This window comes from Paenacidovorax caeni (genome assembly GCF_001298675.1).
Lineage (GTDB): Bacteria > Pseudomonadota > Gammaproteobacteria > Burkholderiales > Burkholderiaceae_C > Paenacidovorax > Paenacidovorax caeni.
This window is the reverse complement of record NZ_CYIG01000009.1, coordinates 55019-101621: the sequence shown is the minus strand read 5'-3', so window position 1 is coordinate 101621 and position 46603 is coordinate 55019. Positions and strand designations below refer to the sequence as shown.

Sequence of the window (46603 nt, the reverse complement as noted above, 5' to 3'; positions counted from 1 at the left end):
GACCTCTTTGCGGGTTTTCTTGGGCAGGGGGTCAAGGCCAAGCGTGATCTGATCCATGTCCGTGATCGTCGGTCCTCATCAGGCTCTGCGCCAGTCGGAATGACCAGGGGTTTTGCAGACCTTCCCTAAGGGTCGGCTGGCCCGGCCCGCTCAGGCCGAGGCGCAGCTGGTGGATGACATCGGGGCGTTCTTCGACGACCCCGAGGGATTCGTGCGCTATGTCTTCCCCTGGGGCCAGGCTGGCACGCCGCTGGCGAACGAGAGCGGCCCCGACACCTGGCAGTGCGAAGTGATGGGAGAAATCCGCCAGGCGCTGTGCAACGGCGCCGACGTGCAGACCGCCATCCAGATCGCAGTGGCCAGCGGCCACGGTATTGGAAAGACCGGGCTGGTGGCCTGGATCATCCTGTGGTTCATGAGCACGCGGGACTTCCCGCAGGTGGTGGTCACGGCCAACACCAAGACCCAGCTCACCACCAAGACGTGGCGCGAGTTGTCCAAGTGGCACAAGCTCAGCATCAACGCCCACTGGTTCGACTGGTCGGCGACCAAGTTTCACCATGTCCTCTACCCCGAGGTATGGTTTGCAGCAGCCATCCCCTGGACGGAACACAACTCCGAAGCCTTCGCGGGCACGCACGAGAAGCACGTCCTGGTGATCTTCGACGAGGCCTCGGCTATCGCTGACAAGATCTGGGAGGTGACCGAGGGGGCCATGACCACGGCCGGTGCGATGTGGCTGGCCTTTGGCAACCCGACCCAGACCACGGGCCGCTTCGCCCAGTGCTTCGGCAAGCTCAAGCACCGCTGGATCACGCGCCAAGTGGACAGCCGCACGGCCAAGATGGCCAACAAGGCCCAGATTCAGAAGTGGATCGACGACTACGGCGAAGACCACGACTTCGTGCGCGTTCGCGTGCGGGGCGTCTTCCCGCGTGCTGGCAGCCTGCAGTTCATCAGCCTCGACACCGTGGCCAAGGCGCAGCGCCGCAAGGCACAGGGCTACGGGAGCTTCGCCAAGGTGCTGGGCGTGGACGTGGCGCGCCACGGTGATGACCAGTCCGTCTTCACGCGGCGCCAGGGCAATCACGTCTGGCCGCAGAAGAAGCTGCGCGAGCCCGACCTGATGAAGCTCGCAGACCTGATCGCGTTCGAGATCCACGAGTTCAAGCCCGATGCTGTCTTCATCGACGCCACTGGTCTGGGCTGGGGCGTCATCGACCGCCTGCGTCAGATGGGCTTTGGCAAGCTGATCTTCCCTGTCCAGGTGGGGGAGAAGGCGACCGACGAATCCCGCTACTGGAACAAGCGCTCCGAGCTGTGGGACCAGGGAAAGAGCTGGCTGGAAGAGGGCGGCTGCCTGCCGGAAGACCCAGAGATGGAAGCAGACCTCACCGGACCGCAGTACGGCTACGACCGCCGCATGCGCATCGTCATCGAGAGCAAGGACGACATGAAGGCGCGCGGGCTGCCCAGCCCTGATTGCGCGGACTCGCTCTTGCTGACCTTCGCTTCACCCATTGCAAGCACCACGGCAACGCCTGCACCGAGCTGGCGCGACCGTCTTGGCGTGGGCCGCCCAGGCCACTGGGACCAATCCACCGCATGACCATGACCAGCACCACCCTGACTTCCATCGGCGACGAAGCCGCGCGCGAGAACTGGGATCGCTACCAGTACGCCAAGGACCGTGGTCATCTTGACTACCTACCGCACGCCGCACGCTGCGAGGACATGTACATGGGCGGCGGCCGGCAGTGGACACCCGAGGCCCGGGCCCAGCTCGCCCAGGAGCGCCGCCCCTGCTACGAGTTCAACGAGATCAAGCCCAGCATCAACGCGGCCATCGGCTACCAGATCCACAACCGGATGGACATCGCCTTCAAGCCGCGTGGTGGTGACGCCGACCTGAACCGGGCCACCATCCTCTCCAAGGTTGCCATGCAGGTGGTGGACATGTGCAACCTGCATTGGCACGAGACGCAGGTTTTCAGCGATGGCGTCATCCAGCAGCGTGGCTACTTCGATGTCCGGGTGAGCTTCGACAACAACATCCAGGGCGACATCGTGGTGAGCGACCTCGATCCCATGGACGTGATCCCGGACCCGGATGCCAAATCCTACGACCCCGACAAGTGGGGCGATGTGCTGATCACCCGCTGGCTGACCCTGGATGAGATCGCACAGCTCTACGGCCCCAAGGCGAGCAAGACCGCCAAGGAGAGCAATGACGCTGGCCGGGACTTCGGCGACATGGACGACGAGCACGAGCGCAGCAAGTTCGCCAGCCGCGACAGCATGGGTCACTTCGACGCCTGCCTCAAGAAGGAGGATGGCCTGGAGCGCTACCGCATCATCGACCGCCAGCGCTTCGTCTACGAGCCCACCCGCTGCATCGTCTGGCCGGCAACCGGGGACGTGCGCGCAGAGCCTGACATGGCCCAGGACTCCATTGCGGATGCGCTGGCCCAAGGTGCCGTGCGTGCCAAGCGCATGCGCCGCCGGGTGAAGTGGACCGTGACCACGCTGACGGCTACGCTCTTCGATGGCTACAGTCCCTACGAGCATTTCACCGTGGTGCCGTATTTCGCCTACTTCCGCCGCGGCAAGACGGGCGGTATGGTGGATGACGCCATGGGGCCGCAGGAGGCTCTGAACAAGGCAGTAAGCCAGTACGTGCATGTGGTCAACACGGCCGCCAACAGCGGGTGGATCGTTGAGGAGGGTTCCCTCACGAACATGACCATGGATGAGCTGGAGCGCATCGGCGCGCGCACTGGCCTGGTGGTGGAGTACAAGAAGGGCAGCGCCGCGCCGCGCAAGATTGAGCCCAACCAGGTGCCAACCGGCGTAGACCGCATCATTGACCGAGCAGACAAGGCGCTCAAGGATGTGACTGTGCCCGAGGCCATGCGCGGGCAGCAGGGCCCGGAGACCTCAGGCGTGGCCATCCAGGCCAAGCAGTTCGCCAGCCAGCAGCAGCTGGCCGTGCCCCTGGACAACCTGGCCTACACCCGCCGCCTGCTGGCCAAGCGCATCCTGAAGCTGATCCAGACCTACTACGACAGCCACCGCATCTTCCGCATCACGGAGACCGACCCGTTGACGGGCAAGCAGGTGGAGAGCGCGCTGGAGATTAACAAGTTCGACCCGGCCTCGGGCGGCTACCTGAACGACGTGACCATCGGCACCTATGACGTGGTGGTGACCGAGCAGCCCATGCAGGTGACGTTCCAGAACAGCCAGTTCCAGCAGGCGCTGGAGATGCGCAAGGCGGGCATTTCCATCCCCGATCAGCAGGTCATCCGCTACTCGAACCTGGCCGACAAGCACGACATCCTGGCCAGCATGCAGAGCAACCAGCCGCAGCAAGACCCGACGGTCGAGGCGCGTGTGCGGCTGCTTGATGCGCAGGCACGCAAGGCCGATGTGCAGGCCACGGACGTGCAGGTCAAGAGCCAGTACAGCGCGATCCAGACGGCCCAGGTCATTGCGCAGACCCCGCAGACCGCCGTGCTGGCTGATGGCTTGCTGCGCTCAGCCGGAGCTGTTGACCACGACGCGGCGCCCATCGTGCCCCAGCCAGGGCAGGGTACGCCAGCTGTTGAGCTGCCCCACAACACCGACCCTCTGACGCCCGCCAGCCCGGCGCGTGGAGTGAACGAAGGCATTGAAACCCTGGCCGCTGACGGCCTGCAATCTTGAAGGAAGCCAAACCATGAACCCAATGCTCAAGCGACTCCTGGATCGCTACATGGCCCCAGCGGGCGACGACGGTACCGACACCAGCGGCACCGATACCGTGGACGATGACGATGCCTACATGGCGCTGTCCGCCGATGAGCGCCGCCGCCTGCGTGGCGACAGCGCGACGGACGAACCGGGCGCCGACACGCTGGCAGCTACAGGCGAGCAGCAGCCCGGCCAGGGCGAGGCAGCTGCGGCAGGTGGCGAGTCAGACGATGCAGGCGGTGACAAGGGCGGCAGCGGCATCCCGCGCGCTCGCTTCAACGAAGTCAATGACCGACGCAAGGCGCTGGAGTCCGAGGTGGAGGAACTGCGTGCCCAGCTCTCCGCGCGTAATGGTGCTGCAGCGCCGGCACCCGCAGCGCAGCCGGCCGCCCAGGGCTTCAGCATCCCGGAAGCCGAGGAGCAGTACGCCCAGCTGATGCTGGACGGGGACACCAAGGCCGCTGCGGCTCTGCGCTTGAAGATCAACACGGCCATCGAGGTGTCGATGCTGGAGCGTTTCCAGCAGAACAGTGTCAGCGAGCGGGAGCGTGGCCAGGCCAACGAAGCGGTTGACCAGATGATGCAGCAGTTCCCCTGGCTGGAGTCGCCCGATGGCGCGCAGGCGCTGGAGTTGATCGAGGCCTCGATGGTCATGAAGGTGCAACGCGGTATTCCCCATGCGCAGGCGATCCGCGAGTCTGTCCAGGCGATTGCACCGCGCTTTGCACCCCACGCCGCGACCGCCCCCTATGGGGTTCGACAGGATGGGGCAGCTTCTGGTGATATGCGAACACAGCGTGCCAACGAGCGCGGCGCGGCCCACTCCCTGCAGCAGCCTCCACTGCCACAGGCGGGCATGGGCAACCGCGCCACGCCAGTGACTGTGGACACCTCCCAGATGAATGATGAGGAGTACATGGCCTTGCCGGAAGCCGAGCGCAAAAAGGCGCGTGGCGACTGACGGGCAGCACCGGGCCGGCAAGGATTCATCCACCTTGCCGCCCCCTGGATTCAGCAGGATGTCTTCGCCCCGGGCTGGCGTTAAACGGCCTGGCGCTCTTGGCCGCCGAAGCCATGTTCTCGCAGTTGGGCGGCGTCATGTCCCGAGAAGAAACCGAACTTTTTGGAGCCAGACATGGAAACCAACTTTGCGGCGTTGACGCCGATTCAGAAGGTCAATTGGGCACGCGAGACCTGGAGCGCTGCCCGTGACCAGATGTTCCTCAAGAACTTCATGGGCAAGGGCCAGAACAACGTCGTTCAGGTCATCAAGGAGCTCACCAAGACCGAGAAGGGCGATCAGTGCCTCTTCCAACTCGTGGCCGACCTGGTGGGTGATGGTGTTGCTGGGGACGATGAACGCGAGGGCAACGAAGAGGCGATGCAGTCGCACAGCCAGATCATCACCATCGACCAGATCAGCCATGGCGTGAAGAACAAGGGCAAGCTGGCAGACCAGCGCACGGTCATCAACTTCCGTGAGCAGGGCCGCGACAAGCTGGCCTACTGGCTGGCCAATCGCTGCGATCAGCTCGCATTCCTCACGATGTCGGGCATCGGGTACAACTTCAACAACGATGGCTCGCCGCGCATCGGCTCGGTGTTTCCCAGCCTGCAGTTCGCGGCCGACGTGCGCGCACCTTCGGCCAAGCGTTCGCTCATGTGGACCGGCACGTCTCTGGACTTGTCGAGCACGGCTAGCATCACCAATGCCTTCGTGCCCAAGTACGCCATGATCGTGGACGCCATCGCCTATGCGAAGGAGCACCGCATCAAGCCGCTGATGAAGGGCGGCAAGTCGTACTACGTGATGTTCGTGGCGCCTGGCACGCTGGCCGCGCTGAAGAAGGACCCCGACTACCTGAAGGCTGTCGTAGCTGTAGCAGGTAAGGACGGCCAGGACTCACCCTGGTTCACGGGCGCCACGGTGACCGTGGATGGCGCAGTGCTCCACGAGTACAACCTGGTCTACACGACTAAGGGCGCTGCGGCGGGCGCCAAGTGGGGGGCGGGCGGAAACGTCAACGGCACCCGCACGCTGGTCTGCGGTGCGCAGGCGCTGGGAATGGCCGACCTCGGCCCTGGCGACTGGGTGGAAAAGCTCTTCCAGTACGACAGCCAAGTGGGGCTGAACCTCGACAAGATCCTGGGCTTCCTGAAGCCGCAGTTCTATTCGATCTACGACCAGTCGGTGGAGGACTTCGGCCTCTTCACCATCGACCACTTCATCCAGTAAGCAGCCTCGCGGGCGGGGCCTGCTGGTCCCGCTCCTTCCTTCCCTCTGTTGTTGAACGGAGCACACCATGCCCATCAAGAAGAACCCCGCGCGCCAGGAGCTGATCGCTGCGCATCTCACCATCGGCTTTGCCGACATCACGGCCTACGGCACGGCAGAGGCGGCCATCGACCTGCCTGGCAATGCCGTGCTGGCAGGAGGCGACGTGACGGTGCTCACGCCCTGGAACAGCGCCACCACGGCCACGTTGAAGCTGGGCGATGCCACGGATGACGACCGCTATACGTCCGCTGCCATCGACCTCAAGACTGCCGGGCGCACCGCGCTGACCATCACGGGCTACAAGCACACCGTGGCTGAGGCACTGAAGGCGCTGGTGGCGCAGACCGGCACAGCCGCCACAGCCGGCAAAGCGCGCATCTCCATCCTCTACTACGTCGAAGGCCGCTCGGCATTCACGCAGGGCTGAGCTGATCTCAGTGGGTGGGCCTGCACGGCCCTTCTGCCCGGCGGCCTGGTGCTGCCGGGCGCTTTCTCAAGGACACCATCATGACCAAGCGTTTTCGCTCCCCCACCGATACACCGCTGCACGTCGCCCTGATCTCGGGCCACACAGCAGTGATTCCGCCCGAAGGCATCGAACTCGCACCGATGTTCTACCGCGAGGCCATCGCCCGCGGCGCGGTGCTGGCTGAAGGTGCGACTGCCGAGGATCAAACCCAGGTCTTCAGCCGCCAGATAGCGATCCGCGAGGCCATCGCGGCCATGGTTGGCGCCAACGACAAGGATGACTTCACCGGCGACGGCAAGCCCAACTTGGTGAAGCTCAAGGCCAAGACGGGCTTCCATGTCACGCGCGAAGAAGCCGATGCCGTCTTCGCCGAGTTGACCCAACAGGGGTAAGCCACCATGTGGGTCGAGGGGTTCATCACGCGGTTCAGAGATGCTGTGCATGATCTCGCTGAACCGTATTTCTGGACGGAAGGCGAGATCGTTGCCTACCTGAACGAGGCAGTGCAGGAGGCTTGCGAGCGGGCCAAGCTCATCGAGGACCGCTCTATGTCCATTGCGCTGCTCGCCGGCCAAGACACCTACGACCTGCACCCGAGCGTTTTTGAGATCAAGCGGCTGTCATTGCGGGGGCGGCCACTCGATAAAACCAGCGTGGAGGAACTCGATGGCGATGCCCCTGGGTGGGAGCTTCGCACCGGTCTGCCGCGCTGGTTCATTTTCGAGCAGGCCAGCGGTGTGCAGCCGCCGAGGGTGCGCCTGGTTCCAACGCCAGCGATGGCAGAGGAGGCCGGGCTGACCGTCTACCGTGGTGCGCTGAAGGAGCTGAGCGCCGACATGCCAACGGCACGGCCAGAGATTCCTTCGCGATTCCACGAACGCCTGATGGACTGGTTGATGCACCGGGCCTACCTCAAGCAGGACGCCGAGGTGTTCGACCCCAACAAGGCCGCCGCATCCCTGGCGCTTTTTGTCCAGGCCTTCGGTGAGCGGCCTGATGCCAACGTACAGCGCAAGCAGCGCGACCGCCGTCCACCTGTTGTCCAGTGCAACTGGTAAACCCATAGAGAAACACCATCATGAATCCATCTTCCGAATCCATCTGCCAAGGCAATGCTTCCGAGCAAGCCTATACCCCTGCGCAACAACATCGGTTTGCTGAGCTGTGGGACTCCCGCAAGATCGTGTTCACCGTGGAAGGCGCACTGCGCGACGATTCTCCGGATGTGCCGCCGTCCCTGCTGGTGCAGCAAGCATTCACCGAGCTGTTCGCCGCGAACCCACATGCGCGCTCGCATCTATTCCCCTTCGCGGCGTCGAATGGGGTGCGCATTTCCTTTCAGGTATCGCCCAACGACGAAGAGCTGCGCGCGGAAATGGCGAAGGTGGTGTAACGCCTGCGGTTCGCCATTTCGCTACGCGACCACACGACGCACAGAGAGATTTCCATGCCCACCAAACAATCTGAAGCACGCCGCCGCCTGATGGCCTTCATCAATGGAGGCCCTGTGCGGGGCCCCGGCTCTGGCACGTCCGATTCCATCCCTGCTCGCTTGTCCAATGGGGAATTCGTGCTGCCTGCCGACACCGTGCGCAAGGTGGGCATCAAGAGCCTGCGCGACCTGGTGGACATAACCCACCAGCCCAGCGGAAGGCCGGCGCATCCCGCGCGCTTTGCCGATGGCGGGCTGGTCGATGACCAGCAGCGGCGCCCGAACAGCTTTGGCGATGCAGCAGCAGCGGCCTCGAACCCTGACGTGACGCAGGTCGGGCAATCCTCCGTGCCCGATGGTGGGCTGCGGGGCATTGTGGACCGGCTGCCCAGTCCGGCCAATACATTTCCTGGCAACCAACTGCAGGGCGACAGCGGTTTCAGTGGCGCGCCAGCGGGGATGCCAAAGCCTGCCCCCGAGGCGCCCTCCAGCGCGTCCAGCATGAGCCCGTCTGGCCTGTACATGCAGGACCGGGCGCAGGAAATGAAAGACCAGTGGGGGAAGGGAAACTATGCCCAAGCTGCAGGGACTGCTGCGCGCACGGCAGTACAGGGGCTGGGCATGTACGGCGTCGAGGCTGCAGACAAGGTTGTGTCCCCTTGGGTGGATGCGACCAAGAGCTTTGGCCGTGGCCTAATCGGTGCCGATTCTTCCGCAGGCACCGTGCCTGGCACACCGTCAGCGCCAGCCCCGTATGCTGGTGGTGCAGGAGCTGGGCGCGGCTCCGTGAATCCATCCATGGCAGACCCCGCCAAACCGGCACCGACCGTGGCGTCAACCATGCAAGGCTGGGATCGTGGCAACATGACCAATGCCCAGGTGGCCCAGGCCAACCCGCAGGGCGTGGTGACGGCGCGGCGCGGTGCCAATGGGACAATGGAGTTCTCCGGCAACAACGTCTCCGGCCCGGTGTCCTACGCGGATGCCGGTGGCAAACCGATGGATGGCCGGGGCATTGAGGGGCGCGGCTGGGGCGGTTTTGATGTGGCACCTGCTGGGGCTAATGTCGCCACCGGGCCGAATGGCAGCTACGCTTTTGCCAGCGGTGGCGATCAACAGGGGGGGCTCAGCGCGCGCGAGCGCATGCTGGCGGCTGTCGGCTTTCCGCCGGATCAGCAGGCTGGTGCAACCCCGAGCCAGCCTGCCGCTGCGCCAGTCGGCAATGCGCGTGAGCGTCTGCTGGGGGGTGGTGCGCGTTCACCTGTCGGAATGTCGGTGGAGCAGACGCAGCGCGAGGGGATGATCGGCGAGCGCGTGGGCTACAACCCTGCTTATGACCAGCGGATCAATGGCGCGCAAGTGCAGATCCCGGCCGGCTTGTCCGGTGCCCAGGCTGCGCAGTACGCCAGCGAGGTGCAGGCCGCGCGCAGCAACCAGACCATGAACGAAGCCATCGCTGGCATGCAGCCGGCTCACCAATACTCCGCAGCAATGGATCTGCGTGACCCGGGCTACCTGGCAATGCGTAATGCGTCGGTGGGCTCGACGATCTACCGGAACAAAAGAGAGCAGTTGATCGCTGCAAAGGATCGGGCCGCGCGCGTTGACAGGATGGCCAGCACCGTTCTTGGACAGGGCCCGCGTGACCAGGCCGATGCGCTGGAGCGCTACAAGACCGATGCACAGTTGCAGCGCGAGAGCCTGAGCCAGGCCGGTGCGAATGCCCGAGCGATATTCACGCAGGCCATCGAGGCGCGGCGCAACAAGATCGCCAGCGACCGCTTGGCCATGGAGCAGACGGAAGCTGGGTTCAAGAACCGGGCCGCTCAGCGCATGGAGGATGCGCAGATGAGCCTGGTGAATGCGAAGACGCCGCAGGATCAGCGCAGCGCGCGCGAGCGGTTGCTGGCGCTGTATGGGAAGTCCGAGGGCGAACTGTGGGCGCACTCGCCCGGTGGCCAGGTGGTGGACCCGAAGACGCAGCAACTTATCACGCAGCCCGGGGTGATCTACAACCGGCGCACGGGGGAGACGAGGGCGGATGGTGGCGGGCAGGTGGCGGCTGCCCATCGCGTTACCACGCAGGCGCAGTTCGATGCATTGCCGAAGGGGGCCACGTATATCGGCGAGGATGGCCGGACTTATCGTAAGCCCGGCTGATGTTCACCGCGCAGGCTCAACCAGCACGCCACCGAAGCGGTCAGTAGTAGGCGTGCTGTGCTGGCCCTGCGGGACGGGCAGTAAAAAGGTGCTGTAGAGCACAGCCACTGCCACCCCAGCGACAGCGGCCGCAGCCACGGCTTGCCAAATACCGCGCCGCGGCTGGAGCCACAAGAACAGCAGGCCCGCCACGAGGGAGCCGAGGATGCCGATCAGCTTTGCCGACACTACCGTGGCTGCGGCCGTGGCAAACAGCCGCCAGCCGCTGTACCAGTTCACCGGCTTGGGTTGTTCTGGCTTGTCGTCTGGCGTTGCATGTTCCATGGTCATCCCTCCCGCGTGGACTGTATCAGGAGCGCATTCAGGCCTGGAATCTGTAGGCTGCGGCAATGGCTGCTGCAGCGATCAGGCCGATCTGCAGCCAGGCGCAGGCCATGACGATAGGCACGTTCGTGTCGGGATGCTCAAACGCAGCCGGCACGATGGATTGCACAACCATGCTCAGCGGGTTGGCGTGGGGTTGGCTCAGGGTCACAAGCACCTGCATGGCTGGGATGAAGCCTGAGGCCCCGGACACCCAGAGCATGGCCATCGCCGCGGCGCTGATGAGCATGCCAGCGACGAGCATGCGACAGACCAAGGACGCTGGAAGGATGGTGCTGCGCATGGGCGCAATGTAGCAGGAGCGAAATACAACGCCAGAAGCCCTCAATTCAAGACCATGTTGTGAGCCATTTGCTACACCACCAAGACCGCTCATCAGCAGGTAGGCTGCTATGTAAGGCTCCAAGCTGTATCATTCCATTACGAACAGGTGGCTTGGTCCTACAGGCGAGCCTACCGATGAACCTATGATGGGAGACATGGTTGCACTTGTTGGGGACACACGGCACTTGTCGCAGTAGGGCCAAAGAAATCCTTGATTCACAAACATTCAAAGCATCTGTGAATGGTTATGGGGGGAGTGGTGCCTATTTTTGGGCATGCGTAAATGGCTTTAAGTATGGTGTTGGGCTTGCGGAGTCATGGTGGGCGTTTTCAAATCATAAGCGGCACTATCAAGCTGAAAAGGATGCCTCGTTGGCAGTGCTTGGTGCAACTATCCGTAAGCCAGACGATCCAAAGTTTTTTGATGCTACGGATGTAGAGTTTATGGAGGGATTGTATTCTGTTATGCAATCCAAGAGGAAAAATGAGGATGATTTGCCGGAGGTTACTGAGTTTTTAATTGGAAAATTCCAGGAAAAATATGATGTAAATTTCCAGGTGATAAAGATGCTCGTTGCAACACCTCCGACCATCAAAGGCAGAACTCGAACATATGCACAAATGATTTCGAAAGCTTCACATGCATATCTTGTGAAGCAGTCCGGGATTAATTTGATAGAGAAAATTGAATTATTAGACGGTGGGGAATGCAATGAAGGAAATTATGAAGAGGATATTGCTTGAAATTGAGCAAATGTCCGATGAACAGTTTGATGCCAGTCTAAAGGCTGCAAGGACTGGTGAAATCGCGCAGGCTATGCGGCACTTGCAAGATGTGTCGGTGTGGGCGCATGAGCGACTTATCATTGAAAAGCTATTTGCGTTGATTAATATTCAGAGCAAAGCCCAAGTCAAAGAAGACCAATTTGAAGACTATGCTTGGACGGATGCAGCTAACGATGAGCGTTTTGCTCTTGCAGCGTGACTGAATTTCATCCAATTCAGCTGCGTAACATCGCCGTTTCGCGTTTGAGCATAGTCGTGAGTAATCACGATGTCGCTAATGATTACGAAGGTGACATTGACCTATCTATGCAACGGGGGGTTTCTGACTTCGATAGAAATGATCCTTTGATTGCAGTAGGCATACGTGCTATCGTACAGCCAGTCGTTGAAGAGAACGTGAGGCCGTCGTTTCACATAGAGGTTGAATTGTCAGGTCAGTTTACGGTTGATTATAATAATTTTGACTTCGATGATCTTCCTCGGTGGGCGGAGGTAAATGCGCCAATGCTATTGTTGCCCTATGTCAGAGAGCAGGTCTATGGACTAGCACTTCGCGCAGGCATTAAGGGAATGATGATTCCACTCTTTGTCAGCAAGCCGGGTAGGAAAAAGTCGGAATCTGATAAATAAAGAAAGCCCGCCCCGTGCGGGCTTCGTCACATCTGGACCGCTGGTAGCATGCGTCACCATGGCGAGCCCCTCCATCAACCCGCACCCCATAGAAGAAGACAGCGCACTCCAGAGTTCGATGCGCGTGTTCATCGACGCCGTTGAGATGCTGGCCATGCCGGCCGCAGAGCAGTGCCAGGCCATGGGCGACTACAACGTGGCATGGGAGCTGAAAGACGACGTGGTTGCTGGTCGCTATCTGCTGGGACGGGGTTGCTTCACCGCTGAACAGGAAGCCTGGATCAGGGCGCTGATCGCGGCACTGGCTGCCGTCGATGTGCAGTCTCTTCCTGCAGGTCCGGGAAGGGCTGCCAACCTAGCCGCCCTGGACCAGGCGTGTTGGGAGCCCATGCGTTTTCTAGCTCGAGAGGTTGTTAGGCGCATTGCCACCCCATAGGGTTCGACCGCACACGCGCGCGCGTGAACAGTGGGGGGATGAACAAAGATCAATTTGGCGGTTCGCTCGTCTCCACGGATCAGTTTGGCGGGATGCTTGCCGAAGCTGATCCATCCCCCGCTTCCCCAGTCGCCCCTGGCTTCATCCCCACCATCAAGCGCACGGGCGGCCAGATGCTCACCACGGCGGCCACGTCGCTGGAGGATGTGACCGGGCCGAACGCCGTCACGCGCGCCGTGCACGATGCTGGTCAGGGCATCATCGACCGCAACCCGGCAGGCATTCGCAGCCTGCGCGACCTGGTGGACAGTCCCTGGCTCGCGGTGAAGGAATCGGTCGGGCAGTTCGCGCCGCAGATTGCGGCGGCTGCCGTGGGTGGCGTGGCGGGTGCGAAGGCTGGCGCCGCGCTGGGTGGTGTGGCTGGCCCTGCAGGTGCTGCAGCAGGCGGGGCCATCGGTAGTGTGGCGGGTAGCCTGCTGCCGATCTTCACCCAGGAATACGGCGGTATTCGCCAGGAGCAGAAGGAATCGGGCCAGGAGGACAAGGGGCGGGCCTTGATGGCGGCCATCCCCGCCACGGCGCTGGAGCGCGTTGGCATGGGTAAGGCGCTCAAGGTGCTCAAGGGCGTGCCTGGCGGCGCTGCCGGAACCGTGCTCAAGGAGGCGGGCAAGGGCGTTCTCAAGGAGGGCGCCACCGAAGGCGCCCAGAACGTCATAGAGCAGTGGGGTGCCTTCAAGGATCCGACCACGGGCGAGAACCTGGAGGACACGGCGCTGGCGGCGGCCATGGGCGGTATCGGTGGCGGTGTGATGGGTGGCGCCTCGGGCGCTGTCGATGGCGTGCGGCGCCGTGCGCAAGAGCGCGCCCAAGCCCAGGCCGAGCAGCAGGCGGGCCAGAACGCTGAAGCCGCGGCGGCGGACGCACAGGCCAAGGCGGATGCACTGGTGCCGCCTTGGACGACGGAAGCTGGCGCAACAGATCCTGCGGCCGATACATCCGCCGGTCTACCGGACGTGCGCGCCTACGGCCCTCTGATCGAGCAGGCCATCAAGCCAGAGTTGCAGGAGCGCTTTCGCAACCTGCTGGACTCAGCGACGAACGCCGAGTTGTCGCAGGAGCAGCGCGACGCAGCGGCCGATGAGCTGCATTCCGTGTTCTCGCCCGAGCGACTGGAGCAGCGCCGACAGCTCGATGCTGGGACGGACTTCACCACCACGCCCGGGGCTGCTGCACCGCGTGATGGTGGCGTGGATTTCACGCGCGACGTGGACACCTCGGGCCTGAGCCTGGAAGATCCTGCCGAGGCCGAGCGTGCCCGCGCCGCCACTATCGACTACCAGCCCGGCGACACCACGCCGCAGTGGGGCACGACCCCGGGCGCGGCGCCTGAACGCCAGGGCATGGACATGCCCGGGCCGGACTTCGGCACCGAAGGCCTGGCCCTGGAGCCTGATCCGCGCACCCCGAGCCAGCGCACGGGGATCGACCCTGGCGCTGGGCCGCTGTCGCGCAACGTGGCCGCAGCCTTGGACCGGGGCGATGTGCAGGAGGCCCAGTTTATGGGGGGCACCGGACGCGAGCTGCAGGTACGGCGCTCTGGTCCAGGGGTGATGAACGAGAGCAACGTCATCGACGTGCAGGGGCGGGTGATCGAGGACCGCGCCCTCGGCATGCCGCAAGGCACTGCCACGCGGGCTGCTGGGCAGCTTCCCATGGTTGCCGAGACACCTGCACCTATCAACCCCACCGGCGAGCCGCTGCGCCTGGACATGGCGCATGCGCTGCGCAATCAGGCGCGCGATGCGGGCGTGCGGGCCGCCGTGGTGCGGCATGCGAGCGGCAGGGGGTATGACGTGGTGCCACAGTTGCCGGCCCCGGCCACCCAGGCCGCGCCGCCTGTGGTGGCCACTCCCACCGGTGCACCGTTTGCCACGCGCGCGGCGGCGCAGGCTGAGCTGCAGCGCCAGCAGTTGACCAGCACCCACGACGTGGCGCCCGCAGGCGGCGACGAGTCGCTGGGCTTCGTGCTCCAAGCGCGGCGCCCTAATGCGCCTGCCGGGCAACAGATGCAGGCACCAGCAGCTATCGAAGCTGTAGCGCAGCGCGCGCCGAACTGGCGCAAGAATGCCATGCAGGCCAACCGCGTGGCGCGTGCGATGGGCCTGGACACCAAGGGCAAGCGCCTGGCCCAGGTGGTGGCAGAAATTGATGCGGCGGATGCACAGCGTGTGAACATGGCGCAGCCTGCAGCAGTGCACCAGGAGCCAGGCCAGGCACCGCAGACCGCGACGCCCTCCGTGGTGGGGCAGTCCATCGCCAAAGCAGCAGGAAACCAGGAGGCCTCGCCCGCGCAGATGCGCAATTGGCTGTTCGGCGAGATCGACAAGGCCATCGCCAGCGCGCCCGAGGTGGCCACTGGCTTCCTGACCTTCGATGTACCCGGGGATGGCAGTTTCAAGGTCGTCAATTCGACCGCCAAGCTGCAGGAGTTCCGCAAGCGGGTTGCGGCTTCTCCCGGGTTCAGGCAGGAGCGTGGCGGCCAGCCGCAGGGCGTTGAGGATGGCGCGCACAAGGGCAGCGCCAGCACTGTGGAGGCCATCAAGAACATGCTGGCCGATGGTGACATTCAGGCGGCGGTGGAGTATGCCGGGGCCAAGGGGGTGGAGTTCCACCTGGTGCCGCCGCAGTTGAAGGTGAGCCCGAATGGCGGGAAGGCCAGGCACATTCCCGCGTCCGTGAAGTCCACGCCTGCCGGTGTAGCCGAAGGCCTGACGCAACTCGAATCGGAGAGTATTCACCAGTGGCTCCAGTCTGAGCAGCAGCGCGCCAGCACCACAGTGCCCAGCACCAACAATGCTACTGAAACTGTAGCTGCAGGCGCTGATGTGCAAAGCGCTGGAGGCGGATTTGATCGACGCTCTGATGGTGCACAGCGCCCGACTTCCCCAGCACCGGCCGCACCACGCCAGGAAGCCACGCAGAAACTGGCGCAAGAGCATGCTGCACAAGCGCAAGATGCTGCAAAAATCGTAGCGGACTCTGCTGCTGAACCTCAGCGCGGCGCGCGCGCAGCTGCACCACGTTCCAGCACCAGCACCAGGATCGAGGACTTCGGCGAGACCCTGCAGGGCGCGCGCAAGATGCTCTACGCCGAGGCCTACGCCGATGGCATGGCCAAGGCCAAGGAGCTGAACACCACGAGCCACCCGTTGTCCAAGACCTGGCCTGAGCCCGACTACCAGAAGCTGCTGGAGGGCGGCGTCTCGGTGGAGACCGTATCCCAGGCGCGTGCGCTGCGCGAGGCCGTGCCCGTGAAGCCGCAATCGTCCTGGAAGCTCAAGGGCTGGGCGGCGAAGGTGGAAGCCCTGCGCGGCTTCGCCGAGGACGTGCTGTCTGGCCGCCTGGACGCCAAGACGGTTGAGGAGTCGATGGAGCGCTCAGGCTTGCGTGGCGTGCCCAATAAGGCTGCGCTGTACGAGGCCATGGGCCATGAGCGCTCCCTGAAAGGCATCGAGCTGTCGGCCGGCCAGTATTCGATGTACGGCGGCGTGCGCTACGACCCGCCGCGCACGATCTGGACCGTCTCACGCGAAGCCAAGGGCAGTACCTTTGGCAACTGGCCGCGCGAGCTGGCCAAGGGCGACACGCGCGAGCAGGCCATCGCCGCGTTCAAGCAGCGCGCCGCCGAGTTGCTGGCCGAGGAACAGGCCCCAGCACGCGGCGCCAGCTTCGAGATTTACAGCAAGCGCGCCGGCGGCGCCCGCGAGTTCTTCATTGGCAAGAAGATCGGGCGCAACGTGGCCGAGCTGAAGGCGGGCTTCGCCGACCTGAAGGCCGCGCGCCAGTACAAGGCCGAGCACCAGGCCGAGCTGGAAGACCTGCTGGCCAAGTACAAGGCCGTGCCGCCCGTGCGCAACGCGCAGAACGCCCCCCGCATCGGCCAGGACTACCGCAAGGGCGCCGACGTGACGCCCGCGCAGTTCCAGGAAACCTTCGGCTTTCGTGGCGTGCAGTTTGGCAACTACGTGGAAGGCAGCCGCCGCCAGCAGGACCTGAACCAGGCCTACGACGGGCTGATGGATCTGGCCGGTGTGCTGAATCTGCCACCGCGTGCACTGTCGCTGGGCGGGCGCCTGGGCCTGGCCTTCGGCGCGCGCGGCGCGGGCGGCGTGGATGCTGCGGCAGCCCACTATGAGCGCGGCGAGGTGGTCATCAACCTGACCAAGAAGCAAGGCGCGGGCAGCCTGGCGCACGAGTGGTGGCATGCGCTGGACAACTACTTCTCGCGCCAGCGCGGCGACGCGGGAAGCTACATGAGCGAGGACGCGCGCCGCGGTGAAGGAGTGCGCGAGGAAATGCGCGCGGCCTTCCGCGAGGTGGTCTCAGTCATACAGCGTACTGGCATGCAGGAGCGCAGCCGCAAGCTGGACGAGCGGCGCACCAAGGAATACTGGAGCACAAAAACGGAAATGTCTGCGCGGGCCTTCGAGAGCTACGTCATCGCCAAGCTGCAGGATCAGAACGCGGGCAACGACTACCTGGCCAATGTGGTGGGGGACACTGTGTTTGCCCTTGAGGGCGCTTACCCGTACCCGACAGCCGGCGAGATGGCGCCCATCCGCGAGGCATTCGATGGGTTCTTCCGGGCTGTGGAGACGCGCGAGGCGGACGACGGCACCACGGTCCTCTACAGCACCAGCAGCGAGGCACCACCTGCGCGCGGCCTATCGGTGGAACAGGCCCAGAAGGCGGTGCAGCAAGCTCTTGCGGGGTTCATGAGCCCGCCACCAATCGACATCGTGCTCCGGGGCAGTGACCTTGGGCCCGGCACGCCGGACGGTGTAATGGGGGCGGCGATACCAAGTGAGGGACGGATCGTCATCGTTGCTACGGCTCACCGCAATGTTGATGCTGTCGTCGAGACGCTTTTCCATGAGATGTTCCACCTGGGGGTTCGCAACGTATTGCCGGCCTCCGATTATGTGCAGGCGATGCTGGACTTGGCAAAGCGCGACAGCCGGGTGCAGGAGTATGCGAATCGGTGGAAGAAGGATTCCGCCGACGCTCCCCAGCAACTGCAGGTGCTGCGTGACCTGGGGCATACCGGCAGCGATTTGACGGCTTGGTACGAAGCCCTGGCCATCGAGGAAGGCCTGGCCGTGGTGGCCGAGGAGCTGCGCGCCCAGAAGCAGGCGGGCACGCGCCTGGGCCTGCGTGTGCGGGCGCTGGCGGGCTGGCTGGCGAACGTGGCCGAGCGCATGGGCATGCAGCGCCTGGCCGACTCCATCCGCAAGATGACCTACAACGAGGCCGAGCGCTTCGTGATGCGGGCCATCGAGCATGCCGGGCGCGCGCCGCTGGCGCAGGGCGTGGGGCCCGACAACGTGAGCCGCTACCGCACGCAGGGCAGCAATGCCATGGCGCAGCGCGTGGGCGACGCTCTTGCGGGCCTGACGGTGACGGACCTCCGGCAGCAGGCCGCCTTCAAGGCCGCTGACCTTCGCCCGCTGGGCCTGCAGTTCCTGGGCCGGCGCCAGTTGGTGGACGTGTACGGCGGCATGCTGCCCGAGCTGCGTACCTACAGCGACCTCATGGCGCGCATGGATGCCGACAAGAACGAGGCCGGTGCCGGGGCCGACCAACTGGCCACTGACTGGGCCAAGCTGCCCGACGAACGCCAACTGGCCGAGCTGATGCACGATGCCACCCTGGCGCAGATGGATCCGGCCCGCGACTACGTGGACGGCGACAACCGCGTGAAGTACGGCGAGCTGCACCGCCGCTTCGAGGCCCTGTCGCCCGCGGCGCGCGACGTGTACACCCGGGCGCGTGACACCTACCGCCAGCACATGCGCGACGTGCGCGCTGCCATCAAGGAGCGCATCGAGCGCGCAGAGATGAGCAGCGAGCGCCGCGCCGCCATGCTCAAGCGCCTGGACGATGAATTCTTCGGCCATATCAAGGGCGTGTACTTCCCGCTGGCGCGCTTCGGCCAGTACGTGGTGGTGGTCAAGGGAGCGGATGGCAAGGTGGCCAACGTCAGTCGCGCCGAAACCATGGCAGAGGCCGATACCATGCGGCGCCAGCTCCTGGCTGCTTTTCCGCAAGCCGAGGGCTTCACCGTGGGCAAGGTGCTCAAGGCCAAGGACTTCGTGGCCGAGCGCGACAGCGTGGGCCGCGGCTTCATGGAGCAGCTCTATGGTGTGCTGGACAAGCAGGGCATGGCACCCCAGCAGCGCGCCGAGCTGGAGGACGCCCTGGGCCAGTTGTACCTGTCGTCGCTCCCGGACCTGTCCTGGGCCAAGCACGGCATCCACCGCAAGGGCACGCCAGGTTTCAGCCAGGACGCGCGCCGCGCCTTCGCGCAGAACGTCTTTCACGGTGCCAGCTACCTGGCCAAGCTGCGCTACGGCGACCAGCTCCAGGACCAGCTCGCCGAGATGCAAAAGCGTGTGGACGCGGGTGCCAGCGATGGCGGCTTCGACTCGGTGAAGGCCCAGCAGGTGGTGGACGAGATGGCCAAGCGCCACGACGCGGCCATGAACCCCAAGACCAATGCCCTGTCCACGGCGTTGACCAGCCTGGGCTTCATGTTCCACCTGGGGCTGTCGCCAGCCTCGGCCATGGTCAACCTGACGCAGACCGCCCTGGTGGCCTATCCGGTCATGGGGGCACGATGGGGCTTCAGCAAGGCCAGCGCCGCGCTGCTCAAGGCCAGCCAGGAAGCCGTGCGCGGCAAGAACGACATCACCGCCAGCCTGAACCAGGATGAGAAGGCAGCCTTCGAGGAGGCCGTGCGCTCCGGCGTGGTGGATGTGACCATGGCGCACGACCTGGCCGGCATCGCCCAGGGCGAGGACCGCAGCGTCTCCTACAAGCTGCGCCCGGTGATGCGCGCGGCCAGCTTCCTGTTCCATCACGCCGAGAAGTTCAACCGCCAGGTCACCTTCGTGGCCGCCTTCCGGCTGGCACGCGAGGCCGGGGCCGACCCGAAGAGCGCCTACCAGCAGGCGGTGCAGGCCACCTACGACGGGCACTTCGACTACTCGGCCAATAACCGTCCGCGCGTCATGCAGGGCAACGTGGCCCGCGTGCTGCTGCTGTTCAAGCAGTATGGCCAGAACATGGTCTACACCCTGGCGCGCAGCGCCCAGCAGTCGCTCAAGGGTGCCACGCCCGAAGAACGCACCCAGGCGCGCAAGGCCCTGGCCGGCCTGCTGACCATGCACGCCATGGCCGCCGGCGTGCTGGGCCTGCCCATGTTGACCACGCTGCTGTCAGCTGCCTCCATGCTGGGCGGCGATGACGACGAACCTTGGGATGCCCAGGTGGCGCTGCAGAACCTGCTGGCCGACACCTTCGGCCAGAAGCCCGCCGAGGTGCTGTCCCATGGCCTCTCGCGCCTCACCCCCTGGGACATCTCCGGGCGCGTAGGCCTGGACAAGCTGATCTTCCCCGACGTGCAGGAAGGGCTGGAAGGCCAGCGTCTGGGCGAATCGGCTATGGCTGCCGCCTTGGGGCCGGTGGCCGCCATCGGCATCAACGCCCTCAAGGGCCTGCAGGAGATGAGCGAGGGCCGTTACCAACGCGGGCTGGAGACCATGGCGCCCAGCGTGCTGCGCGGGCCACTCAAGGCGCTGCGCTACGAGACCGAAGGTGTGAAGGACAAGACCGGCATCGTGGTCCAGGACGAGGTGGGCGCCGCGGCGTTGCTGGGGCAGGCGGCCGGGTTCTCACCATCGAGCGTGCGCAACGCCTACGAGGGCAAGGCCGCCATCGTGGGACACGACCGGGCGCTGCAGGCGCGGCGCAGCGCTCTGGTGGAGCAGTTCGCCATGGCGGCCATGGCCGGGGACGAGGAGGGCAAGTCCGAGGCACGCGAAGCCATCGCCAGGTTCAACGAGAAGAACCCGGGACGGCGCATCCAGCCAATGCAGCTTGCGCAGAGCGTGCACCAGCGCGAGAAGCGCATCCGCGAGGCTGAGGACGGCGTGTACCTGCCGAAGAAGCGGCGCGACGTGCTGGAGCAGGGGCGCTTCGCGGTGGGCGAGTAGGGTCCCCTCTATAGGGTTGGCCTGATTTCATGGGAGCGCCAACACTGCGCCCATGGAGTCGAGCACCATGTACCTTGATCTGCGTGTCGGCGAGTCTGTGCAGCTTGGCGACGCCCAGATCACCCTCACCGCGAAGTCGGGCCAGCGGGCCCGGCTTGTAGTGCGCGCACCTCACCAGATGAAAGTGGCTTACCCGAAGAGCACCCCGGCGGGTGCGGGACACCAAGGTCACCGCACGCAAATGAATGAGCGCGACGGGCTGCTGCGGCAGTTCGCAATGGCGTTCGATGGCGGTGCGGAGAAGGACAAGCACCTGGCGCGTGAGGCGATTGCCAGTTTCAACATGCGCAACCCCGACAACCGCATCCTGCCGACTCACTTGGCGCAGAGCATCTCCGCCTGGAAGGCCCGCCAGATTGGCGCCCAAACGCACCCGGATGCTGATGTAACCCATTGATTTTGTTCAACTCCTGCAGAAAACCAGAGTTGCTGTCATCCAGATCACAGAGAAATACTGTAAATTTGCACAGTATTTCAACTGGAGTTGCACCATGGATGCTGTTGCTGAATCCCTCTACATCGTTGCGCTGCGCGACGCGCCGTCCAGCCTGCCGGCAGACGCCAAGATAGCCGCAGAGGCCCGCTACGCCCGCGAGCTAGAGCGCGCCCTGGGTGGCCAGGAGCAGGTGGCCGCCACCCTTGATTCGGTGCTGTCGCTCGAGGGCGCGGACATCATCACCAAGGCCGACAGCGCACTTGCCGAGCGCTGGCAGAAGGCATCGGCAACGGCGCGTGATCGCGCGCTGGCGCAAATCGGCGAGGTGGAGGAAGCGTACTTCGACGTGCGCCTGACCTGATGGATCAGCTCGTTCAGGCCGTTATCGCCGTCATGGGCCCGGCCGCCATCTGGCTGTCGCAGAGCCGCAGCGTGCAAGTTCAGCGCTGGGCCTGCATCGTCGGGCTGGCGAGCCAGCCGTTCTGGTTCTGGGCCACCTGGGAGAGCGGGCAGTGGGGCGTCTTCGTGGTCAGCCTAGTGTGCGCCGCTGCCTGGGTGAAGGGGTTGTGGGTGCACTGGCTGGCGCCACGGCCTGCGGATGGCCTGGGAACGATCCAGCTCACGCCTGACAGCAAGCGCCCATGATCCTGACACTGCATATCGATAAGGAAGAGCCAGGTCACTACACCGCCCGGGTGCTTGATGGGCGGGCCGAGGTTGACGAGTTCTCCACTGGCACCGTCGTGGCAGCGATACGGGAGACCGCCGGACGCGGCTATGACGCCAAGGGCTTTCATATCTGGTACGGCCATGTGTGCATCGGCACCACGTCGGCTTATGCCATGCGCCATGATGGGGAGACGCTGGCGCTACGCTTGGTGAGACTGTACGCGGAGTTCTGAGCGCGGACGGATCTCGGCTGCGCTTTTCCGTGGTCTATCTGTGAGCTACCCTTGATGCAACTCATCTCGGATACGCCGCCGGGCGAGGTGCAATGCAACGGCATCGGCTTCTTCCTTGCTCCGGTAGTTCTCGTAGTGCACAACGTCCTCCAGCGCCGCTCCCGTGCTGGCGAGGGTTAGCGACGCATGCGGCCACCAGCGGCCTGGCAACTCATCGCGCTCTTCTGAATCTGGCGTGATGTTCACGCCCATGAAAAGGATGCCGGTCATAAAGACTCCCAAGGTTTTCTCCGGGCATCTTGCCGTCACGACTACAAAATCGACTGCAATTTATTCCGAAAATTATTCCATGGAAGGGGATAGCACTTGGATCCCCCTGCGAATGGTCCATTCTTCGCTTTCCAGAAATCAGGCCGGAAATTGTGCGTGTGTGCTCGGCTCCGGCTGGCCGACCCCGGCGAACACGCAACATGGTGGCACGGAAGCTCCTGCCGTGCCGCTTGAGGGCGGCACCCGCCTGGCCCTGCTGGCGCCGCTGAGCGTCGGTAGTCTCGCTTCTGCGCCGCACAGGAGCGGCGGTTGCCTCGCTCTGGAGCCGCTCGAGAGCTTCGGTGGCTGGCCTCGTGCCACTCGCTCATGCCTGGCATGTCGAGCCCGAGGCGCCAGGGAACTTTTCAGGGAACTTGGTGGGGATCAGTGTCGGAAAGAGGTGGCGCTCGCTCTCTGGCGACACGACTGATTCCGACTGAAATTCCCTGCAAAAGTGGTTCGAGTCCAATCGCGCCTACCAACAATTTATATTGGGCATAAAGCCTTCCAAGCCGCAAACTTGGAAGGCTTTTTTGTTTTCCCTCGCCGCTGTGCTGCAGCAAACGGATGCACGGGTGATAATCGTCGCTTTCCCCATTCATCCCATCCCCTGTGCGGCCCAACTGGCCGCGACTGGTTCATGACGCTCTCTATCTGTACCGCGCAGCTCAACTTTGTCGTGGGGGATCTGCCCGGCAATGCGCAAAAGATCATTGCGGCTGCGCACGAGGCGTATGCCGTCGGCGCGCGCCTGCTGCTGACACCCGAGTTGGCGCTGTGCGGTTATGCCGCCGAGGATCTGTATTTGCGCCCAGCCTTCCTGGCCGCGTGTGAAGCTGCAGTGCAGCAAGTGGCGCGTGACACGGCAGGGCTGCAAGGGATGGTCATCGTGCTTGGGCATCCCCAGCGCCGGTCGCAAGGGGGGCTTTGCCACAATGCCGCCAGCGTGTTGCGCCACGGGGTGGTGGAGCAGACCTACGCCAAGCGGGAACTGCCCAACTACCAGGTCTTTGACGAGCGGCGCTATTTTGTGCCGGGTGATGCCGCGTGCGTTTTCACGGTCGAGGGCGTGCGTGTCGGTCTGCTGATTTGTGAGGACGCGTGGTTTGCCGCGCCTGCGCGCCGCGCCGCGGCTGCTGGGGCTGATTTGTTGGCGGTTATCAATGCCTCGCCTTTCCATCTGGGCAAGGGGGGCGACCGCGAGGCTGTCATGCGCGAACGGGTGCAGGAGACCGGGCTGCCCCTGGTCTATGCGCACCTCGTAGGTGGGCAGGATGAGGTGGTTTTCGAGGGGCGCTCGTTTGCGCTGCAGTCGGACGGGGCGCTCGCCGGGCGTGCACCTGGTTTTGAGGAAAAACTGCTGTTTTGCAAGGTGCAGCAAGCGCAAGGTGCTCTCAAAATTGAAGCGGATATCGCCCCGATGGCGACGCCCGAAGCAGACTTGTGGGATGCCCTGGTGCTGGCAGTGCGCGACTACGTGGGAAAGAATGGCTTTCCGGGGGCGCTTCTGGGCCTGTCTGGCGGTATTGATTCTGCTCTGGTAATGGCCATCGCCGTCGATGCGTTGGGGGCGGACAAGGTGCGCGCGGTCATGATGCCGTCACCCTACACCGCCGATATCAGCTGGATCGACGCGCGCGAGATGGCATCGCGCATGGGGGTGCAGTACGAAGAGATCGTCATCGCGCCCGCGTTTGAGGCTTTCAAGGCGGCGCTGGCACCGGCGTTCGCAGGCCGGCCAGAGGACACGGCGGAGGAGAACCTACAGGCCCGCATCCGGGGTACCCTGCTCATGGCCTTGTCCAACAAGTTTGGCGCCGTGGTGCTGACCACGGGCAACAAGAGCGAAATGGCAACGGGCTATTGCACGCTCTATGGCGATATGGCGGGTGGTTTTGCTGTCATCAAGGATGTTGTCAAGACCCGCGTATTCGCGCTGGCGCGCTGGCGCAATGCCCATGACCCGTATGGCACCTGTGCCAACCCGATTCCAGAGCGCATCATCACGCGGCCACCCAGTGCCGAGTTGCGACCGGACCAGAAAGACCAGGACAGTTTGCCGCCTTATGAGGTGCTGGATGCGATCCTGGTCCGGTACATGGAAAATGACGAACCGCTGGAGGCTATCGTCGCCGCGGGCTATGACCGCGCTGACGTGGATCGTGTGACCCGCCTCATCCGGCTCAATGAATACAAGCGCCGCCAGGCCCCCATCGGACCGCGCGTGACCCGCCGTGGCTTCGGCAAGGACTGGCGCTACCCCATTACGAACCGTTTCCGTGCCTGAGACGGTTGCTGTCGAATCGATAGTTTCAAGGATTGCCCCATCATGAAAATGATCACCGCCGTTATCAAGCCCTTCAAGCTCGAGGAAGTACGCGAGGCCCTGGCCGAGTGCGGCGTCAATGGCCTTACCGTGACCGAGGTGAAGGGCTTTGGCCGCCAAAAAGGGCACACCGAGCTGTACCGCGGTGCAGAGTACGTGGTTGACTTTCTGCCCAAGGTGAAGGTCGAGGTGGTCGTGCGCAGCGAGGATGTGGATCGCTGTGTCGATGCCATCGTCAGCGTGGCCAGCACCGGCAAGATTGGCGACGGCAAGATTTTTGTGACCCCCGTGGAGCGCGTGGTGCGCATTCGCACGGGCGAGCTGGACGACGCAGCGATCTGACTCAGATCACCGTGCGCAGCGGGGCTTGCGGCTTTGCGGTGCCTGCTGCCTCAACCAAATCACGCAGCAGGGGAGCGCAGTCATCGTTGATCTGCACCAGTCCCATTTGCCATTCGCCCATGAAGCCGCTGCGTACGCTGGACTGTAGGAAGTTGCCCAGAGCGTCGTAGTAGCCCGCGACGTTCAGCAGGCCGATAGGCTTGTCGTGGTAGCCGAGCTGGCGCCAGGTCCAGACCTCGAACAGTTCCTCGAAAGTGCCGATGCCGCCGGGCAGGGCAATGAATGCATCGCTGCGCTCGGCCATGATGGCTTTGCGCTCGTGCATGGTCTGAACGATGTGCAGTTCATCGCAGGCGTGGTTGGCCAGTTCCTTGTCCACCAGAGCCTGCGGAATCACGCCCACGACGCGCCCGCCTGCCTGGCGCGTGGCTTGGGCGACTTCGCCCATGAGGCCGCTGCGTCCGCCGCCATAGACGAGTTGCCCGCCGCGTTCGCCGATCCAGCGGCCCACGGCTTGGGCTGCGGTGGTGAACAGCGGGTCACCGCCGGGGCGGGAGCCGCAGTAGACGCAGATCGAAAAAGCGGGTTGTGTCATGGGTAAAACCTTTGGTACAGGGCGGCAGACCAGATGCCCAGGCACACCAGCAGGGCCAGCAGTACGGCGGCGCTGCCCATGTCTTTGGCGCGCTTGGCCAGCGGGTGCCATTCGAGGCTGATGCGGTCGATAGCAGCCTCGATGCCGGTATTCAGCAACTCGACAATCATCACCAGCAGGACGCTGCCAGCGAGCAAGGCCACTTCGATCCAGCTTTGCCCCAGCCAAAACGCCAGCGGCACCATGAAGAGGGCGGCGATGGCTTCCTGGCGAAACGCTTTTTCATGCCATCCAGCACGCAGGCCGGCCAGTGAATAGCCCGTGGCATGCCATAGCCGATGGAGCCCGGTGCGCGCTTTCTGCGGATTGGCAGGGTGGGGTGGGGTGGGGGGAAGGGACATGGGGCGAGATTGTCACCCTGCGCTACCAGGGGGGGCAGGGAACTTCAGGTGTTGACGGGACGCACAGCCTGCACCAGGCGCGTGCCTGCCAGTGCGTCATGCAGAAACTGGCGCTGCGGGTGGAAGCGGCTGAGGGTGGCCCATACAGCCACCCAACCCAGGAGTAGCACGGTGGACTCTCCCGCGGGTAGGCCAAACGGGGCGACTGCAGCCAGCGGTGGCAGGAACCACAACCAACTCAGCACGTAGCGCAGCAACGCGCGCAGCTGCGTGAGTGGCTGACCATGGCGGTCCACGACGCGGATGTGCCATGTCTTCATGGCCAAGGTCTGTCCCTTGGCCCAGAACCAGGTGAAGTAGATGCCGAAGACTACGAAGAGGAAGGCCTGCAGGCCATGGCGATTGTCCAGTGCGTGGCGTGTCTGGCTCAGGGTGCTGAACAGGTAGCCCGCGATGAAGACCACACCGAACATGAGCATGCCTTCATACAGCCAGCAGGCCAGGCGCCGGGGCAGGGGGGGGGCGATCAAGTCGGTTACGGCGGCAGCCTCGGCGTGGGACATGCAGGAGTCGTTCCCTGGTTTTAGTTTGGGGCGTAGATGCCGGGGGTTAGCGGAGAAGATGCCTCGGCGGGCGAGTGCAGTGGGTGCAGGCTTTCTACGGCCGACGCAGCTTCCAGGGGTGGCAGCGGGGTAGCGACAGCCGACGGGATGTCCACTGGGGCCGTTTCCACAACTGCGGGCGCTGCGTGTACCGGCGTGTCGGTTCGGGGAACGGGCAGGGCCGGCCGTGCTTTGCCATCGGGCAGCGGTGGAATCTTTGGAAGGTTGACCGCATCCGCAGGCGCATTGGTGGCGGCCGGGATGCGCGCGAGCTTGCGCGGAGAGACAGGATGCAACGCCGTGGCTGCGCCGGCGGGTTTGGGGCCGGCATGCGCGGCGAGGCGGCTTTTCTCTTCCGGGCTCAGTGCCTGATAGGCCTCCCACTGGGCGCGTTTATCGTCAGGGGACAGGCGCTTGGTGACGGCGTAGTTCAGACGAGCCTGGCTGCGCTGCTGGGCGCTCAGGCTGGCCCAGTCGGCCATGCGGCTGTGCAGCTTGTCTTGTTCGTGTGCGGGAAGCGTCGCAAAAGTTTGGGCCAGGGCGAGCCAGCGGCGTTTCTGCACATCGCCCATGCGGGACCAGCGCTGTTCAAGCGGTGCCAGCGCGCGCTTCTGTGCCGCAGTCAGTTCTCCCCATGCAGGTCCCGATGGGTCAACTGGCAGACCTGCGTCGCGCGCCCCCTGTTTGGTAGTTGCCATGCTGGGCGGGACTGCACTTGGCGCCATGCGCACTTGCTGCACGACTGAGCCCCCCAACACAGCCAAGCCCCCGAGCAATACGGTGGCGAGCGCTATGGCAGGCAGGCGCAAATGGTTCGCGGGAGCTGGCTTTAAGGGCATGCAGGCGGGTTGAGCAGGCTCACTGGCTAGCGGAGGCTTGGCCGGCGGTCTTGAGGTACTGGACGAATCCGGGGTCAGCATAGGCGGACGGGGGGAGATCGTCGGTCAGCAGGGCTGCGTCGACTGCAGCCACCTCGGCAGCGCCGTATTCGTCCTGAGAGGCGTTGACCACCACCAAGCCCACGAACAGCGCCATCACTGGCACTGCCGAAACCAGTGCGCGCCACCATGTACCACCTTCGCTGCCCCAGCCTAGCGCAGCGCTGCGGCCGTTGCGGACGATGGCTGGAGCCGTTTGCATCTGTCGCACAGGTGCTGTGACCTTGCGCTTGGACAGAGCCTGTTCGCGGGCGGCACGCAGGCGCTCGGAGATGTCGTAGGGCAAGTCGTCGTTACCCGCGCTCAGGCGGGCCGTGACACGCCGGGCGAAACGGTCGGCGGCTTGTTCGTTCAAGGCGTTGCTGGCGGTGTTCATAGTGTGATTCCTCTGGCCTTCAGTGCTTTGCTGAGGGTCTGGATGGCCCGAAAGCAATGTGTTTTGACGCTGCCTTCGGTGCAGCCCATCGCGGCTGCCGTCTCGGCGACGTCCATCTCCTCCCAATAACGCATCAAAAATGCCTCGCGTTGACGCGCCGGCAGCCCTTGAATCTCCGCCTCAATCCCTTGCAGCGTCTGGGCGCGCTGCGTCAGTGTTTCGGCGCTTTGGGCCGCTTCGTCGCCGTCGGGTCCGCTGTAGGTTTCAAGCAGGTTGAATTCTGCGCCATCTTCATCGTTCCCCTCGAAGTCGCTCATGCTGGAGAACAGTGCGTTGCGCGTCTTCTGGCGGCGGAACCAATCGAGCGTGCAGTTCGACAGGATGCGCTGGAACAGCATCGGCAGCTCCGCTGGTGGTTTGTCGCCATAGTGTTCGGCCAGCTTGAGCATGCTGTCCTGCACGATGTCCAGTGCGGCTTCCTCGTTGCGCACGTGGTAAAGCGAACGCTTGAAGGCGCGCTTTTCCACGCTTTTGAGAAAGTCGGAGAGTTCTTGTTCCGTTGCCAAGAGAGGTCAGCCCGCTGGGGAAATCGTGTGCCGGGGCAGGCGCCGAGGTGCCGTGCTTTGCGTCAAGGGGCTGGATTATCGCATCGCGTGGAATTTTTTTAACGTGCCGCGCACCGCGACTTGTTGCGGTGCGATAATAGCCGTTGCAATTCAAAGGCAAACGGGTCACGGTCCGGCGCGCACTCCTAGCGTCTATGTCCTTGGCCTCAAGTTCCGAACCGGCTCCACGAGAGCTTGTAGGCAAGGGGCACCCTAGGTTTTTCGTCAGAGAAATTCACAAAGGTTGATCATGGAAATCTCCAAGGCTGAACTCTCAGCCGCTCAGAACACAGCCGGCCCCGAACTCATGGGCGCCGAAATCCTCGTCAAAGCCATGCAGGCCGAAGGTGTCAAGTACATCTGGGGCTATCCGGGCGGGGCGGTTCTCTATATCTACGACGCGCTTTACAAGCAGGAAACCATCCAGCACGTGCTGGTGCGCCATGAGCAGGCTGCAGTGCACGCTGCCGATGGCTACGCGCGTGCCACTGGAGAGGTGGGTGTGGCGCTTGTCACATCTGGCCCGGGCCTGACGAACGCGGTGACCGGCATTGCCACGGCGTACATGGATTCGATTCCCATGGTGATCATCTCCGGTCAGGTGCCTACGCCCGCGATTGGGCTGGATGCTTTCCAGGAATGCGACACCGTCGGCATCACGCGCCCCATCGTCAAGCACAACTTCCTGGTCAAGGATGTGCGCGATCTGGCATCCACGCTGAAGAAGGCCTTCCACATTGCCCGCACTGGCCGACCTGGCCCCGTGGTGGTCGATATTCCGAAGGACGTGTCGTTCAAAAAGATCGCGTACCCGGGGTATCCGCAGAGCATCGAGATGCGCTCGTACAACCCGGTGAAGAAGGGGCATAGCGGCCAGATTCGCAAGGCACTTCAGCTGTTGCTGGCGGCCAAGCGGCCTTACATCTACACGGGTGGCGGCATTTTGCTGGGCAATGCCACGCAGGAGCTGCGTACGCTGGTGGACATGCTGGGCTACCCCGTCACCAACACGCTGATGGGCCTGGGTGCCTACCCCGCGAGCGACCGCAAGTTCCTGGGCATGCTGGGCATGCACGGCACCATCGAGGCCAATAACGCCATGCAGAACTGCGACGTGCTGCTGGCCGTGGGGGCACGTTTCGACGACCGCGTGATCGGTAACCCCAAGCATTTCGCGCAGAACGACCGCAAGATCATCCACGTCGATATTGACCCGTCCAGCATCTCCAAGCGCGTGAAGGTAGACATCCCGATCGTCGGCGATGTGAAGGACGTGCTGACCGAGCTGATCGCCATGCTGCGCGAGACCACGCAGCGCCCCGACGCCGGTGCGCTCAATGCCTGGTGGGAGCAGATCGAGGGCTGGCGCTCGCGTGACTGCCTGAAGTATGACCGTGGCAACACCGAGGTCATCAAGCCGCAGTACGTCATCGAGACGCTGTGGAACATGACCAAGGACGCCGACGCGTACATCACCTCTGACGTGGGCCAGCACCAAATGTGGGCCGCACAGTTCTACAAGTTTGACGAGCCACGCCGCTGGATCAACTCCGGTGGCCTGGGGACGATGGGCGTGGGCATTCCCTATGCCATGGGCATCAAGCTTGCCAAGCCCCAGTCCGAGGTGTTCTGTGTGACGGGCGAGGGCTCGGTGCAGATGAACATCCAGGAGCTCTCCACCTGCCTGCAATACAACACGCCGATCAAGGTGCTGTCGCTGAACAACCGCTATCTGGGCATGGTGCGCCAGTGGCAGGAGATCGAGTACTCCGGTCGCTACAGCCACAGCTACATGGACGCGCTGCCCAACTTCGTCAAGTTGGCCGAGGCCTATGGCCACGTGGGCATGCTGATTGAGCGCCCGCAGGACGTGGAGCCGGCGCTGCGCGAGGCGCGCAAGCTCAAGGATCGCACGGTGTTCCTGGACTTCCGCACCGACCCGACCGAGAACGTCTTCCCGATGGTGCGTGCCGGCAAGGGCATCACCGAGATGTTGCTCGGGTCCGAGGACCTTTGAGCTGAATTGGCCTCCAGCGCTTTCCATATAAGCGCTGGCAGCTATCTTTTTAGTAGTATTTGACGAATCTATTGTCTGCCGAGCTTGGCGTTTACCGGCGCCAGGGGAGGGCAGCGAAAAGAGGAATCGCACCATGAAACACATCATTGCCGTCCTGCTCGAGAACGAGGCAGGCGCGCTCTCCCGCGTCGTGGGCCTGTTTTCAGCCCGTGGCTACAACATTGAGTCGCTCACCGTGGCGCCCACCGAGGATCCGTCGCTGTCGCGCATGACGATCCAGACGACGGGCTCCGACGATGTGATCGAGCAGATCACCAAGCACCTGAACCGCCTCATCGAGGTTGTGAAGGTCGTGGACCTCACCGAAGGCGCCTATACCGAGCGCGAGCTCATGATGGTGAAGGTGCGTGCCGTGGGCAAGGAGCGCGAGGAGATGAAGCGCATGGCCGATATCTTCCGCGGCCGCATCATCGACGTGACCGAGAAAAGCTACACCATCGAGCTGACCGGAGACCAGTCGAAGAACGACGCCTTCCTGCAGGCCATCGACCGCACGGCGATCCTTGAGACCGTGCGCACGGGTTCGTGCGGCATCGGCCGTGGCGAGCGCATCCTGCGCGTGTAAGACAATCTTCCTTTTTTCCCCTGAACAGAATTTCCAACGGAGCGACCATGAAAGTTTTCTACGACAAAGACTGTGACCTGTCCCTCATCAAGGGCAAGACCGTGGCCATCATCGGCTACGGCAGCCAGGGCCACGCCCACGCCCAGAACCTGAACGAGAGCGGCGTCAAGGTCGTCGTCGGCCTGCGCAAGGGCGGCGCGTCCTGGGACAAGGTTGCCAAGGCTGGCCTCACGGTGATGGAAGTCAACGATGCCGTTAAGGCGGCTGACGTGGTCATGATCCTGCTGCCCGACGAGAACATCCCCGAGGTGTACAAGAACAACGTCGAGCCCAACATCAAGCAGGGCGCGACCCTGGCCTTCGCCCACGGCTTCAACGTGCACTACAACCAGGTCGTGCCACGCGCTGACCTGGACGTGATCATGGTCGCCCCCAAGGGCCCTGGCCACACCGTGCGCTCCGAGTACCTCAAGGGCGGCGGCGTGCCGACCCTGATCGCCGTGTACCAAGACAAGTCCGGTAAGGCCCGTGACGTGGCCCTGTCCTATGCCATGGCCAACGGCGGCGGCAAGGGCGGCATCATCGAGACCAACTTCAAGGAAGAAACCGAGACCGATCTGTTCGGCGAGCAGGCCGTGCTGTGCGGTGGCGCTGTGGAGCTGGTGAAGATGGGCTTCGAGACCCTGACCGAAGCCGGCTACGCACCCGAAATGGCCTACTTCGAGTGCCTGCACGAGCTCAAGCTGATCGTGGACCTGATGTACGAAGGCGGCATCGCCAACATGAACTACTCCATCTCCAACAACGCGGAGTATGGTGAGTACGTGACCGGCACCGAGGTCATCAACGAGAAGTCGCGCGAAGCCATGCGCGCTGCCTTGAAGCGCATCCAGACCGGCGAATACGCCAAGATGTTCATCCTGGAAGGCAAGACCAACTACCCGAGCATGACCGCTCGCCGCCGCCTGAACGCCGAGCATCCGATCGAAGTGGTGGGCGACAAGCTGCGCGCCATGATGCCCTGGATCGCCAAGAACAAGCTGGTGGACCAGAGCCGCAACTGAGTACGGCGCACCGTACTTCCAAGGCCACTTCGGTGGCCTTTTTGCGTTGGGGGTGCGCTGTAGGACGCAGCCGAGTCGCTACACTGCCCCCTTTGCCGCGCGGTGTGTGCGGTGTTTACTATCAAAAATGTAGCTCCTTGCGTTTGTTTGGCAAGGGCTGGAGGCCAATTTGATGCATGACGGCAATGAATCTGCCGAAGAACAGGGCGTCGTGGTGCGCAAGCGCCGCAAGGGCATTTACATCCTGCCCAACCTGTTTACGCTGGCGGCGCTGTTCGGCGGCTTCTATGCCATCGTCATGGCGATGAACGGCCGCTTCGACATGGCAGCCGTTGGCGTTTTCTGCGCCATGGTGCTCGACAGCCTGGATGGGCGCGTGGCGCGCATGACCAACACCCAGAGCGCGTTCGGCGAGCAGATGGATTCGCTGTCCGACATGGTGTCTTTCGGCGCCGCACCCGCGCTCATCGCCTACATGTGGGCGCTGCAGGGGCTGGGGCGCTGGGGCTGGATCGCCGCGTTTGTCTACTGCGCTTGTGCCGCGCTGCGCCTGGCGCGCTTCAACGTCAATACCGGCGTGGTCGACAAGCGCTACTTCCAGGGGCTGCCGTCGCCTGCGGCCGCGGCGTTGGTCATGGGGTTCATCTGGCTGCTTACCGAAGCTGGCGTGCGCCCAGGCCAGGGATCGGTGGCCTTGAGCTGGACGCAGGTTACCTGGCTGACCTTCGGCTTCACGCTGTATGCAGGGTTGACCATGGTGACCAACGTGCCGTTCTACAGCTTCAAGGATCTGCACATGAAGCGCAGCGTGCCCTTTGCGGCCATCGTGCTGATTGCGCTGGGCATCGCCATCGTCAATATCCATCCGCCCACGGTGCTTTTCGGCGTGTTCGTGCTGTACGGTCTTTCCGGCTACGTGGTGTACGCCTGGCGCAAGGCCAAGGGGCAGCACACCAGCGTCATCAGCACGTCCACGGACGAGCCAGACGAGCGGGGCCTGCACAAGTAGGAAGCCCGAGATGTGCTACATTGCACGGCATGAAAACGTTGGCCCTTGCCCTACTGCTAACTCCCCCCGGGCGGAGACGGTAGAGCGCGCGCGCACGCTTTTCACTCAAGGCCCGTATGCACCCGCAACGGGCCTTTTGTTTTGCACGCCAAACTTTTCCAGTTGCGGGTCCCACCCCCATCCACTCAGGAGTACACCATGGCAGATAAGCTGATCATTTTCGACACCACCTTGCGCGATGGCGAGCAGTCGCCCGGCGCTTCGATGACCAAGGACGAGAAGCTGCGCATCGCACGCCAGTTGGAGCGTCTCAAGGTCGATGTGATCGAGGCAGGCTTCGCAGCGAGTTCCAACGGCGATTTCGAGGCGGTGCAAAGCATTGCGAATGTGATCAAGGACTCGACCGTCTGTTCGCTGTCGCGTGCCAACGACCGCGACATCGCACGCGCCGCTGAAGCGCTCAAGGGCGCCAACAGCGCACGCATTCACACCTTCATCGCCACCAGTCCGCTGCACATGGAGAAGAAGCTGCGCATGACGCCCGAGCAGGTGCTGGAGCAGGCGACGCAGGCGGTGCGTTTTGCCCGCAATCTGGTCGGCGACATCGAGTTCAGCCCCGAGGATGGCTACCGCAGCGACCCGGACTTCCTGTGCCGCGTGCTCGAAGCAGTGATCCGCGAGGGCGCCACCACCATCAACGTGCCCGACACGGTGGGCTACGCCATTCCTGAGCTGTACGGCAACTTCATCAAGAGCCTGCGCGAGCGCATTCCCAACAGTGACAAGGCCATCTGGTCCGTGCATTGCCACAATGACTTGGGCATGGCGGTGGCCAACTCCCTCGCTGGCGTGAAGATCGGCGGTGCGCGTCAGATCGAGTGCACCATCAACGGCCTGGGCGAGCGTGCCGGCAACTGCTCGCTGGAAGAGGTGGTGATGGCCGTCAAGACGCGCCGCGACTACTTTGGCCTGGACGTGGGTATCGACACCCAGCACATCGTGGCTGCCAGCCGCATGGTGAGCCAGACTACAGGCTTCGTCGTGCAGCCGAACAAGGCTGTGGTGGGGGCCAACGCCTTTGCCCATGCTTCCGGTATCCACCAGGACGGCGTGCTCAAGGCGCGCGACACCTACGAGATCATGCGTGCCGAAGACGTGGGCTGGACGGCCAACAAGATCGTGCTGGGCAAGCTCTCGGGCCGTAACGCCTTCAAGCAGCGCCTGCAAGAGCTGGGTGTGGCGCTGGAAAGCGAGGGCGAGATCAATGCCGCATTTGCCAAGTTCAAGGAGCTGGCCGATCGCAAGAGCGAGATTTTCGACGAGGACATCCTGGCCCTGGTCAGCGACGAGAGCGTGAGCAGCGAGAAGGAACGGTACGGTTTCGTCTCCCTCTCTCAGCACAGCGAGACGGGTGAGCGTCCTCAGGCGCGCATCGTGTTCACGGTGGCGGGCAAGGAGGTGCAGGGCACGTCCGAAGGCAATGGTCCGGTGGATGCCTCGCTCAAGGCCATTGAGGCCCATGTTCAAAGCGGTGCCGAGATGGTGCTGTATTCGGTCAACGCCATCAGCGGCTCTACCGAGAGCCAGGGCGAAGTGACGGTGCGCCTGCAAAGTGCCGGCCGCGTGGTCAATGGCGTTGGCGCCGACCCCGATATCGTCGTGGCCTCGGCCAAAGCCTACCTGAGTGCCCTGAACAAGCTGCACAGCACGGCCGAACGGGTGGCGGCACAAGGTTGACTTGCAGCAAGCCCCGGGTGAGCGTCTTATAATCTCACCCACTTTCTTGAAAAGTCGCGCAATACATTGATATTGCGCGACTTTTTTTAATTGGCTACACTGCCACTGACTTTTTGTTGCTTGGGGTAACCGGATGCACAAGACCCACCGCTCCGCTCTCGAACGTTTCTCCCAATGGTGTAGCCTGGCTGCTTTGAGCTTGGCGCTGGCCGTCCCCATGGCCCATGCCGCGCCCAAGAAGCCTGCCAAGAAGCAGCAGGTCAGCTCCGCCCCCGCCAAGCGTACGGCAGCCCGCAAAGCGACCGCGCCGCGCAAGGTGGCCCGCAGCGCCAAAGCCCCTGTGCGTGCGGCGTATGTGGCGCCGGAGCGGCAGTCGTTTGGCCAGTTGGCCGGACTGCACCAGGTCAGCGACCCGCTTTCGCTCAAGTCCAGCGTCGCCCTGGTGGTTGACCAGGATACGCATGAAGTGCTGCTCAGCAAGAATGACAAGGCGGTTCTGCCGATCGCTTCGCTGACCAAGCTCATGACGGGGCTCTTGATTTCCGAGGCGCATCTGCCCATGGACGAGCTGCTGACCATCACCCAGGACGACGTCGATACAGAAAAGGGCAGTCGCTCGCGCCTGAGCGTGGGCACCACGCTGACGCGGGGCGAGATGTTGCACCTGGCGCTGATGTCGAGTGAGAACCGCGCGGCGCATGCCCTTGGGCGTACCTACCCCGGCGGGCTGGGGGCCTTCGTCGCCCGCATGAATGCCAAGGCGCGTCAGCTGGGCATGACGGATACGCGCTACGTCGAGCCGACGGGCCTGTCGAGCAACAACCAGTCCAGCGCACGTGACTTGGCGACGTTGGTGAGCGTGGCCCATGGCGATCCGTTGCTGCGCGAGCTGTCGACCTCCCCCAGCTACGAAGTGGCGGTGGGCCGCCGCACCCTGCAGTTCAACAACACCAACCGCTTGGTGAGCAGCCCGGCATGGGACATTGGCCTGCAAAAGACCGGCTATATCTCCGAGGCGGGCCGCTGCCTGGTCATGCAGGCCCAGGTGTCTGGGCGCAAGATCATCATGGTCTTCCTCGACTCGGCGGGCAAGTTCAGTCGGCTGGGCGACGCCGAGCGCGTGCGCCACTGGGTCGAGTCTTTGGGGCACGCCCCCGCGGCAAGCCGTACGGCATCGCTGCGCTGAAATCTTCGCGGCATTGGCGCCCTCCGGTCTGGAGGGCGTTTTCGTTTGGCTCTGTCACCTATTCGTGTTAATGAAATTCTTATGATGCGCCGCGAACCAAGCGCTGGCGCGGGTTTCGGGCGAATACGCCGAAGCCCTTCTGTCAGAGGGCGCCAACACGTTCAGGTGACAGAGCCTTTCGTTTTGGGGGGCTAGAGGCTGCGCAGCAGCAGCGCGGCACTGTGCAGGCCCAGCCAGGTCAGTAGCAGCGAGCCGCCCAAGTGAAGTGCGGCCACCCCCAGCGCCAGCCCCAGGCGCTGTTGCTGCAGCAGGCCCACCACTTCGGCGGAAAAGCTGGAGAACGTAGTCAGTGCCCCCAGGAAACCTGTCACGAGGGCCAGGCGCCAGGCGGGGTCAAGGTGGGGCATGGCCTGGAATACTGCCACGCATGCACCGATGAGATAGCCGCCGACCAGGTTTGCGGCCAGCGTGCCCCAGGGCAGCAGGCTGGTCGGGGTACTCAGCCACAGGCCCAGGCCCCAGCGGGCCAGCGCGCCGACACAGGCCCCTAGGCAGATGGACAGGATGTTAAGCATGGCGTGCGATCATCCGCGAGGCGCGGGTGTTTTAGTAGTCTTTTTCGAGGCTAGCCCTTATGCAACAAGCGCTAGCAGCTATCGAATCAGGAGTCAGGCATGCCCGAGTGGCGGCTGACGCTTGGTGGCACGGCCTGCCCGGCCCGGCGTGCGCGGAACAGGGCGGCACGCATCAGGAAGATATTGGTGATCGGCACCGTCACGGCGACGAACAGTGCGATTAGCAGCGGATGCAGGGCCAGGCGGTGCCCGAGGAGCGAGAAGTACACGATGCTGGCGTGCATGATGCACCACATGCCTAGCGTGGCGATGATGGCCGGGGCGTGCACGCGCTCAAAGTAAGTGGGTAGCCGCAGCAGGCCCAGCGAGCCCACCAGGGCGATGCCCGCGCCTACCAGCACCAGGGCAGCGATGGTGATTTCGGCCCAGAGCGGCATGGCTTCGGGTGTCATTCGATCACCTCGCCGCGCAGCAGGAATTTGGCCATGGCCGTGGAGCCGACAAACCCGAACAATGCCACCAGCAGCGCGGCTTCAAAGTAGTGGTTGCTGGCATACAGCATGCCCAGCACCAGCATCAGCAGCATGCCGTTGAGGTACATACAGTCCAGCGCCAGCACGCGGTCCTGTGCCGAAGGACCACGCAGCAAGCGCACCAGCGTGAATACCATGGCCAGCGCAAGCATGGCCAGCGCCAAGGGCAGTGCCCAGGAGAGCACGGGCTGCGTCATTCAAAAATCTCCATCAGGGGGCGTTCGTAGTGGTTCTGCACATGGTCGATCACGGCCTGTGGGTCGTCTACCTCCAGCACGTGCAGCAGCAGCACGGAACGGTCGCGCGCGAGTTCGGCCCATACCGTGCCGGGGGTGATGCACACGATCATGGCCAGCACTGCCAGCGCATTGGGGTCGCGCAGTTGCAACGGGATATGCACGAAGGCAGCAGGGTGCCGCCGCAACCGTGGGAACAAGATGAAGCGCAGCACCGCAGCGTTGGAGTGCAGCGTGTCAACCATGACCCGCAGGCCCAGGCGCAGCACCACGCCCGGGCGCCGGATGCGCACGGGCAGGGGGCGCAGTCCGCGCGTGAGCAGGGGGACCAGCCATGCCAGCACCAGCGCCATCACCAGGTTGCCAGGGCTGGCCGAGCGGTTCAGCAGCAGCCACAAGAGGAACAGTGCCGCCGACAGCAGCGGTGCGGGCAGCAGGCGTTTCATGGGATTTTTCACGGTGCCTCCCGGACGAGCGGGGCGGCAATGGGGGCCGCTTCCATAACGGCGCGCACATAGGTCCCCGGGGCGTGCAGCGCATTCGCCGTGGCCTGGGTGAAGTTCATCACGGCCGCCGCTTGCACCGTCAAAGCCACGCAGGCGGCCAGCAGGGCCGCGATCGGCAGACCCTCGAGCACGCGCAACTGCGGCGTGGCGCGGTCGTGGGCGGCCCAGAAGTGGCGCATGCCGGTGCGCGTCAGGGCGATCAGCGCCAGCAGGCCGGTGCCGATCATCAGCGCCAGCAAGGACCAGCCCGACACGCCCAGGCGCATGCCCGACGACGTGCCCAGCCCCAGTGGGTTCAGCAGCGCGGTGAGCATGGCGAACTTGCCGACGAAGCCCGACAGCGGTGGCAACCCCGTGATGACCAGTGTGCACACCATGAACGACAGCCCGAGGAAGGCGGCTGCGGCGGGAATTACGCGGCCGATCAGTACCTCCTCGTCGTCGTCCAGGTTCATGCCCTGCGTGGGCAGCAGCTCGGGGTTGAGGAAGGGGGCGTCTTCGTCGTCGGCATCGGTGCGCGTGCCGTCGTTGCGCCAGCGCTCGATCAGGTCGGCCAGCAGGAACAGCGTACTCACTGCCATGGTGGAGCTGGGCAGGTAATACAGCAGCGCCGCCGTCAGCTCCGTCTGGCCAAAGCCCACGGCGGCCAGCAGCGTGCCCGATGACAGCACCGCCGCGAAGCTCGCCAGGTGCGTAATGCGCTGCGACCCCAGCATGCCAATGGCCCCGAACGCCATCGTCAGCATGCCGCCGCCGATCAGCCACGGGCCGCCGAACAGTGCCGAGGCGCCAGCCTCGCTGCTAAACATCAGCGTCCACAGACGCAGCAGGGTATAAACGCCGACCTTGGTGAGCAGCGCAAACAGCGCGCCCACGGGCGGTGTGGCCGCACTGTAGGCTGGCACCAGCCAGAGGTTGAGCGGCCACACCGCCGCCTTGATGAGAAAGGCCGTGGCCAGGATGCCGGCGGCAGCGTGCAGCAGGCCGCGGTCGCCCGCCGTCACCTGCGGAATGGCGCGTGCCAGGTCGGCCATGTTGAGCGTGCCGGTGATACCGTACAGCATGGACACGCCGATAAGGAACAGCGACGACGCGGCCAGGTTGATGGCGATGTAGTGCAGCCCCGCCTGCACGCGCGCGCGCCCCGAACCGTGCAGCAGCAGCCCGTAGGAGGCGGCCAGCATGATCTCGAAGAACACGAACAGGTTGAACAAGTCGGCCGTGAGGAAGGCACCTGCCAGCCCCATCAGCTGGAACTGGAACAGCGGGTGGTAGTGCACGCCCGCACGGTGCCAGCGTGAGGAGGCGAAGACGATGCAAGCCAGTGCGACGAAGCTGGTCAGCACCAGCATCAGCGCCGAAAGCCGGTCCAGCGCCAGCACGATGCCAAAGGGCGCCGGCCAATTGCCCGGCAGGTACACGCCCAGCGTAGCCGGAGAGCCGGCGCGTGCGCTCCAGGCCAGCAGGGCCACGGCAATGGCCAGCCCCAGTAGCGTGGACAGCAGGTTGAGCCCGAGCTTGAGGCGCTGCTGCTCTTCACGCAGCAGCAGCATCAGGGCGGCCGTGAGCAGCGGCAGCACGATGGGCGCCAGCATGAGGTGGGGCATCAGCCCCGCGATGGTGTCGATCCACTGCACCTGGCTCATGGCATCTCCTGCCGGTCGCGCGAGTGGCTGCCATCCACGTGGTCGGTGCCCGACATGCCGCGCGAGGCGAGCAGCACCACGAGGAACAGCGCCGTCATGGCGAAGCCGATGACGATGGCGGTGAGCACCAGGGCCTGCGGCAGTGGATCGGCGTAGTGCTGCAGATCCTGTTGCACGCCGTCCACCAGCACCGGCACCTTGCCGACGGCCAGGCCAAGCCGGCCCATGCTGAAGATGAACAGGTTGACTGCGTAGGACAGCAGCGACAGGCCCATGATGATCTGGAACGTGCGCGGGCGCAGCAGCAGCCACACGCCGGAGCCAGTGAGCACGCCGATGGCCAGGGCGAGAACGATCTCCATCAGACGGCACCTCCTGATGTTTTCACTTTTTGATAGCTTTCAGCGCTTGCTGGGTAAGGGCTAGAGTCACTTTCCTTTGAATTTTCTTGCGCGGCCCGGGCTTCTTCCTGCAGGCGTGCGTGGTAGCGGTGGCCACGGATCGACTGGTGGGCGATGGCCGTGAGGATCAGCAGCGTGGAGCCCACCACCAGCGTGAACACGCCGATGTCGAAGAACAACGCACTGGCCACGTGCACGTCCCCCAGCCAGGGCAGATGCAGGTGCGCGGTGTGTGTGGTGAGGAACGGGTAGCCCAGTGCCACGGCACCCGCGCCGGTGGCCAGGGCGCACAGCAGGCCGGTGGCAATCCAGCGGCGTGGCACCAGGGGAAGGTGTGCTTCGACCCATTCCACGCCCGAGATGATGTACTGCAGGATCAGCGCCACCGACAGCACCAGTCCGGCAACGAAGCCGCCGCCGGGCTCGTTGTGACCGCGTATGAAGATGTAGGCCGACACCACGGCGGCGAAGGGCAGCAGCAGGCGCACCAGCACGGCGGGCACCATCAGGTAGCCGACCGCAGTGTCCTGGGCGTTACGCGGGTTGAGCAGGTCGGTTTGCAGATCGGCCGGCAGCGCACGCTGCTGCGGTGGCAGATCCATGGTTTCGCGCGCCGGGCGGAAGCGCCGCAGCAGCGCATAGACGGTGATGGCGACAATGCCCAGCACGACGATTTCGCCGAAAGTGTCGAAGCCGCGGAAATCGACCAGCATCACGTTGACTACGTTGGTGCCGCCGCCCTCGGTCAGCGCGCGCTCCAGAAAGAAGGTGGAGGTGCTTTGCGGGAAGTCGCGGCTCATCATCGCGAAAGCCAGCCACGCCATGCCGCCGCCGGCCAGCAGCGACAGCAGCAGATCGCGCAGGCGGCGCCTGCGCGTGCCGCGTGGCCGCACGCGAAGGCGCTCGTCGCGCTGGGGCAGCCAGCGCAGGCCCAGCAGAATCAGCACTGTGGTCACCAGTTCTACGGAAATCTGCGTCAGCGCCAGATCCGGTGCGGAGAACCACAGGAAGGTGATGCAAGTGGCCAGGCCCGCCCCGCCCAGCAGCGTGAGCGCGGCCATGCGGTGGTACTTGGCCTGCCATGCCGCCGCGACGGCCGATACAGCGCCCACAATCCACAGCAGTACAAAGGCGGGCGAGAGAGGCAGCGCCCCCCGGTGGCCCAGCTGCAGGCCGTGCAACCACAGGGGCAAGGCTCCGGCAAGCAAAGAGGCGCCTACCAGCCAGAGCATCTGCCACTGCAGGCGCCGGGTGCTCAGGGCCTGGCGGCCGTGGCGTGCGGCGGCGGACAGCAGCGCGAGCAGCCCTTCGAAGATGCGCTGCCCGTCGAAACGGCCCATGACGGGCGCATCAACCAGGCGGCCCTGCCGCTGTGCCCGGCCCAGCAGCAGGTACAGCAGTGTGCCGCCGGCCAACGCCAGCAGGCTCATCACCATGGGGGCATTGAAGCCGTGCCACACCGCCAGGCTGAACGCGGGCAGGTCGCCCCCCACCACGGGGCGGGCAGCAGCAGCCAGGCTGGCGCCGACGGTGGTGGCCGGCAGGACGCCCACCAGCAGGCAGGTGAGCACCAGCAGCTCCACGGGCACGCGCATCCAGCGCGGGGGCTCGTGTGGCGTGTGCGGCAGGTCGGTGGCGGGCGGGCCGAAGAACACGTCCACGGTGAAACGCAGCGAGTAGGCCACGCTGAACATACCGGCCACCGTGGCCGCTACAGGCAGCACCCAGCGCGCGATGGAGGCGGTGTCCATGAACACGGTTTCGGCGAAGAACATTTCCTTCGACAGGAAACCGTTGAGCAGCGGCACGCCGGCCATGGCAGCGCTGGCGACCATGGCCAGGGTGGCGGTAATGGGCATCATCTGCCGCAGTCCCGACAAACGCCGAATGTCGCGCGTGCCGCTTTCATGGTCCACGATGCCGGCAGCCATGAACAGCGACGCTTTGAATGTGGCGTGGTTCATGATGTGAAAAACCGCCGCCACGGCGGCGAGCGGGCTGTTCAAGCCGAGCAGCAGCGTGATGAGGCCCAGGTGCGAGATGGTGGAATAGGCCAGCAGCCCCTTCAGGTCGTTCTGAAACATCGCGGCATAGCCGCCGAGCAGAAGCGTGACCAACCCGGCACCGCCGACGATCCAGAACCACGGCTCGGTGCCGCCAAGCACCGGCCACAGACGCGCCAACAGAAACACGCCGGCCTTCACCATGGTGGCCGAGTGCAGGTAGGCCGACACGGGCGTGGGCGCGGCCATGGCGCGCGGCAACCAGAAGTGGAAAGGGAACTGCGCGCTCTTGGTGAGCGCGCCGAGCAGCACCAGCACCAGCGCAGTCAGGTACAGCGGGTGTGCGCGCACCTGTTCGGCCGCTGCCAGCACGTGGTCCAGGTCGTAGCTGCCGACGATGTGCCCCAGCACCAGCAGGCCTGCGAGCATGGCCAAGCCGCCCGTACCGGTGACGGTGAGGGCCATGCGCGCACCCCGGCGCGCATCCTTGCGGTGGTGCCAATAGCCGATAAGCAGGAAGGAGAACAGGCTGGTGAGCTCCCAGAAGAAGGCCAGCTGGATCAGGTTGCCCGAGAGCACTACGCCCATCATGGCGCCCATGAAGGCCAGCAGAAAGGCAAAGAAGCGCGGTACGGGGTCGGCCGGCGACATGTAGTAGCGCGCGTAAAGCACGACCAGCGAGCCAATGCCCAGCACCAGCATGCAGAACATCCAGGCAAAACCGTCCATGCGAACCACCAGGTTCAGCCCGAGCGCGGGCAGCCAGGCGATGTCCTGGCGCAGCACGCCGCCCTCAGCGACCTCGGGGAACAGTAAAGCCACCTGCACGGCGCAGGTCAGCGCAATCAGGCCTGCCAGCGTCGACTCGGTGTTGCGCGCATTGGCCGGCAAAAGGGCAGCCAGCAGGCTGCCCAGGAAGGGCAGGAGGATGAAGGAAACGAGGGGCATGTGCAGACCATTCTACGGGCAAGCCCGGGTCTGCATGCTATGAAAACCTGAGCAGATGCACGGCATTGGCCATGCGCCTGCGTGGGTTCATTGAAACTTCGGCATGGCAGGCTTTGGCGGTGCGGCAGGGGCGGCTGGGGCCTTGGGAATGGCCGGAACCCCTGGGGGCGTCGCCACGCCCTGGATCTGGTAGCTTTCGCCGTTGACGGTCAGCCCCTCGGCCGAGAGCTGGTAGGCCCGTGCGGGGCCGATGCCGGGCACGCGCAGAATGAATTCGTCCCAGTTGCGAAACGGTGCTTTCTCGCGTGCCGCGATGATGCGCGCGGTGAGGGATGGGCCCAGACCGCGTACGCCATCGAGTTCGGCCTCGGTGGCCTTGTTGGCCTCGACGGCGGCGCTGGCTGCGCCCAGCCACAGGAAGGCCAGGGCTGCGGTGACGAGATGGCGCAAGGACATGGTGTACTCCTTTTAAAGTTCTTCGACGCGGCGGGCCGGGTAGCTGTCCCAGCTCTGGCAGCCGGGGCATTGCCAGAAATGCTGGCGCGCCTCGAAACCACAGGCCGCACAGCGGTAGCGCATGAGCGGCTTGGCGGCTTGGTCGAGTGCACGTTGGATGGCGGGATGGAAATCCTCGTGCGCCAGGCGCTCGCCCGCCAGCCATTGCGTCGCAGCCACCAGGGAGGGTTCGTGCGCCAGGTGCAAGGCATAGCGCTCGCGCCCTGGGCGCTGGGCGTCGTCGCTGGTACGGTCCAGGGCCACCAGTGCTTCAAGCAGATCGAGCGAAGGGGCGCGTTCGTAGTTGCCTTCCAGCAGGGCCCGCGCTTCGTCGTTGCGCCCGCTGGCGGCGGCCGCTTCCAGCAGCAGCGAGGCCGCCAGGGGCAGCGCTGCCGGGGCCTGTCCTGCCAGGCGCATGAGGGTGTCGACGGCCGCGCTGCCGTGGCCTTGGCGCTGCTGCTGGCGTGCGCGCTCGATCAGCGGGCGGGGCGCTTGTGGCGCGACGGCATGGGCTTCGTCAAGCAGTCGTCCGGCCTTTACTTCGTCGCCCTGTGCGACCGCGGCCTGGGCCTGTTCGCACAGGTAGTGCGCCTGCCGCTGGCTGAAGTCGCCCTGGCCCGCCGCCTGAATCTTGGCCGCGATGGTGGCCGCCTGGGGCCAATCGCGCGTGCGCTCGTAGATCGCCAGCCGCGCCAGCCGCGCTTCGTGCTCGTAGGCAGTGCCTTCGAGCGGCTTGAGTGCGTCCTCGGCGCGGTCGAGCAGGCCCGCCTTGAGGAAGTCGAGCGCCAGGGCGTGCTGGGCACGGTCACGGTCGGCGCTGCTCAGGTCGCCGCGTGAGAGCAAATGTTCATGCACGCGCACGGCACGGTTGTATTCGCCGCGCCGCCGGAACAGGTTGCCCAGGGCGAAGTGCAGCTCCGACGTGTCTGGGTCATTCTGCACGGCTTCGATGAAAGCATCGATGGCCTGGTCCTGTTGCTCGTTCAGCAGGAAGTTCAGCCCCTTGAAGTAGGCCTTGGGTGCCTGCCGGTTCTCCAGGCGCAGCTGGCGCAGGTCGAAACGGGAGGCCCACCAGCCCAGCACGAAGGCCAGGGGGTGCCCCAGCAGGATCCAGCTCAGGTCAAATTCCATGGAGGGGTGGCTCGGCGGTCGTGGGGACGGAAGACGGCTCTGCAGTGCTGGATGGAGTGTCCGCTTGGCCTGCCGCCGCCTGCGCGCGCCGCGCCGCAGTGCGGTGGCGCCACCAGCGCGGCACCATGCCCAGTACGCCGACCACGACACCCAGCGCAAAGGCCGAGAGCACGACCAGCACCATGGGGGCACGCCATTGGGTGCCGAAGAAGAAATGCACGCTGGCGTCTTGCTGGTTGTTCAGCGCGAACGCGAAAAGCGTGAAAAAAATGGCTGCCTTGAGCAGCCACAGCAGATATTTCATGCGTCTCCCCAGTGGTGTCGGGGATTTTATGCGCCTGTTTCGGCGCTTTGCTGCGCCACCGATTCGCGCAGTGCCTTGCCGGGCTTGAAGTGGGGCACACGCTTTTCGGGAATCTGCACGGCTTCGCCGCTGCGCGGGTTGCGGCCCAGGCGGGGCGGGCGGTGCGTGACTGAGAAGCTGCCGAACCCCCGGATCTCGATGCGGTGCCCGCGCACCAGTGCATCGCCCACTGCGTCGAGGATGGTCTTGACGGCGTGTTCGGCGTCGCGGTGCGTGAGCTGGCCAAAGCGGGCGGCCAGTTCTTCAACGAGGTCGGATCGTGTCATGGCAGTTCGGTGCAGGGATGAAATGAAGACGGGCGCCCAGGAAGCCTGCGCGCCCGCCGCGAAGGGCCCCATTGTGCATGGGGCCGGGGTGGCTTACTTGTCGGAGCCGCCGTCCAGCTTGGCGCGCAGCAGGGCGCCCAGGCTGGTCGTTCCGGCGTTTTCCTTGGCCGACTGGGCCGACAGGGAAGCCATGGCGCCTTGCTCGTCGATCATGTCCTTTTGCTTGATCGACAGCTGGATGTTGCGCGTCTTGCGATCCACGTTCACCACCACGGCCGTCACTTCGTCGCCTTCCTTCAGCACGTTGCGGGCGTCTTCCACGCGGTCGCGGGAGATTTCCGAAGCGCGCAGGTAGCCCACGATGTCTTCGCCCAGGTCGATTTCAGCGCCACGGGCGTCCACGGTCTTGACCTTGCCGGTCACCGTCTGGCCCTTGTCGTTCACCGTCACGAAGGTGGTGAACGGATCGCTGTCGAGCTGCTTGATGCCCAGGGAGATACGCTCGCGGTCCACGTCCACGGCCAGCACGATGGCTTCGACTTCCTGGCCCTTCTTGTAGTTGCGCACGGCAGCTTCGCCGGTTTCGTTCCACGACAGGTCGGACAGGTGCACCAGGCCGTCAATACCGGCGGCCAGACCCACGAACACGCCGAAGTCGGTGATCGACTTGATCGGGCCCTTCACGCGGTCACCGCGCTTGGTGTTCTGGGCAAACTCTTGCCAGGGGTTGGCGCGGCACTGCTTCATGCCCAGGCTGATGCGGCGCTTGTCTTCGTCGATCTCGAGGACCATGACTTCGACTTCGTCACCCAGCGACACGAGCTTGGAAGGCGCCACGTTCTTGTTGGTCCAGTCCATTTCGGAAACGTGCACCAGACCTTCGATGCCGGGCTCGAGTTCCACGAACGCGCCGTAGTCGGCAATGTTCGTGACCTTGCCGAACAGGCGGGTGCCCGAGGGGTAGCGGCGAGCCACGCCCATCCAGGGATCGTCGCCCATCTGCTTGAGGCCCAGAGACACGCGGTTCTTCTCGGTGTCGAACTTGAGAATCTTGGCAGTGATCTCTTGACCTGCCGTGACCACCTCGGAGGGGTGACGCACGCGGCGCCATGCCATGTCGGTGATGTGCAGCAGGCCGTCGATGCCGCCCAGGTCCACGAACGCACCGTATTCGGTGATGTTCTTGACCACGCCTTGAACGATGGCGCCTTCCTTCAGCGTTTCCATCAGCTTGGCGCGCTCTTCGCCCATGGAGGCTTCCACCACGGCGCGGCGGCTCAGCAC

At 64.3% G+C, this 46603-nt stretch carries 47 protein-coding genes (1 of these 47 only partly in view); 26 read left to right on the top strand and 21 right to left on the bottom strand.

What is annotated here, in order from left to right; genetic code table 11:
* Window positions 1-112 precede the first annotated feature (112 nt).
* The 9 genes from BN2503_RS06335 (at window position 113) to BN2503_RS06295 (ending at window position 10071) form a co-directional block, all read left to right on the top strand.
* Window positions 113-1609, top strand: coding sequence for a hypothetical protein (locus BN2503_RS06335; protein WP_054255804.1), 1497 nt, complete (start codon window positions 113-115; stop codon window positions 1607-1609).
* Between the two features lie 2 nt (window positions 1610-1611).
* Window positions 1612-3705: a portal protein gene (locus BN2503_RS06330; protein ID WP_054255803.1), complete on the top strand. Its 2094-nt coding sequence runs from the start codon at window positions 1612-1614 to the stop codon at window positions 3703-3705.
* Window positions 3706-3718: 13 nt separating this feature from the next.
* The gene (locus BN2503_RS06325; RefSeq protein WP_139235346.1) at window positions 3719-4693 is read left to right on the top strand and encodes a hypothetical protein; all 975 of its coding nucleotides are present in this window, start codon (window positions 3719-3721) and stop codon (window positions 4691-4693) included.
* A 174-nt stretch (window positions 4694-4867) separates the two neighbouring features.
* Window positions 4868-5968 (top strand): N4-gp56 family major capsid protein, encoded by a 1101-nt coding sequence (locus BN2503_RS06320; RefSeq protein ID WP_054255801.1) that lies wholly within the window; start codon window positions 4868-4870, stop codon window positions 5966-5968.
* Between the two features lie 67 nt (window positions 5969-6035).
* Complete coding sequence (locus BN2503_RS06315) at window positions 6036-6437, top strand: hypothetical protein (RefSeq protein WP_054255800.1); 402 nt, start codon at window positions 6036-6038, stop codon at window positions 6435-6437.
* A gap of 80 nt (window positions 6438-6517) precedes the next feature.
* The gene (locus BN2503_RS06310) at window positions 6518-6871 is read left to right on the top strand and encodes a hypothetical protein (protein ID WP_074930097.1); all 354 of its coding nucleotides are present in this window, start codon (window positions 6518-6520) and stop codon (window positions 6869-6871) included.
* Window positions 6872-6877: 6 nt separating this feature from the next.
* Window positions 6878-7537 (top strand): phage adaptor protein, encoded by a 660-nt coding sequence (locus BN2503_RS06305; RefSeq protein ID WP_054255798.1) that lies wholly within the window; start codon window positions 6878-6880, stop codon window positions 7535-7537.
* Window positions 7538-7557: 20 nt separating this feature from the next.
* On the top strand, window positions 7558-7872 hold the full coding sequence (locus tag BN2503_RS06300; RefSeq protein ID WP_054255797.1) for a hypothetical protein: 315 nt from the start codon (window positions 7558-7560) through the stop codon (window positions 7870-7872).
* 54 nt (window positions 7873-7926) lie between these two features.
* Window positions 7927-10071 carry a hypothetical protein gene (locus tag BN2503_RS06295; protein ID WP_054255796.1) on the top strand — a complete coding sequence of 715 codons (2145 nt, stop codon included), beginning with the start codon at window positions 7927-7929 and terminating at the stop codon, window positions 10069-10071.
* A 3-nt stretch (window positions 10072-10074) separates the two neighbouring features.
* Here the strand turns inward: BN2503_RS06295 and BN2503_RS06290 are convergent, their stop codons facing one another.
* Window positions 10075-10395 (bottom strand): tripartite tricarboxylate transporter TctB family protein, encoded by a 321-nt coding sequence (locus BN2503_RS06290; protein WP_139235344.1) that lies wholly within the window; start codon window positions 10393-10395, stop codon window positions 10075-10077.
* A gap of 37 nt (window positions 10396-10432) precedes the next feature.
* Window positions 10433-10738, bottom strand: coding sequence for a hypothetical protein (locus BN2503_RS06285; RefSeq protein WP_139235343.1), 306 nt, complete (start codon window positions 10736-10738; stop codon window positions 10433-10435).
* A gap of 206 nt (window positions 10739-10944) precedes the next feature.
* On the opposite strand from BN2503_RS06285, the gene BN2503_RS19945 reads away from it, so the two are divergent.
* The 9 genes from BN2503_RS19945 to BN2503_RS06250 all read left to right on the top strand — a co-directional run bounded on the left by BN2503_RS19945 (window position 10945) and on the right by BN2503_RS06250 (window position 22083).
* A complete protein-coding gene (locus tag BN2503_RS19945) occupies window positions 10945-11523 on the top strand; it encodes a hypothetical protein (protein WP_139235342.1) in 579 nt (192 codons plus the stop codon).
* Window positions 11524-11533: 10 nt separating this feature from the next.
* On the top strand, window positions 11534-11764 hold the full coding sequence (locus tag BN2503_RS06280) for a hypothetical protein (RefSeq protein ID WP_139235341.1): 231 nt from the start codon (window positions 11534-11536) through the stop codon (window positions 11762-11764).
* The gene (locus tag BN2503_RS19290; RefSeq protein ID WP_148639734.1) at window positions 11761-12195 is read left to right on the top strand and encodes a protein-export chaperone SecB; all 435 of its coding nucleotides are present in this window, start codon (window positions 11761-11763) and stop codon (window positions 12193-12195) included. Before BN2503_RS06280 ends, BN2503_RS19290 begins: the two co-directional genes overlap by 4 nt.
* A 58-nt stretch (window positions 12196-12253) precedes the next feature.
* Window positions 12254-12631 (top strand): hypothetical protein, encoded by a 378-nt coding sequence (locus tag BN2503_RS06275; protein WP_054255792.1) that lies wholly within the window; start codon window positions 12254-12256, stop codon window positions 12629-12631.
* A 38-nt stretch (window positions 12632-12669) separates the two neighbouring features.
* Complete coding sequence (locus BN2503_RS06270; RefSeq protein WP_082366511.1) at window positions 12670-20685, top strand: PLxRFG domain-containing protein; 8016 nt, start codon at window positions 12670-12672, stop codon at window positions 20683-20685.
* A gap of 67 nt (window positions 20686-20752) precedes the next feature.
* Window positions 20753-21142 (top strand): hypothetical protein, encoded by a 390-nt coding sequence (locus BN2503_RS06265; protein ID WP_139235339.1) that lies wholly within the window; start codon window positions 20753-20755, stop codon window positions 21140-21142.
* 94 nt (window positions 21143-21236) lie between these two features.
* Window positions 21237-21542 carry a hypothetical protein gene (locus tag BN2503_RS06260; RefSeq protein WP_054255789.1) on the top strand — a complete coding sequence of 102 codons (306 nt, stop codon included), beginning with the start codon at window positions 21237-21239 and terminating at the stop codon, window positions 21540-21542.
* Window positions 21542-21826, top strand: a complete 285-nt coding sequence (locus tag BN2503_RS06255; protein WP_054255788.1) for a hypothetical protein — start codon at window positions 21542-21544, stop codon at window positions 21824-21826. Before BN2503_RS06260 ends, BN2503_RS06255 begins: the two co-directional genes overlap by 1 nt.
* Window positions 21823-22083, top strand: coding sequence for a hypothetical protein (locus BN2503_RS06250; RefSeq protein ID WP_054255787.1), 261 nt, complete (start codon window positions 21823-21825; stop codon window positions 22081-22083). The genes BN2503_RS06255 and BN2503_RS06250 overlap by 4 nt, the downstream gene beginning before the upstream one ends.
* A gap of 45 nt (window positions 22084-22128) precedes the next feature.
* Here BN2503_RS06250 and BN2503_RS06245 read toward each other — a convergent pair whose 3' ends face one another.
* Entirely contained in the window at window positions 22129-22353 is a 225-nt protein-coding gene (locus BN2503_RS06245) for a hypothetical protein (RefSeq protein WP_074930101.1), read from the bottom strand.
* A 679-nt stretch (window positions 22354-23032) separates the two neighbouring features.
* Here BN2503_RS06245 and BN2503_RS06240 point away from each other — a divergent pair.
* Together BN2503_RS06240 and BN2503_RS06235 are read left to right on the top strand one after the other, a co-directional pair.
* Complete coding sequence (locus tag BN2503_RS06240; RefSeq protein WP_054255785.1) at window positions 23033-24679, top strand: NAD+ synthase; 1647 nt, start codon at window positions 23033-23035, stop codon at window positions 24677-24679.
* A 42-nt stretch (window positions 24680-24721) separates the two neighbouring features.
* Window positions 24722-25060 (top strand): P-II family nitrogen regulator, encoded by a 339-nt coding sequence (locus tag BN2503_RS06235; RefSeq protein ID WP_054255784.1) that lies wholly within the window; start codon window positions 24722-24724, stop codon window positions 25058-25060.
* A gap of 1 nt (window position 25061) precedes the next feature.
* On the opposite strand, the gene BN2503_RS06230 is transcribed toward BN2503_RS06235, so the two are convergent.
* From BN2503_RS06230 to BN2503_RS06205, 6 genes are read right to left on the bottom strand one after another with little or no spacing between them, the layout of a single operon-like run.
* Window positions 25062-25655 (bottom strand): LOG family protein, encoded by a 594-nt coding sequence (locus BN2503_RS06230; RefSeq protein ID WP_054255783.1) that lies wholly within the window; start codon window positions 25653-25655, stop codon window positions 25062-25064.
* Window positions 25652-26056: a diacylglycerol kinase gene (locus BN2503_RS06225; RefSeq protein ID WP_054255782.1), complete on the bottom strand. Its 405-nt coding sequence runs from the start codon at window positions 26054-26056 to the stop codon at window positions 25652-25654. The genes BN2503_RS06230 and BN2503_RS06225 overlap by 4 nt, the downstream gene beginning before the upstream one ends.
* A 44-nt stretch (window positions 26057-26100) precedes the next feature.
* Window positions 26101-26619: an RDD family protein gene (locus BN2503_RS06220; protein WP_175537919.1), complete on the bottom strand. Its 519-nt coding sequence runs from the start codon at window positions 26617-26619 to the stop codon at window positions 26101-26103.
* A 20-nt stretch (window positions 26620-26639) separates the two neighbouring features.
* The gene (locus BN2503_RS06215) at window positions 26640-27497 is read right to left on the bottom strand and encodes a DUF3106 domain-containing protein (protein WP_054255781.1); all 858 of its coding nucleotides are present in this window, start codon (window positions 27495-27497) and stop codon (window positions 26640-26642) included.
* A gap of 19 nt (window positions 27498-27516) precedes the next feature.
* Window positions 27517-27972, bottom strand: coding sequence for a DUF3619 family protein (locus BN2503_RS06210; protein WP_054255780.1), 456 nt, complete (start codon window positions 27970-27972; stop codon window positions 27517-27519).
* Window positions 27969-28538: an RNA polymerase sigma factor gene (locus BN2503_RS06205; protein ID WP_054255779.1), complete on the bottom strand. Its 570-nt coding sequence runs from the start codon at window positions 28536-28538 to the stop codon at window positions 27969-27971. The genes BN2503_RS06210 and BN2503_RS06205 overlap by 4 nt, the downstream gene beginning before the upstream one ends.
* 289 nt (window positions 28539-28827) lie before the next feature.
* On the opposite strand from BN2503_RS06205, the gene BN2503_RS06200 reads away from it, so the two are divergent.
* The 6 genes from BN2503_RS06200 (at window position 28828) to pbpG (ending at window position 36215) form a co-directional block, all read left to right on the top strand.
* Entirely contained in the window at window positions 28828-30594 is a 1767-nt protein-coding gene (locus BN2503_RS06200) for an acetolactate synthase 3 catalytic subunit (RefSeq protein ID WP_054255778.1), read from the top strand.
* A gap of 133 nt (window positions 30595-30727) precedes the next feature.
* The gene (gene ilvN / locus BN2503_RS06195) at window positions 30728-31219 is read left to right on the top strand and encodes an acetolactate synthase small subunit (RefSeq protein WP_054255777.1); all 492 of its coding nucleotides are present in this window, start codon (window positions 30728-30730) and stop codon (window positions 31217-31219) included.
* A 47-nt stretch (window positions 31220-31266) separates the two neighbouring features.
* Entirely contained in the window at window positions 31267-32283 is a 1017-nt protein-coding gene (ilvC, locus tag BN2503_RS06190) for a ketol-acid reductoisomerase (RefSeq protein ID WP_054255776.1), read from the top strand.
* A 172-nt stretch (window positions 32284-32455) separates the two neighbouring features.
* Window positions 32456-33292: a CDP-diacylglycerol--serine O-phosphatidyltransferase gene (gene pssA / locus BN2503_RS06185; RefSeq protein WP_054255775.1), complete on the top strand. Its 837-nt coding sequence runs from the start codon at window positions 32456-32458 to the stop codon at window positions 33290-33292.
* A 198-nt stretch (window positions 33293-33490) separates the two neighbouring features.
* A complete protein-coding gene (locus tag BN2503_RS06180; RefSeq protein ID WP_054255774.1) occupies window positions 33491-35029 on the top strand; it encodes a 2-isopropylmalate synthase in 1539 nt (512 codons plus the stop codon).
* 133 nt (window positions 35030-35162) lie between these two features.
* A complete protein-coding gene (gene pbpG / locus BN2503_RS06175; RefSeq protein WP_054255773.1) occupies window positions 35163-36215 on the top strand; it encodes a D-alanyl-D-alanine endopeptidase in 1053 nt (350 codons plus the stop codon).
* A 191-nt stretch (window positions 36216-36406) separates the two neighbouring features.
* On the opposite strand, the gene crcB is transcribed toward pbpG, so the two are convergent.
* The 12 genes from crcB to rpsA all read right to left on the bottom strand — a co-directional run.
* Window positions 36407-36790, bottom strand: a complete 384-nt coding sequence (gene crcB, locus BN2503_RS06170) for a fluoride efflux transporter CrcB (RefSeq protein WP_054255772.1) — start codon at window positions 36788-36790, stop codon at window positions 36407-36409.
* Window positions 36791-36876: 86 nt separating this feature from the next.
* Window positions 36877-37242, bottom strand: a complete 366-nt coding sequence (mnhG, locus tag BN2503_RS06165) for a monovalent cation/H(+) antiporter subunit G (RefSeq protein WP_054255771.1) — start codon at window positions 37240-37242, stop codon at window positions 36877-36879.
* The gene (locus BN2503_RS06160; protein WP_054255770.1) at window positions 37239-37520 is read right to left on the bottom strand and encodes a K+/H+ antiporter subunit F; all 282 of its coding nucleotides are present in this window, start codon (window positions 37518-37520) and stop codon (window positions 37239-37241) included. Before BN2503_RS06160 ends, mnhG begins: the two co-directional genes overlap by 4 nt.
* The gene (locus BN2503_RS06155; protein WP_054255809.1) at window positions 37517-38005 is read right to left on the bottom strand and encodes a Na+/H+ antiporter subunit E; all 489 of its coding nucleotides are present in this window, start codon (window positions 38003-38005) and stop codon (window positions 37517-37519) included. The genes BN2503_RS06160 and BN2503_RS06155 overlap by 4 nt, the downstream gene beginning before the upstream one ends.
* 8 nt (window positions 38006-38013) lie before the next feature.
* Window positions 38014-39711, bottom strand: a complete 1698-nt coding sequence (locus tag BN2503_RS06150; protein WP_054255769.1) for a monovalent cation/H+ antiporter subunit D — start codon at window positions 39709-39711, stop codon at window positions 38014-38016.
* Window positions 39708-40073: a Na+/H+ antiporter subunit C gene (locus BN2503_RS06145; protein ID WP_054255768.1), complete on the bottom strand. Its 366-nt coding sequence runs from the start codon at window positions 40071-40073 to the stop codon at window positions 39708-39710. The genes BN2503_RS06150 and BN2503_RS06145 overlap by 4 nt, the downstream gene beginning before the upstream one ends.
* Complete coding sequence (locus BN2503_RS06140) at window positions 40073-43063, bottom strand: monovalent cation/H+ antiporter subunit A (RefSeq protein WP_054255767.1); 2991 nt, start codon at window positions 43061-43063, stop codon at window positions 40073-40075. The genes BN2503_RS06145 and BN2503_RS06140 overlap by 1 nt, the downstream gene beginning before the upstream one ends.
* An 87-nt stretch (window positions 43064-43150) precedes the next feature.
* Window positions 43151-43519 (bottom strand): ComEA family DNA-binding protein, encoded by a 369-nt coding sequence (locus BN2503_RS06135; protein ID WP_074930092.1) that lies wholly within the window; start codon window positions 43517-43519, stop codon window positions 43151-43153.
* Window positions 43520-43531: 12 nt separating this feature from the next.
* Entirely contained in the window at window positions 43532-44689 is a 1158-nt protein-coding gene (lapB, locus tag BN2503_RS06130) for a lipopolysaccharide assembly protein LapB (RefSeq protein WP_054255766.1), read from the bottom strand.
* Window positions 44679-44993, bottom strand: coding sequence for a LapA family protein (locus tag BN2503_RS06125; RefSeq protein WP_054255765.1), 315 nt, complete (start codon window positions 44991-44993; stop codon window positions 44679-44681). The genes lapB and BN2503_RS06125 overlap by 11 nt, the downstream gene beginning before the upstream one ends.
* 26 nt (window positions 44994-45019) lie before the next feature.
* Window positions 45020-45391 carry an integration host factor subunit beta gene (locus BN2503_RS06120; RefSeq protein ID WP_411914287.1) on the bottom strand — a complete coding sequence of 124 codons (372 nt, stop codon included), beginning with the start codon at window positions 45389-45391 and terminating at the stop codon, window positions 45020-45022.
* Window positions 45392-45412: 21 nt separating this feature from the next.
* Window positions 45413-46603, bottom strand: the 3' portion of a protein-coding gene (gene rpsA, locus BN2503_RS06115) for a 30S ribosomal protein S1 (RefSeq protein ID WP_054255763.1). It continues 498 nt past the right edge of the window; 1191 of the gene's 1689 nt are visible here — the last part of the coding sequence; the start codon falls outside the window, past its right edge; it ends in the stop codon at window positions 45413-45415.

Bases quoted from the DNA above. Each gene is read 5' to 3' on its own strand.
- BN2503_RS06230 (WP_054255783.1), bottom strand. From the start codon at position 25,655: ATGACACAACCCGCTTTTTCGATCTGCGTCTACTGCGGCTCCCGCCCC.
- BN2503_RS06265 (WP_139235339.1), top strand. From the start codon at position 20,753: ATGTACCTTGATCTGCGTGTCGGCGAGTCTGTGCAGCTTGGCGACGCC.
- BN2503_RS06180 (WP_054255774.1), top strand. From the start codon at position 33,491: ATGGCAGATAAGCTGATCATTTTCGACACCACCTTGCGCGATGGCGAG.
- BN2503_RS06250 (WP_054255787.1), top strand. From the start codon at position 21,823: ATGATCCTGACACTGCATATCGATAAGGAAGAGCCAGGTCACTACACC.
- BN2503_RS06310 (WP_074930097.1), top strand. From the start codon at position 6,518: ATGACCAAGCGTTTTCGCTCCCCCACCGATACACCGCTGCACGTCGCC.
- BN2503_RS06320 (WP_054255801.1), top strand. From the start codon at position 4,868: ATGGAAACCAACTTTGCGGCGTTGACGCCGATTCAGAAGGTCAATTGG.
- BN2503_RS06280 (WP_139235341.1), top strand. From the start codon at position 11,534: ATGTCCGATGAACAGTTTGATGCCAGTCTAAAGGCTGCAAGGACTGGT.
- BN2503_RS06240 (WP_054255785.1), top strand. From the start codon at position 23,033: ATGACGCTCTCTATCTGTACCGCGCAGCTCAACTTTGTCGTGGGGGAT.
- pssA (WP_054255775.1), top strand. From the start codon at position 32,456: ATGCATGACGGCAATGAATCTGCCGAAGAACAGGGCGTCGTGGTGCGC.
- BN2503_RS06125 (WP_054255765.1), bottom strand. From the start codon at position 44,993: ATGAAATATCTGCTGTGGCTGCTCAAGGCAGCCATTTTTTTCACGCTT.
- BN2503_RS06245 (WP_074930101.1), bottom strand. From the start codon at position 22,353: ATGACCGGCATCCTTTTCATGGGCGTGAACATCACGCCAGATTCAGAA.
- BN2503_RS06120 (WP_411914287.1), bottom strand. From the start codon at position 45,391: ATGGGGCCCTTCGCGGCGGGCGCGCAGGCTTCCTGGGCGCCCGTCTTC.
- BN2503_RS06260 (WP_054255789.1), top strand. From the start codon at position 21,237: ATGGATGCTGTTGCTGAATCCCTCTACATCGTTGCGCTGCGCGACGCG.
- ilvN (WP_054255777.1), top strand. From the start codon at position 30,728: ATGAAACACATCATTGCCGTCCTGCTCGAGAACGAGGCAGGCGCGCTC.
- BN2503_RS06235 (WP_054255784.1), top strand. From the start codon at position 24,722: ATGAAAATGATCACCGCCGTTATCAAGCCCTTCAAGCTCGAGGAAGTA.
- BN2503_RS06305 (WP_054255798.1), top strand. From the start codon at position 6,878: ATGTGGGTCGAGGGGTTCATCACGCGGTTCAGAGATGCTGTGCATGAT.
- ilvC (WP_054255776.1), top strand. From the start codon at position 31,267: ATGAAAGTTTTCTACGACAAAGACTGTGACCTGTCCCTCATCAAGGGC.
- BN2503_RS06315 (WP_054255800.1), top strand. From the start codon at position 6,036: ATGCCCATCAAGAAGAACCCCGCGCGCCAGGAGCTGATCGCTGCGCAT.
- BN2503_RS06135 (WP_074930092.1), bottom strand. From the start codon at position 43,519: ATGTCCTTGCGCCATCTCGTCACCGCAGCCCTGGCCTTCCTGTGGCTG.
- BN2503_RS06145 (WP_054255768.1), bottom strand. From the start codon at position 40,073: ATGGAGATCGTTCTCGCCCTGGCCATCGGCGTGCTCACTGGCTCCGGC.
- BN2503_RS06285 (WP_139235343.1), bottom strand. From the start codon at position 10,738: ATGCGCAGCACCATCCTTCCAGCGTCCTTGGTCTGTCGCATGCTCGTC.
- lapB (WP_054255766.1), bottom strand. From the start codon at position 44,689: ATGGAATTTGACCTGAGCTGGATCCTGCTGGGGCACCCCCTGGCCTTC.
- BN2503_RS06160 (WP_054255770.1), bottom strand. From the start codon at position 37,520: ATGACGCAGCCCGTGCTCTCCTGGGCACTGCCCTTGGCGCTGGCCATG.
- BN2503_RS06290 (WP_139235344.1), bottom strand. From the start codon at position 10,395: ATGGAACATGCAACGCCAGACGACAAGCCAGAACAACCCAAGCCGGTG.
- BN2503_RS06295 (WP_054255796.1), top strand. From the start codon at position 7,927: ATGCCCACCAAACAATCTGAAGCACGCCGCCGCCTGATGGCCTTCATC.
- BN2503_RS06155 (WP_054255809.1), bottom strand. From the start codon at position 38,005: ATGAAACGCCTGCTGCCCGCACCGCTGCTGTCGGCGGCACTGTTCCTC.
- BN2503_RS06140 (WP_054255767.1), bottom strand. From the start codon at position 43,063: ATGCCCCTCGTTTCCTTCATCCTCCTGCCCTTCCTGGGCAGCCTGCTG.
- BN2503_RS06255 (WP_054255788.1), top strand. From the start codon at position 21,542: ATGGATCAGCTCGTTCAGGCCGTTATCGCCGTCATGGGCCCGGCCGCC.
- BN2503_RS06325 (WP_139235346.1), top strand. From the start codon at position 3,719: ATGAACCCAATGCTCAAGCGACTCCTGGATCGCTACATGGCCCCAGCG.
- BN2503_RS06300 (WP_054255797.1), top strand. From the start codon at position 7,558: ATGAATCCATCTTCCGAATCCATCTGCCAAGGCAATGCTTCCGAGCAA.
- pbpG (WP_054255773.1), top strand. From the start codon at position 35,163: ATGCACAAGACCCACCGCTCCGCTCTCGAACGTTTCTCCCAATGGTGT.
- BN2503_RS06150 (WP_054255769.1), bottom strand. From the start codon at position 39,711: ATGAGCCAGGTGCAGTGGATCGACACCATCGCGGGGCTGATGCCCCAC.
- BN2503_RS06215 (WP_054255781.1), bottom strand. From the start codon at position 27,497: ATGCCCTTAAAGCCAGCTCCCGCGAACCATTTGCGCCTGCCTGCCATA.
- BN2503_RS06275 (WP_054255792.1), top strand. From the start codon at position 12,254: ATGGCGAGCCCCTCCATCAACCCGCACCCCATAGAAGAAGACAGCGCA.
- BN2503_RS06200 (WP_054255778.1), top strand. From the start codon at position 28,828: ATGGAAATCTCCAAGGCTGAACTCTCAGCCGCTCAGAACACAGCCGGC.
- BN2503_RS06225 (WP_054255782.1), bottom strand. From the start codon at position 26,056: ATGTCCCTTCCCCCCACCCCACCCCACCCTGCCAATCCGCAGAAAGCG.
- crcB (WP_054255772.1), bottom strand. From the start codon at position 36,790: ATGCTTAACATCCTGTCCATCTGCCTAGGGGCCTGTGTCGGCGCGCTG.
- BN2503_RS06210 (WP_054255780.1), bottom strand. From the start codon at position 27,972: ATGAACACCGCCAGCAACGCCTTGAACGAACAAGCCGCCGACCGTTTC.
- mnhG (WP_054255771.1), bottom strand. From the start codon at position 37,242: ATGACACCCGAAGCCATGCCGCTCTGGGCCGAAATCACCATCGCTGCC.
- BN2503_RS06270 (WP_082366511.1), top strand. From the start codon at position 12,670: ATGAACAAAGATCAATTTGGCGGTTCGCTCGTCTCCACGGATCAGTTT.
- BN2503_RS06220 (WP_175537919.1), bottom strand. From the start codon at position 26,619: ATGTCCCACGCCGAGGCTGCCGCCGTAACCGACTTGATCGCCCCCCCC.
- BN2503_RS06330 (WP_054255803.1), top strand. From the start codon at position 1,612: ATGACCAGCACCACCCTGACTTCCATCGGCGACGAAGCCGCGCGCGAG.